General features: G+C 74.1%; 49 protein-coding genes and 4 tRNA genes. 36 read left to right on the top strand and 17 right to left on the bottom strand.

Features of this window, described 5'->3' with window-relative positions; genetic code table 11:
• The coding region (locus tag OF117_RS13295; RefSeq protein WP_263553325.1) for a hypothetical protein at window positions 1-473 on the top strand (473 nt) is incomplete at its 5' end.
• A 10-nt stretch (window positions 474-483) separates the two neighbouring features.
• Here OF117_RS13295 and hrpA read toward each other — a convergent pair.
• Window positions 484-4446: an ATP-dependent RNA helicase HrpA gene (hrpA, locus tag OF117_RS13290; protein ID WP_263553324.1), complete on the bottom strand. Its 3963-nt coding sequence runs from the start codon at window positions 4444-4446 to the stop codon at window positions 484-486.
• Between the two features lie 146 nt (window positions 4447-4592).
• Between hrpA and OF117_RS13285 the strand changes: the two genes are divergently transcribed.
• Both OF117_RS13285 and OF117_RS13280 read left to right on the top strand, forming a co-directional pair.
• Window positions 4593-5066 (top strand): MarR family winged helix-turn-helix transcriptional regulator, encoded by a 474-nt coding sequence (locus OF117_RS13285; RefSeq protein WP_263553323.1) that lies wholly within the window; start codon window positions 4593-4595, stop codon window positions 5064-5066.
• Entirely contained in the window at window positions 5063-6820 is a 1758-nt protein-coding gene (locus OF117_RS13280) for an MDR family MFS transporter (protein ID WP_263553322.1), read from the top strand. Before OF117_RS13285 ends, OF117_RS13280 begins: the two co-directional genes overlap by 4 nt.
• A 120-nt stretch (window positions 6821-6940) precedes the next feature.
• On the opposite strand, the gene OF117_RS13275 is transcribed toward OF117_RS13280, so the two are convergent.
• Both OF117_RS13275 and OF117_RS13270 read right to left on the bottom strand, forming a co-directional pair.
• Complete coding sequence (locus OF117_RS13275; protein WP_263553321.1) at window positions 6941-8119, bottom strand: zinc-dependent alcohol dehydrogenase; 1179 nt, start codon at window positions 8117-8119, stop codon at window positions 6941-6943.
• A gap of 148 nt (window positions 8120-8267) precedes the next feature.
• Complete coding sequence (locus tag OF117_RS13270; protein WP_263553320.1) at window positions 8268-8717, bottom strand: hypothetical protein; 450 nt, start codon at window positions 8715-8717, stop codon at window positions 8268-8270.
• Between the two features lie 106 nt (window positions 8718-8823).
• Here OF117_RS13270 and OF117_RS13265 point away from each other — a divergent pair, with 106 nt between their 5' ends.
• The gene (locus OF117_RS13265; RefSeq protein ID WP_263553319.1) at window positions 8824-10638 is read left to right on the top strand and encodes an acyl-CoA dehydrogenase; all 1815 of its coding nucleotides are present in this window, start codon (window positions 8824-8826) and stop codon (window positions 10636-10638) included.
• Window positions 10639-10777: 139 nt separating this feature from the next.
• On the opposite strand, the gene OF117_RS13260 is transcribed toward OF117_RS13265, so the two are convergent.
• Window positions 10778-10924 (bottom strand): hypothetical protein, encoded by a 147-nt coding sequence (locus OF117_RS13260; protein ID WP_263553318.1) that lies wholly within the window; start codon window positions 10922-10924, stop codon window positions 10778-10780.
• Between the two features lie 282 nt (window positions 10925-11206).
• Here OF117_RS13260 and OF117_RS13255 point away from each other — a divergent pair, with 282 nt between their 5' ends.
• From OF117_RS13255 to phaZ, 4 genes are all read left to right on the top strand, one after another.
• Window positions 11207-12262, top strand: a complete 1056-nt coding sequence (locus OF117_RS13255; RefSeq protein ID WP_263553317.1) for a YihY/virulence factor BrkB family protein — start codon at window positions 11207-11209, stop codon at window positions 12260-12262.
• A 96-nt stretch (window positions 12263-12358) separates the two neighbouring features.
• Complete coding sequence (locus OF117_RS13250; RefSeq protein WP_263553316.1) at window positions 12359-13540, top strand: acyl-CoA dehydrogenase family protein; 1182 nt, start codon at window positions 12359-12361, stop codon at window positions 13538-13540.
• 127 nt (window positions 13541-13667) lie between these two features.
• Complete coding sequence (locus OF117_RS13245) at window positions 13668-15575, top strand: PHA/PHB synthase family protein (RefSeq protein ID WP_263553315.1); 1908 nt, start codon at window positions 13668-13670, stop codon at window positions 15573-15575.
• 34 nt (window positions 15576-15609) lie between these two features.
• Window positions 15610-16404: a poly(3-hydroxyalkanoate) depolymerase gene (gene phaZ / locus OF117_RS13240; protein ID WP_263553314.1), complete on the top strand. Its 795-nt coding sequence runs from the start codon at window positions 15610-15612 to the stop codon at window positions 16402-16404.
• A gap of 59 nt (window positions 16405-16463) precedes the next feature.
• Here the strand turns inward: phaZ and OF117_RS13235 are convergent, their stop codons facing one another.
• Entirely contained in the window at window positions 16464-16910 is a 447-nt protein-coding gene (locus tag OF117_RS13235; protein ID WP_263553313.1) for a hypothetical protein, read from the bottom strand.
• Window positions 16911-17308: 398 nt separating this feature from the next.
• Here OF117_RS13235 and OF117_RS13230 point away from each other — a divergent pair, with 398 nt between their 5' ends.
• The 5 genes from OF117_RS13230 to OF117_RS13210 all read left to right on the top strand — a co-directional run bounded on the left by OF117_RS13230 (window position 17309) and on the right by OF117_RS13210 (window position 22688).
• A complete protein-coding gene (locus OF117_RS13230; protein WP_263553312.1) occupies window positions 17309-18724 on the top strand; it encodes an NAD(P)/FAD-dependent oxidoreductase in 1416 nt (471 codons plus the stop codon).
• 61 nt (window positions 18725-18785) lie between these two features.
• Window positions 18786-20321, top strand: a complete 1536-nt coding sequence (locus OF117_RS13225; RefSeq protein WP_263553311.1) for an aldehyde dehydrogenase family protein — start codon at window positions 18786-18788, stop codon at window positions 20319-20321.
• 488 nt (window positions 20322-20809) lie between these two features.
• On the top strand, window positions 20810-21040 hold the full coding sequence (locus tag OF117_RS13220) for a hypothetical protein (RefSeq protein WP_263553310.1): 231 nt from the start codon (window positions 20810-20812) through the stop codon (window positions 21038-21040).
• Window positions 21037-21420 (top strand): type II toxin-antitoxin system VapC family toxin, encoded by a 384-nt coding sequence (locus OF117_RS13215; protein ID WP_263553309.1) that lies wholly within the window; start codon window positions 21037-21039, stop codon window positions 21418-21420. The genes OF117_RS13220 and OF117_RS13215 overlap by 4 nt, the downstream gene beginning before the upstream one ends.
• 281 nt (window positions 21421-21701) lie before the next feature.
• A complete protein-coding gene (locus OF117_RS13210) occupies window positions 21702-22688 on the top strand; it encodes a tyrosine-type recombinase/integrase (RefSeq protein WP_263553308.1) in 987 nt (328 codons plus the stop codon).
• Between the two features lie 19 nt (window positions 22689-22707).
• On the opposite strand, the gene OF117_RS13205 is transcribed toward OF117_RS13210, so the two are convergent.
• The 3 genes from OF117_RS13205 to OF117_RS13195 form a co-directional block, all read right to left on the bottom strand.
• Window positions 22708-22780: transfer RNA gene (locus tag OF117_RS13205), tRNA-Lys, on the bottom strand.
• 129 nt (window positions 22781-22909) lie between these two features.
• Window positions 22910-23812 carry an MOSC domain-containing protein gene (locus tag OF117_RS13200; RefSeq protein WP_263553307.1) on the bottom strand — a complete coding sequence of 301 codons (903 nt, stop codon included), beginning with the start codon at window positions 23810-23812 and terminating at the stop codon, window positions 22910-22912.
• A gap of 131 nt (window positions 23813-23943) precedes the next feature.
• The gene (locus tag OF117_RS13195) at window positions 23944-24846 is read right to left on the bottom strand and encodes a LysR family transcriptional regulator ArgP (protein WP_263553306.1); all 903 of its coding nucleotides are present in this window, start codon (window positions 24844-24846) and stop codon (window positions 23944-23946) included.
• Window positions 24847-24919: 73 nt separating this feature from the next.
• On the opposite strand from OF117_RS13195, the gene OF117_RS13190 reads away from it, so the two are divergent.
• The gene (locus OF117_RS13190; RefSeq protein WP_263553305.1) at window positions 24920-25537 is read left to right on the top strand and encodes a LysE/ArgO family amino acid transporter; all 618 of its coding nucleotides are present in this window, start codon (window positions 24920-24922) and stop codon (window positions 25535-25537) included.
• 448 nt (window positions 25538-25985) lie between these two features.
• Here OF117_RS13190 and OF117_RS13185 read toward each other — a convergent pair whose 3' ends face one another.
• Window positions 25986-26882 carry a hypothetical protein gene (locus OF117_RS13185; protein WP_263553304.1) on the bottom strand — a complete coding sequence of 299 codons (897 nt, stop codon included), beginning with the start codon at window positions 26880-26882 and terminating at the stop codon, window positions 25986-25988.
• Window positions 26883-26935: 53 nt separating this feature from the next.
• The gene (locus OF117_RS13180; RefSeq protein ID WP_263553303.1) at window positions 26936-27820 is read right to left on the bottom strand and encodes a Rieske 2Fe-2S domain-containing protein; all 885 of its coding nucleotides are present in this window, start codon (window positions 27818-27820) and stop codon (window positions 26936-26938) included.
• 242 nt (window positions 27821-28062) lie between these two features.
• Between OF117_RS13180 and OF117_RS13175 the strand changes: the two genes are divergently transcribed.
• From OF117_RS13175 to OF117_RS13160, 4 genes are all read left to right on the top strand, one after another.
• The gene (locus OF117_RS13175) at window positions 28063-28506 is read left to right on the top strand and encodes a GtrA family protein (protein ID WP_263553302.1); all 444 of its coding nucleotides are present in this window, start codon (window positions 28063-28065) and stop codon (window positions 28504-28506) included.
• Between the two features lie 147 nt (window positions 28507-28653).
• Window positions 28654-29256, top strand: coding sequence for an NAD(P)H:quinone oxidoreductase (gene wrbA, locus OF117_RS13170; protein ID WP_263553301.1), 603 nt, complete (start codon window positions 28654-28656; stop codon window positions 29254-29256).
• Window positions 29257-29375: 119 nt separating this feature from the next.
• Complete coding sequence (locus OF117_RS13165) at window positions 29376-31025, top strand: metallophosphoesterase (RefSeq protein ID WP_263553300.1); 1650 nt, start codon at window positions 29376-29378, stop codon at window positions 31023-31025.
• Between the two features lie 26 nt (window positions 31026-31051).
• The gene (locus tag OF117_RS13160) at window positions 31052-31381 is read left to right on the top strand and encodes a hypothetical protein (RefSeq protein WP_263553299.1); all 330 of its coding nucleotides are present in this window, start codon (window positions 31052-31054) and stop codon (window positions 31379-31381) included.
• Between the two features lie 78 nt (window positions 31382-31459).
• On the opposite strand, the gene OF117_RS13155 is transcribed toward OF117_RS13160, so the two are convergent.
• Window positions 31460-32086: a hypothetical protein gene (locus OF117_RS13155; protein WP_263553298.1), complete on the bottom strand. Its 627-nt coding sequence runs from the start codon at window positions 32084-32086 to the stop codon at window positions 31460-31462.
• 154 nt (window positions 32087-32240) lie between these two features.
• Here OF117_RS13155 and OF117_RS13150 point away from each other — a divergent pair.
• The 3 genes from OF117_RS13150 to OF117_RS13140 all read left to right on the top strand — a co-directional run bounded on the left by OF117_RS13150 (window position 32241) and on the right by OF117_RS13140 (window position 32519).
• A tRNA-Glu gene (locus tag OF117_RS13150) sits at window positions 32241-32313 on the top strand.
• 34 nt (window positions 32314-32347) lie between these two features.
• A tRNA-Asp gene (locus OF117_RS13145) sits at window positions 32348-32421 on the top strand.
• 24 nt (window positions 32422-32445) lie between these two features.
• Window positions 32446-32519: transfer RNA gene (locus OF117_RS13140), tRNA-Phe, on the top strand.
• Between the two features lie 28 nt (window positions 32520-32547).
• Here the strand turns inward: OF117_RS13140 and OF117_RS13135 are convergent.
• The gene (locus OF117_RS13135) at window positions 32548-33576 is read right to left on the bottom strand and encodes a hypothetical protein (protein WP_263553297.1); all 1029 of its coding nucleotides are present in this window, start codon (window positions 33574-33576) and stop codon (window positions 32548-32550) included.
• Window positions 33577-33890: 314 nt separating this feature from the next.
• Between OF117_RS13135 and OF117_RS13130 the strand changes: the two genes are divergently transcribed.
• On the top strand, window positions 33891-34106 hold the full coding sequence (locus OF117_RS13130) for a hypothetical protein (protein WP_263553296.1): 216 nt from the start codon (window positions 33891-33893) through the stop codon (window positions 34104-34106).
• 70 nt (window positions 34107-34176) lie between these two features.
• On the opposite strand, the gene OF117_RS13125 is transcribed toward OF117_RS13130, so the two are convergent.
• The 4 genes from OF117_RS13125 to OF117_RS13110 form a co-directional block, all read right to left on the bottom strand.
• Entirely contained in the window at window positions 34177-35058 is an 882-nt protein-coding gene (locus OF117_RS13125; RefSeq protein WP_263553295.1) for an MBL fold metallo-hydrolase, read from the bottom strand.
• 153 nt (window positions 35059-35211) lie between these two features.
• Complete coding sequence (locus OF117_RS13120) at window positions 35212-36534, bottom strand: M23 family metallopeptidase (RefSeq protein ID WP_263553294.1); 1323 nt, start codon at window positions 36532-36534, stop codon at window positions 35212-35214.
• 338 nt (window positions 36535-36872) lie between these two features.
• Complete coding sequence (locus tag OF117_RS13115) at window positions 36873-37094, bottom strand: hypothetical protein (protein WP_263553293.1); 222 nt, start codon at window positions 37092-37094, stop codon at window positions 36873-36875.
• 139 nt (window positions 37095-37233) lie between these two features.
• Entirely contained in the window at window positions 37234-37971 is a 738-nt protein-coding gene (locus OF117_RS13110; RefSeq protein ID WP_318014246.1) for a GntR family transcriptional regulator, read from the bottom strand.
• A 242-nt stretch (window positions 37972-38213) separates the two neighbouring features.
• Here OF117_RS13110 and iolC point away from each other — a divergent pair, with 242 nt between their 5' ends.
• From iolC to OF117_RS13040, 14 genes are all read left to right on the top strand, one after another.
• Window positions 38214-39194 carry a 5-dehydro-2-deoxygluconokinase gene (gene iolC / locus OF117_RS13105; protein ID WP_263553292.1) on the top strand — a complete coding sequence of 327 codons (981 nt, stop codon included), beginning with the start codon at window positions 38214-38216 and terminating at the stop codon, window positions 39192-39194.
• Window positions 39187-40119, top strand: a complete 933-nt coding sequence (locus OF117_RS13100; protein WP_263553291.1) for a class I fructose-bisphosphate aldolase — start codon at window positions 39187-39189, stop codon at window positions 40117-40119. Before iolC ends, OF117_RS13100 begins: the two co-directional genes overlap by 8 nt.
• Before the next feature lie 112 nt (window positions 40120-40231).
• Entirely contained in the window at window positions 40232-41167 is a 936-nt protein-coding gene (gene iolB / locus OF117_RS13095) for a 5-deoxy-glucuronate isomerase (RefSeq protein WP_263553290.1), read from the top strand.
• Window positions 41164-43104, top strand: coding sequence for a 3D-(3,5/4)-trihydroxycyclohexane-1,2-dione acylhydrolase (decyclizing) (gene iolD / locus OF117_RS13090; protein ID WP_263553289.1), 1941 nt, complete (start codon window positions 41164-41166; stop codon window positions 43102-43104). The genes iolB and iolD overlap by 4 nt, the downstream gene beginning before the upstream one ends.
• 60 nt (window positions 43105-43164) lie before the next feature.
• Window positions 43165-44145, top strand: coding sequence for a sugar phosphate isomerase/epimerase family protein (locus OF117_RS13085; protein WP_263553288.1), 981 nt, complete (start codon window positions 43165-43167; stop codon window positions 44143-44145).
• Entirely contained in the window at window positions 44142-45245 is a 1104-nt protein-coding gene (locus OF117_RS13080; protein ID WP_263553287.1) for a Gfo/Idh/MocA family protein, read from the top strand. Before OF117_RS13085 ends, OF117_RS13080 begins: the two co-directional genes overlap by 4 nt.
• Window positions 45242-46219 (top strand): sugar phosphate isomerase/epimerase family protein, encoded by a 978-nt coding sequence (locus OF117_RS13075; protein WP_263553286.1) that lies wholly within the window; start codon window positions 45242-45244, stop codon window positions 46217-46219. Before OF117_RS13080 ends, OF117_RS13075 begins: the two co-directional genes overlap by 4 nt.
• A 25-nt stretch (window positions 46220-46244) precedes the next feature.
• The gene (locus tag OF117_RS13070; RefSeq protein ID WP_263553285.1) at window positions 46245-47738 is read left to right on the top strand and encodes a CoA-acylating methylmalonate-semialdehyde dehydrogenase; all 1494 of its coding nucleotides are present in this window, start codon (window positions 46245-46247) and stop codon (window positions 47736-47738) included.
• A gap of 200 nt (window positions 47739-47938) precedes the next feature.
• A complete protein-coding gene (locus tag OF117_RS13065; protein ID WP_263553284.1) occupies window positions 47939-48949 on the top strand; it encodes a LacI family DNA-binding transcriptional regulator in 1011 nt (336 codons plus the stop codon).
• A complete protein-coding gene (locus OF117_RS13060; RefSeq protein ID WP_263553283.1) occupies window positions 48946-49728 on the top strand; it encodes a DeoR/GlpR family DNA-binding transcription regulator in 783 nt (260 codons plus the stop codon). The genes OF117_RS13065 and OF117_RS13060 overlap by 4 nt, the downstream gene beginning before the upstream one ends.
• 306 nt (window positions 49729-50034) lie before the next feature.
• The gene (locus OF117_RS13055) at window positions 50035-51468 is read left to right on the top strand and encodes a sugar porter family MFS transporter (RefSeq protein ID WP_263553282.1); all 1434 of its coding nucleotides are present in this window, start codon (window positions 50035-50037) and stop codon (window positions 51466-51468) included.
• Between the two features lie 403 nt (window positions 51469-51871).
• Complete coding sequence (locus OF117_RS13050; protein ID WP_263553281.1) at window positions 51872-53068, top strand: FUSC family protein; 1197 nt, start codon at window positions 51872-51874, stop codon at window positions 53066-53068.
• Window positions 53069-53197: 129 nt separating this feature from the next.
• Window positions 53198-54283 (top strand): Gfo/Idh/MocA family protein, encoded by a 1086-nt coding sequence (locus OF117_RS13045; protein WP_263553280.1) that lies wholly within the window; start codon window positions 53198-53200, stop codon window positions 54281-54283.
• Between the two features lie 367 nt (window positions 54284-54650).
• Entirely contained in the window at window positions 54651-54905 is a 255-nt protein-coding gene (locus OF117_RS13040) for a hypothetical protein (RefSeq protein WP_263553279.1), read from the top strand.
• Between the two features lie 21 nt (window positions 54906-54926).
• On the opposite strand, the gene OF117_RS13035 is transcribed toward OF117_RS13040, so the two are convergent.
• Window positions 54927-55448 carry a pyridoxamine 5'-phosphate oxidase family protein gene (locus OF117_RS13035; RefSeq protein ID WP_263553278.1) on the bottom strand — a complete coding sequence of 174 codons (522 nt, stop codon included), beginning with the start codon at window positions 55446-55448 and terminating at the stop codon, window positions 54927-54929.
• Between the last annotated feature and the right edge of the window lie 764 nt (window positions 55449-56212).

Raw genomic sequence — 56212 nt, 5'->3', positions numbered from 1 at the left:
TCCGCGTGGCCGACGCCGAGCAGGTCCGCGTGGCCGACGCCGAGCAGGTCCGCGTGGCCGACGCCGAGCGGCGGCCGTCCGGTGAGGACGCCGCGGCCCGGGCGCTGGAGCACCTGTGGGCCGAGATCGACCTGTGCATCGGCGAGCTGGAGCGCGCCCGGGACCGGGCCGGTCGTCTGCTCGAGCAACGCGCGAGCGGGCGGCAGTGGCTGGACATCGTCACCACGGAGAGCCGCCCGCTCGTGGTCGAGAGCATCTCCACGGTGCTGTCGTCGCTGGCCACGGCCGGGCACGCGTGGCGGCGCGACCAGGCCGCGGCGCTTCAGGCCGAGGGCGTGAGCATCAACCGCATCGCCGCGCTGTTCGGGGTCACCCGCCAGCGCATCTCGGCACTGCTGCGCGAGCAGGGCGCCACCGGTGCCGACACCGGCGAGGAGGACGCCGCCGAGGCGCCCGCCGCGCCGTCCCTCTAGGCGGCCCCCATCAGGCGCTGATGGCGTCGATCGCCTTGTAGATGCGCTGCTCGGACACCGGGCGTGCGGTGCCGAGACCCTGGGCGAACAGGCCGACCCGCAGCTCCTCGATCATCCAGCGCACCCGGTCGACCGGGTCGTCGGGCGCTCCGGTGCCCGGCACCGTGCGCCGCAGCTGCTCGTACTCGGCCGTGACCGCGGCGACCTGCTCCATCCACAGGGCGTCGCGGGCGGCGTTGGCCGGCAGCTTCTCCAGCCGGTGCGCCATGGCCCGCAGGTAGCGGACGACGTCGGGCAGCCGCCGGCGCCCGGTCGCGGCCACGAAGCCGCGGTGCAGCAGCCCGCCCATCTGGCGGCGCAGGTCGGCGATCGCGGCATCGGGGACCCGCCGTCCCGGCGCGGCGCCGATCGCGATCGCCACCTCGCGGGCCTGGGTGAGCACCGCCTCGACCCGGCGCACCGTGTCGGCGGTCAGCGCGGGCAGCTCCCCGCGGGCGGTGGCCACCAGGGCGGTGAAGGCCGGCTCGTCGCGCGGCGGCCCACCCGCGGCCGCGAGCAGCTCGCCGGCGGCGGCGTCGACGCAGTCGTCGACCAGGGCGGGGATCTCGCCGTCCGGGTTGAACTGCAGCGCCAGGCGGGTCGCCGGGGACAGCCCCCTGACCACCTGCCGCGCCGGTGAGCCGGCGGCCAGCACCAGCAGCCGCCGCGCGCCGCGCCAGGTCAGCCGGCTCGCCTCCGCCTCGGTGGCCACCACGCGCACGCCGGCGGTGGCCCCCTCGTCGACGAGCGCGGGGTAGGCGGTGACGACGCGACCGGCGCGGCGCACCTCCACCGTCCGGGGCAGCTCGCCGACCGTCCAGGAGGTGAGCCCGGTGCGCTCCAGGTCGGCCGCCGCCCGCGCCAGCCCGGCCCGGCTGTGCGGGGCCACCTCGGCGCGGAGCGCGTCGAGGTCCTTGCCCTGCGCCAGCGGCCGGTCGGCGTCGTCGAGCACCCGGAAGGTGGCCCGCAGGTGGCCGGGCACCTGGTCCGGGGCCCAGGCATCCGGGGGGATGACGACGGCAGCGGCGCGGCGCAGCTCGCGCTCCAGCGCCGGCAGCAGCGGCTCGCCGGGGTCGATGCGCGGCAGCACTTCGCGCACCCGGTCGGGGATGGGCACCAGCGACCGGCGCAGCTGCTTGGGCAGCGTGCGCAACAGCGCGGTCACCAGCTCCTCGCGGAGCCCGGGCACGGTGAAGGCCAGCGACTCGCCCGACGTGCCTTCGGCGACCTGGTCCAGCACCGCGATCGGCACGTCGACGGTCACCCCGTCCTCGGCCTCGCCCGGTGCGAAGGCGTAGGAGAGCGGCAGGGTGAGACCCGAGGTGAGGTGGACCTCGTCGGGGTAGTCCGCGGCGCGCACCGCGCCGGCCGCCGCGGCGTCGGTGAGCATCTCCGGGGTGAAGGTGAGCAGGTCCGGCGTCCGCCGGCGGGCGTCCTTCCACCAGCGGTCGAAGTGCCGGGTGGAGACCACCTCCGCCGGGACCCGGGCGTCGTAGAGCTCGAACAGCGTCTCGTCGTCGATCCGGATGTCGCGCCGACGGGCGCGCTCCTCCAACTCGGCGACCCGCTCGATGGCCCGCTGGTTGTCGTGCCAGAAGCGGTGGTGCGTCGTCCACTCCCCCTGCACCAGGGCGTGCCGGACGAACAGCTCGCGCGAGACGACCGGGTCGATGGAGCCGTACTGGACCCGGCGCCCGACGACGAGCGGGACGCCGTACAGGGTGACCCGCTCGGTGGCCACGACGCTGCCCCTCGCCGCGTCCCACCGGGGCTCGCTGTACTGGCGGTGCACCAGGTGGCCGGCCAGCCGCTCGACGACGTCCGGGTCGATGCCGGCGACGGTGCGCGCGAACAGCCGGCTGGTCTCGACCAGCTCGGCGGCGACGACCCAGCGCGGCGGCTTCCTCGCCAGCGGGGTGCCGGGCGCGATGACGAAGCGGGTCCCCCGCGCCCCCAGGTACTCCCGCCCCGGCCGCCGCCCACCGGAGGGGCGCTTTCGGCCATTCCCGCCGCTGTCGGGCTCCGCCTGGACGCCGACCTGCGAGAGCAGGCCGGCGACGAGCGCGGCGTGCACGCCCCGCTCGTCCGGCTCGGGGGCGAGCTCGCCGAGCCGCATGCCGAGGCGCCGGGCCGTGCCGCGCAGCTGGCCGTGCAGGTCCTGCCACTCGCGGATGCGCAGGTAGTGCAGGAACTCCCGCTTCACGAGCCGGCGGAACTGGTTGCCGGACAGGGCGTCCTGCTGCTCGGAGAGGTACCGCCACAGGTTGAGCAGGGCGAGGAAGTCGGAGTGCTCGTCGGCGAACCGGGCGTGCGCCTGGTCGGCGGCCTGCTGGTGCTCGGCCGGGCGCTCGCGCGGGTCCTGGATGGTCAGACCCGCGGCGATCACCAGGACCTCCTCCAGCACGCCGCGGCGGTCGGCCTCCACCACCATGCGCGCGATCCGCGGGTCCAGCGGCAGCGCGGCCAGCGCCCGGCCGGTGGCGGTGAGCTTCCCACCGTCGAGGGCGCCGAGCTCGCCGAGCAGCGCGAGGCCGTCGGCGACCGAGCGCCGGTCGGGTGGGTCGACGAAGGGGAAGTCCTCGACGCTGCCGAGGTCGAGCGCTGCCATCTGCAGCAGCACCGACGCGAGGTTGGTGCGCAGGATCTCCGGGTCGGTGAACTCCGGCCGGCCCTCGAAGTCCTCCTGGGTGTAGAGCCGGATCGCGATGCCCGGCCCCAGCCGGCCGCAGCGGCCGGACCGCTGCCGGGCCGAGGCCTGGCTGACCGGCTCGATCGGCAGCCGCTGCACCTTGGTGCGCGCGCTGTAGCGGGAGATCCGGGCGGTGCCGGGGTCGATCACGTAGCGGATGCCCGGCACGGTCAGCGAGGTCTCGGCGACGTTGGTGGCCAGCACGATCCGCCGTCCGGTATGCGGGGCGAACACCTTGTGCTGGTCGGCGGCCGACAGCCGGGAGTAGAGCGGGACGATCTCGGTGCCCGGCAGGCCCCGGTCGGCCAGCGCGTCCTGGGTGTCGCGGATCTCCCGCTCGCCGGCCAGGAACACCAGGATGTCGCCCGGTCCCTCGGCGACCAGCTCGTCGACGGCGTCGACGACGGCGGTCACCTGGTCGCGGTCGGCATCGGCGTCCGGGTCGTCCGGATCGACCACCGGCCGGTACCGCACCTCGACCGGGTAGGTGCGCCCGCTGACCTCGACGACCGGGACCGGCTCGCCGTCCCGGTCGAAATGGCGGGCGATCCGGTCGACGTCGATGGTCGCCGACGTGATGACCAGCTTCAGGTCGGGACGGCGGGGCAGCAGCTGGGCCAGGTAGCCCAGCAGGAAGTCGATGTTGAGGCTCCGCTCGTGCGCCTCGTCGAGGATGATCGTGTCGTACTGGCGCAGCAGCCGGTCGTGCGCGATCTCGGCCAGCAGGACGCCGTCGGTCATCAGCTTCACCGCGGTCGCGTCGCCCACCTGGTCGGTGAAGCGCACCTTCCAGCCGACCACCTCGCCCAGCGGGCTGCCCAGCTCCTCGGCGATGCGCTCGGCGACGCTCCGGGCGGCGATCCGCCGCGGCTGCGTGTGCCCGATCCGGCCACGGACGCCGCGGCCGAGCTCGAGGGCGATCTTCGGCAGCTGCGTGGTCTTGCCCGAGCCGGTCTCCCCCGCGACGACGACGACCTGGGAGTCGCGCAGCGCGGCCGCGATGTCGTCGCGGCGCCTGCTGACCGGCAGGTCGTCGGGGTAGGTGATCCGCGGCACCGCCGCCCGACGCCGGGCGATGCGCCGCTCGGCCGCCGCGACGTGCTCGGCGACGCGCTCCCGCTGCCGGGCGCGGGCCTGCGGGTCCCCGGTCCGGCGGAGGCCGTCGAGCCGCCGCCGCAGCCGGTGCTCGTCCTCGATGCTCAGCGCGGGGAGCCGGGACCGGAGGTCGTCCTGCGGGGCGCTCACGGCCGGGCTCGCGTTCCTCTCGGTCGGTGCTCGCAGCGACGGATCGACGCCGTCCCGAGCATCCCACTCCCGCCCCCGGGCGGTCTGCCTCCGAACCCGCCAGGAAAATTGCATGCAGCTTGCAACTGGTTGTAGGCTGCACGTTCGTGAGCCGGGACGACGAGCTGCGCAGGGTCAGCGAGCAGATGCCGCGCTTCCTGCGCTTGATCCACGGGCTCAAGGCCCAGCACAGCGCCGAGGTCCGCGACCGGGCGGCTCTGGTGCTGCTGTTCCCGCTCGCCCGCCTCGGGCCGCTGCGGCAGGGAACCCTGGCCGACGAGGTGCACGCCGATCCCTCCACGGTGAGCCGGCACGTGGCGCTGCTCGTCGAGCGGGGCCTCGTGGTCCGCGAGGCGGACGAGTCCGACGGCCGGGCCAGCCGGCTCGTGCTCACCGACGCCGGCCGCGACCAGCTCGACCAGCTGCGCGCCGAGCGCGTGGCCTACCTGCGCTCCGTCACCGCCGGCTGGACCGATGAGGAGCTCGAGACCTTCACGACCCTGTTCGACCGGTTCCTCGACGGCATCGCGACGACGCTGCCCGGCGAGCCCGCCCCGCCTCCCCGGACGGTGACCGCATGAGTTCCGCCACCCGCACCGACCGACGCCGCACCCGCGCCGCGGCCGTCGCCCCCGCCGGCGCCGACGGCGCCTTCACGCACCGGCAGATCCTCACCGTGCTCGGCGGGCTCATGCTGGGCATGTTCCTCGCCGCCCTCGACCAGACCGTCGTCTCGACGGCGATCCGCACCATCGCCGACGACCTCCGGGGCTACGACCTGCAGGCCTGGGCGACGACGGCGTTCCTGATCACCTCGACGATCTCGACGCCGCTGTACGGGAAGCTCTCGGACATCTACGGCCGGCGGCCGTTCTACCTCTTCGCGATCGCGGTCTTCGTCGTCGGCTCCGCGCTGTGCGGCATCGCCGGGTCGATGTACGAGCTGGCCGTGTGGCGCGCGGTGCAGGGCATCGGCGCCGGCGGGCTGATGTCGCTGGCGCTGGCGATCATCGGTGACCTGGTGCCGCCGCGGCAGCGGGCCAGGTACCAGGGGTACTTCATGGCCGTCTTCGGCACGTCCAGCGTGCTGGGCCCGGTGGTCGGCGGCTTCCTCGCCGGGCAGCCGTCGCTGCTCGGCCTCGACGGCTGGCGGTGGATCTTCTGGATCAACGTGCCGCTGGGCTTCCTCGCCTTCGCCGTCGTCTCGCGGGTGCTGCACCTGCCCCACGAGCGGCGCGACCACCGCATCGACTGGCCCGGCGCGCTGGCGCTGATCACCTGCCTGGTGCCGCTGCTCGTCGTCGCCGAGCAGGGCCGCCTGTGGGGCTGGACGTCGTCCGGCGCGGTCGTGGCCTACGCGGTCTCCGGCGGCGGTGCGGTGGCGTTCTTCCTCGCCGAGCGGGCCTACGGCGACGACGCGCTGCTGCCGCTGCGGCTGTTCGGCAACCGCAGCTTCGCGGTCGCCGGTGCCGCCAGCGTCGTGGTGGGCGCCGGCATGTTCGGCGGGCTGCTCCTCCTGCCGCAGTACCTGCAGATCGTGCAGGGCTCGAGCCCCACGGTCGCCGGATTGCAGATGATCCCGCTCGTGGCGGGCATCATGGCCGGCGCCATGGGCTCGGGCATCGGCATCGGGCGCACCGGCCGCTACAAGGCGTTCCCGCTGGTCGGCACCGTGCTGATGACCCTCGCCCTGGTCTGCCTGTTCCTGGTGGTGGACGCCGACGCCTCGGTTTGGAGCCTGGTGCCGTTCATGGTGCTGCTGGGCCTGGGGCTCGGGTTCAACATGCAGCCGGTGATCCTCGCCGTCCAGAACGCGGTGTCGCCGCGCGAGATGGGGGTGGCGACCTCGTCGGTGACGTTCTTCCGGCAGATGGGCGGGACGATCGGCACGGCGGCCTTCCTGTCGGTGCTCTTCACCCGGCTGCCGGCCGACATCGACACCGCGGTGCGCGAGGCCGTCGCCGGCGACCCGTCGCTCGCGCCGCGGCTGTCCGAGCTGAGCAGCGGCGGCGGCGCCGACCTGTCCGACACCTCGTTCATCCAGGAGCTGCCCGCCGCGCTGGCGCTGCCGTTCGAGGTGGGCTTCTCGGCCTCGATCGACACGGTCTTCCTCATCGCGGCCGCGGTCGTCGCGCTGGGCTTCGTCGTCCTGTGGTTCCTGCCGGAGCTACCGCTGCGCAACCAGTCGGGCATCCAGGCCCGGCAGGCCGACGCCGGCCTGCCGCGGGTGGACGACGAGGGCGGGCAGGCCGTCGGAGCGGTCGCCGCGTCGGCTCCGACGTCGACGCCACCGCCGGTCGGCCGCCCCGGCGACGCCGGGCCGGACCGCGGCTGATCCCGGCACGCGTCAACGGCCCCTACCCGCGCTGGGTAGGGGCCGCCGCCGTGCCAGCTGCTGCCTACCGCGCGGAGTCGCCGTCACCCCCGCCGGCGGGAGGTGGGTCATCAGCTCCGATCACGTCCCGTGCGGGGTGAAGACCGCGCGGACGCAGCCGTCCTTCTTCTCCTTGAACAGCTCGTACCCGCGGGGCCCCTCCTCCAGCGGCAGAACGTGCGTGGCGAGGTGCTCGGTGACCAGCTCGCCGCGTTCCATCCACTCCAGCAGGCGGGGGATGTACCTCGGCCCGTGCACCTGGGCGCCCCGCAGGGTCAGACCCTTGTTCATCACCGCGCCGAGCGGGAACTTGTCGACCATCGCGGCGAAGACGCCGAGCACGAACACGCTGCCGCCCTTGCGGCAGGCCAGGACCGCCTCGCGCACCGCCGTCGGGCGGTCGGTCTGCAGCCGCAGCTGCTGCTTGACCTGGTCGTAGACGCCCTGCGGACCCGGGCTGTGCGCCTCCATGCCGACCGCCTCGATGCAGACGTCGGGTCCGCGGCCGCCGGTGCGCTCCTTGAGCTCGGCGGCCACGTCGGTGCGGGTGTAGTCGATGGTCTCCGCGCCGGCGTGCGTGCGGGCCTGCTCCAGCCGCTCCGGCAGCCGGTCGATCACGAAGACCTGCTCGGCACCGACGATGGCCGAGATGCGAGCGGCCATCTGCCCCACGGCCCCGGCACCCCAGACCGCCACGGTGTCACCGGCCTGCACGCCCGAGAGGTCGACGCCGGTGAACGCCGTCGACGCGGCGTCGGAGGCGAACAGCGCACGGGTGTCGGAGACGCCGTCCGGCACGACGAAGGTGCCGACGTCGGCGAAGGGCACCCGCATGTACTCCGCGTGGCTGCCGGCGAAGCCGCCCACCGCGTGCGAGTAGCCCAGGCACCCGCCGACGCTCTGCCCCCAGAGGCCCTCGGTGATCCCCGGGTTGGGGTTGCCGTTGTCGCAGAGCGAGTAGAGCTCGTTCCTGCAGTACCAGCAGCCGCCGCAGGAGACGAAGGAGGCGACGACGACGCGGTCGCCGACCCTGCGGTTCTCCACCGCCTTGCCCGCCTCGACGATCTCGCCCATGAACTCGTGGCCGATGACGTCACCGGCGCGCATGAACGGGATGTAGCCCGACAGCAGGTGCAGGTCGGACCCGCAGGTGGTCGTCCGGCGGATCCTGAGGATCACGTCGTGGTCGTTGAGGATCTGCGGCTCCGGCACGTCCGCCACCGCAAGCTGGTTCACGCCGGTCCAGGTCAGCGCCTTCACAGCGTCCTCCGTTCGCTCCCGCGGACCGCTCCGCTCCTCGCTGCGAGGCCCAGGCCGTCTCCGCGGTCGGTCCGCTCCTCGCTCGTTCCTCGCTGCGATGCTCCCTCCGTGTCGACGGCCGCCTCGCTGCGATGCTCGCGGTCCTGTCTCACAGCACGCCCTCCTTCGGCGCCGCAGCGGCCGCGCCGTCCAGCGCCTTCCCGGCCGGGGTCTCGGCGCGCGGGCCGTGCGGCTGCGGCTCCACGCGCAGCACCTCCCCGACCTCGACGAGCTGCTTGGCCTCGCGCAGCGCGGCGCGCAGCTCGCCGATCTCCGCGTCGGAGGCCGACCCGCGGTAGCGGGCGGCGAGCTCGGTCCCCTTGTCGCCGGGCGCCCGGGTCACCCGGGTCTCGATGCGGCCGCCGAGGGCGGCCAGCGGGGCGGGCGGGTCGGCGAGCCGGTCCGGATCGCACAGCACGGTCACCGCGCGCCAGCGCCGGGCGGCGGTGGCGGGGTCGTCCTTGACCGAGGCCGTGCCGACGCCGGGCAGCCGCACGCTCTGCAGCCGGCCGAGGAGAGCGCCGCCGGCGTCGGCGGCGCGGGAGAGCAGGGAGGCCATCGCAGTTCCTTCCGGGATCGCGGTGCGCGGCCCCTACCCCGCCCGCGCGGTCCGGCAACCCGCCTACCGTGAGCGGCGTCCCGCCCACCGTCGTCCGGAGACCTCCGTGGCCCCAGCTTCCCCGTCGCGGCTGATCCTGTCCCGCCGCGACCTCGACTTCCTGCTGCACGACTGGCTCCGGGTCGACGAGCTCACCAAGCGGCCCCGCTACGCCGAGCACTCCCGCGACACCTTCGACGCGGTCCTCGACCTCGCCGAGGAGATCGCCGCCGAGCACTTCGCCCCGCACAACCGCACCTCCGACGAGCACGAGCCGCGGATGGTCGACGGCCGGGTCGAGCTGGTCCCGGAGATCGGCGCCGCCCTGCGGGTCTTCACCGCGGCCGGGCTGATGGCGGGCGCCTTCGACGAGGAGCTCGGCGGCATGCAGCTGCCGCACGCGGTCGCCGAGGCGGCGCTGGCGTGGTTCAAGGCGGCCAACGTGGCCACGTCGTCCTATCCCTTCCTGACCATGGCCAACGCGCGGCTGCTGATCGCGCACGGCTCCCGCGAGCAGGTCGACACCTTCGTGCGGCCCATGGTCGAGGGGCGGTGGTTCGGCACGATGGCGCTGTCCGAGCCGCAGGCCGGCTCCTCGCTCTCGGACATCACCACCCGCGCCGAGCCCGCGGACGACGGCAGCTACCGGCTCACCGGGAACAAGATGTGGATCTCCGGCGGCGACCACGAGCTGACGGAGAACATCGTCCACCTGGTGCTGGCGAAGATCCCGGGCGGTCCGCCGGGGGTGAAGGGCATCTCGCTGTTCGTCGTCCCCAAGTACCTGGTGCGGGACGACGGATCGCTGGGCGAGCGCAACGACGTCGTCCTCGCCGGGCTCAACCACAAGATGGGCTACCGCGGGACGACGAACACGCTGCTCAACTTCGGCGAGGGCGTGCACACCCCCGGCGGGCGGGCCGGCGCCGTCGGGTACCTGGTCGGCGAGCCGCACCACGGCCTCACCTACATGTTCCACATGATGAACGAGGCGCGGATCGCCGTCGGGATGGGCGCGACCGCGCTCGGCTACACCGGGTACCTGCACGCGCTGGACTACGCGCGCACCCGCACGCAGGGTCGCTCACCGGCCGCGAAGGACCCGTCGGCGCCGCCGGTGCGGCTGGTCGAGCACGCCGACGTGCGGCGGATGCTGCTGCAGGCCAAGTGCTACGCCGAGGGCGGGCTGGCGCTCGGGCTGTACTGCGCCCGGCTGGTCGACGAGGAGCAGACGGCGGAGGCCGGAGCCGACCGCGCCCGCGCGCACCTGCTGCTGGAGGTGCTCACGCCGATCGCCAAGGCCTGGCCGTCGCAGTACGGGCCGGTGGCCGACGACCTGGCCATCCAGGTGCACGGCGGCTACGGCTACACCCGCGACTACCCGGTCGAGCAGTTCTACCGCGACAACCGGCTCAACCCCATCCACGAGGGCACCAACGGCATCCAGGCGATCGACCTGCTCGGCCGCAAGGTGGTCATGCACGACGGCGCCGGGCTGCGGCTGCTCCTCTCGACCATCCGCGCGACCACCGCCCGGGCGGGCGGGACCGCGTGGGCAGGGTTCGCCGCCGACCTCGAGGTCGCGGTCGACCGGCTGGGCGCGGTGACCGCCGCGCTGTGGTCGCCGGGCGACCCCGAGCTGGCCCTGGCCAATGCGAGCGCCTACCTCGAGGCGGCCGGGCACGTCGTCGTCGGCTGGCTGTGGCTGGAGCAGGTGCTGGCCGTCGAGGCGTCGGCCGACCCCCGCAGCAACTTCGCGGAGGGCAAGCGCGCGGCCGCCCGCTTCTTCGCCCGGTGGGAACTGCCCACGGTGCACACCCGGTTCGACCTGCTCGAGTCGCTCGACCGCACGGTGCTGGACACACCCGACCACTGGCTCTGAGCGGGGTGGATCCGTGCAGGACTCCTCTATGCAGGGCACCCGCACGGATCCCCTCCGCTCATGACGACGCCCCGCCGGCTCCGGGTGGAGCGGACGGGGCGTCGGGCGGTCCCGGCCTCGGCCGGTCGTCCGCGGCGGCTCACGCGCTGGACGCGCCCACCGCCTCCGCTGCGGTGTTCGGGCCGCCGGCGACGGCGGCCCGCTGCTCGCGCTCGTACCGCGCCGTCGACCGCGTGCCCATGGCGATGACCAGTGCGGTGAGGAGCAGGAACCCGAGCAGGCTCACGGCCGGCCACAGCACCATCTACAACCCCCGTGCGTCTCGGCAAACGGCACCGGGCGGGAGACCCGGTGCCGCGTCGTCGGGGGCTTCTTCCCCACTCGAACGCCGTTCCAATCGTCGAATCGCATCGATCACCTGACCGTGGGTGACCGGTCTCACCATCGACTTGTCTGCGTGTCGGCTCGAGCCGGCCCACATTGCGTTCCGGCGACATTCCTGTACGGAGTGTCGCACGGATGGGGCCGGGGCAGACAGAGGCGACGCCGTCTTCCTTGGGGGAACAGCATGGCCCGACCCGCGGGATCGTCCCGCCAGCAGACCGACGTCCGATTCGAGAGCAACCGCGCCGGCCGGGACGTCGACCCGGCCCCCGGCGACGACAGGATCTCCGGCGAGCGCGCCGACTACGCCCCGCGGGGCGCCGATCCCGAACCCACCGCCGGCGGCACGCTCAAGCGCCTGGTCAAGGAGATCGGCCAGGACGACCTGACCGACTGGGCCGCGGCGCTCACCTACTACGGCGTCCTCGCCCTGTTCCCGGCCGTCATCGCGCTGGTGTCGATCGCCGGCCTGGTGTTCAGCCCGGCGCAGATCACCAGCGCGCTGACCTCGCTCCTGGAGCAGATCGCCCCCGGCACGTCGGCCCAGAGCTTCACCGGGGTCATCGAGCAGGTGGCCGGCAGCGGTTCGGCCGCCGGCTTCGGGCTGATCCTCGGTCTGGCCGGCGCGCTGTTCTCCGCCTCGGCCTACGTGGGGGCCTTCACCCGCGCGGCCAACGTCATCTGGGAGACCCCCGAGGGCCGGCCCATCTGGAAGCTGAAGCCGCTGCAGATGCTGATCACCCTGATCGGCGTGGTCCTCGCGGCGGTCCTGATCGGCGCCGTGATCATCAGCGGCCCGGTCGTCGACGCCCTCGGCTCGGCCCTGGGCCTGGGGAGCACCGCGCAGACGGTGTGGAGCATCGCCAAGTGGCCGGTCATGGCCGCGATCGTCGCGATCATGATCGCACTGCTCTACTACATGACACCGAACGTGCGGCAGCGCGGCTTCAGGTGGGTCAGCCCCGGCGCCGGCGTGGCGATCCTGGTGTTCGTCGTCGCCTCGGCGCTGTTCGCGTTCTACGTGGCGAACTTCGGCAGCTACAACGCCACCTACGGCGCGCTGGCCGGCGTGGTCGTCTTCCTCGTCTGGTTCTGGCTGACCAACCTGTCGCTGCTGATCGGTGCGGAGCTCGACTCCGAGATCGAGCGCACCAAGGAGTTGAAGGACGGCGTGCCGCGGGCCGAGAAGGAGATCCAGCTCGACGCCCGCCAGGACCCGAAGCCGCAGCAGACCACCTGAGGGAGGGAGCGGGCGTCCTCCCGCCCGGGCGGTTCCGGTGGCCGGCCGGCGGGGTACGCCCCGCCACTCCCACCACGCTGCAGAGAGGCAGCCGCGATGAGCGCCGACCCCACCACCAGCTCGGACTTCTACGACCTCGAGGGCCTGCTCGACGACGACGACCGGGCGCTGCTGCACCGGGTGCGGACCTTCATGGACAAGGAGGTCGAGCCGGTCATCAACGAGTGGTGGACCCGCGGCAGGTTCCCGCAGCACCTGATCCCCGGCCTGGCCGAGCTCGGCATCGCGGGCACGCCCTACGCCGGCCACGGCTGCCCCGGCCGGTCGTTCCTGCTCGACGGCATGATCGCCATGGAGCTCTCCCGCGGCGACCCGTCGATCGCCACCTTCTACGGCGTCCACAGCGGCCTGGCCATGGGCAGCGTCGGGCTGTGCGGCTCCGAGGAACAGCGGCAGCGGTGGCTGCCGGCCATGGCGCGGATGGAGCTGATCGGGGCGTTCGGGCTCACCGAGCCCGAGGCCGGTTCCGACGTCGCCCGCGGTCTGCGGACGACGGCCCGCCGGGACGGCGACGACTGGGTCCTGGACGGCGTCAAGAAGTGGATCGGCAACGCCAGCTTCGCCGACCTGGTGGTCATCTGGGCGCGCGACGTCGAGACAGACCGCGTGCTGGGCTTCGTGGTGGAGCGGGGCACGCCTGGTTTCACGGCCGTCGACCTCGAGGACAAGATCGCGCTCCGGGCGGTCCAGAACGCGGTCATCACCCTCGACGGCGTCCGCGTGCCGGAGGAGAACCGGCTGCAGGAGGCGAACGGCTTCCGTGACACCTCCACCGTGCTGCGCATGACCCGCGCCGGCGTGGCCTGGTCGGCGGTGGGCTGCTCGCGGGGCGCCTACGAGCACGCCCTGGCCTACGCCCGCCAGCGCACCCAGTTCGGCAAGCCCCTGGTGGGCTTCCAGCTCGTGCAGGACCTCCTGGTGCGGATGCTGGGCAACATCACCGCGTCGGCGACCATGTGCGCGCGGGTCTCCCAGCTCCAGGACGCCGGTCGGCTGCGCGACGAGCACGCCTCGCTGGCCAAGGCCTTCTGCACGGCGCGGATGCGCGAGACGGTCGGCTGGGCCCGCGAGCTCATGGGCGGCAACGGCATCCTGTTGGAGAACCACGTGGGGCGCTACGTCGCCGACGCCGAGGCCATCTACTCCTACGAGGGCACCCGCGAGGTCAACACCCTCATCGTCGGCAGAGCGATCACCGGGGCGAGCGCGATCGTCTGACCTGCCCCTCCGGGAGTGCGCGCGCTGCCGAGGCCGGGGTGCTGTGGTTGAGTGTTCGAGCTCACATCCGCACCCGGGGGCGGCGACGCCGACCCGCCCGCCCCGGCAGCAGACCCAGGAGCCCGCGATGACCCGGAGCGCGTCCGACCGCAGCCGTACGCGGGGAACCGCTCGGCCCTCCGGCCGGGGCGCGCGGCGGGGCCCGGCGCGCGGGGCCGCATCGGCCGGTGCGGCCGACAAGGGCAGCCCGTCCCCCGGCGCGGCCGAGAAGGACGGGCCGCCGCCCCGCGCGGCCGGGGCCGGCGGCACCCCACCCTCCGCGGCGGACCCGCGCGGCGGCCGGGGCGCCGACGGGCCCGAGTCCGACGCCGTCGAGGCGGCGACCGGCCTGGACATGGTCCTCGTCGACGTCGCGCGGGGGCCGATCCGCCGGCTGGTACCGCCCGCAGGCACCGCGCTGCGCTTCGGCGCCGCCCTGGCCCGCCGCCCCGGCACCGTCGTCCGGCGCTCCGGCGGGCTGGCGCAGGAGCTGGCCAGGGTCGTCGCCGGCCGGTCCGAGCTGGCACCGTCGCCGAAGGACAAGCGCTTCACCGACCCGGCCTGGACGGGCAACCCGCTGCTGCGCCGGGCGATGCAGGCCCACCTCGCCACCGCGCGGACGGCGTGGGAGCTCATGGACGACGCCGACCTGGACTGGCGGGACGACGAGCGGATGCGCTTCTCGCTCACCAACCTGGTCGACGCGCTCGCGCCGAGCAACGTGCCGGTGGTCAACCCGCTGATGTGGAAGGCCGTCATCGACACCGGCGGCCGCAACGCGGTGACGGGGCTGCGGCGGCTCGTGTCGGACCTGGCCTCGCCGCCGCGGATCCCGGCGATGGTCGACCCGGACGCCTTCACCGTCGGCGACGACCTCGCGGTCACGCCGGGCGTCGTCGTCCTGCGGACGCCGGTGTTCGAGCTAATCCGGTACCGCCCGACGACGGAGACCGTCCGCGCGGTGCCGCTGCTGATGGTGCCGCCGACGATCAACAAGTACTACATCGCCGACCTCGCACCCGGGCGCAGCATCGTGGAGCACTACGTGGCCGGGGGCCAGCAGGTGTTCATGATGAGCTGGCGCAACCCCGACGAGCGGCACGCCGACTGGGGCCTGGACACCTACGGCCAGGCCGTGCTCGACGCGATGGACGCCGTCGAGCAGGCGACCGGCAGCGACCGCGTCGCCCTCCAGGCCTTCTGCTCCGGCGGGATCATCACCGCGATGCTGCTGTCGCACCTGGCCGCGATCGGGCAGCAGGACCGGGTGGCCGCCGCCAGCCTCGCGGTCACCGTGCTCGACTGGGCGCGGGCCGGCACCGTCGCCGCGCTGATCGACGAGAAGGCCATCGAGGAGGCCATCGAGAAGTCCCGCAAGAAGGGGTACCTGGACGGCGCCACGCTGGCCGAGGTGTTCGCCTGGCTGCGGCCCAACGACCTGGTGTGGAGCTACTGGGTCAACAACTACCTGCAGGGCAAGCCGCCGCCGGCCTTCGACATCCTGTTCTGGAACGCGGACACGACGCGGATGACGGCGGCCCTGCACCGCGACTTCATCGACGTCGCCCTCGGCAACCGGCTCACCCAGCCCGGCGCGACGACGATGCTCGGCACGCCGGTGGACCTCTCGACCATCACCGTCGACACCTACCTGACCGCCGGCATCGCCGATCACCTCTGCCCGTGGCAGTCCTGCTACCGGAGCACCCAGCTGCTCGGCGGGCGCAACCGCTTCGTGCTGTCCACGAGCGGGCACATCGCCTCGCTGGTCAACCCGCCGGGGAACAAGAAGGCGACCTTCCAGGTGGCGGAGGAGACCCCGGAGGACCCGCAGCGGTGGATGGCCGCGGCGGAGACGGTGCAGGGGTCGTGGTGGCCGGACTTCGTGGCCTGGCTGGGCGAGCGCTGCGGCGACGAGGTGCCGGCACCGACCGACCTGGCCGGGCCGCTCGAGGTGCTCGGTGACGCGCCGGGGACGTATGTCCTCGACAAGTGAGTCCTTCCCGCCCGCACCGGGGCGGCGGGAGACGGTGCGGACGGTCGTCGCGGGGGGCCGGACGCTGCGGGTCGCCGTCCGCCCCGGTACGGACCACCGGACGCCGCTGCTGCTGATGAACGGCCTCGGGGCGAGCCTGGAGGTGCTCCAGCCCTTCGTCGACGCGCTGGACCCCGTGCGCACCGTCGTCCGTTTCGACGTGCCCGGAGTCGGCGGATCGCCGCGACCCGTCGTCCCGTACCTCTACGCGACCTTCAGCCCCGTCGTGGCCGCGCTGCTCGACCGCCTCGACCTGCCCGGGCCGGTCGACGTGCTGGGCCTGTCGTGGGGCGGCGGGCTCGCGCAGCACTTCGCTGTGCAGCACCGGCGGCGTTGCCGACGGCTGGTGCTGGCCGCGACCGGCACCGGCACGCTGATGGTGCCCGCGCACCCCCGGGTGCTGGCGCACATGCTCACTCCGCGGCGGCACCGCGACCCGGAGTACGCGCGGCGGATCGCCGGCGAGCTGTACGGCGGCACGGTGCGGCTCGATCCGGAGCGGGCCGCGCGGGCGCTGCACGCGGCGACCCGGCTGGGCCCGCGGCGCGGCTACTACTACCAGCTCGCGGCAGGCACGGGGTGGAGCAGCCTGCCGTTCCTCGGGCTGATCCGGCAGCCGACGCTGGTGCTCTGCGGCGACGACGACCCGATCATCCCGGTGGTGAACGCGCGGGTGATGGCGCGCTTCATCCCGCGCTCGGAGCTGCACGTGTACCGCGGCGGCCACCTCGCGCTGGTCACGGAGGCGACGCAGCTCGCACCGGTGGTCGAGCGGTTCCTCGACGGCTGAACCGTGCCCTCCGACGGCGACCTACGGGGCAGTCGCGGTGACCCTCACCGCGTCGACCGTCACCGCGCCGAGGTGAACTCCTCCGCCGGTGCGGAGGACCGGTGGCGGACCAGTCCCACGCCGAGGGCCAGCATGCCGGCCACGAGGACCACCGCTCCCACGTAGGCGAGGTTGACCAGGGCGTTGGGCTCCTCCGCGGTCGGGCTGAGCACCGACAGGAAGTAGGCCAAGGGCAGGAGCAGCGCGGCGATCGGGAAGGCGAGCCGTATGAACCAGCGGGTCCGTTCCCGGAGCGCCGTCTCGTCCACGTAGCGGAGCGCGACCAGCGACAGGATCAGGAGCACCCCGGCATGCGCGTGCCCCGCCCGCCAGAGGTCCTGGCGGAGCGGGTTGGCGGCATACGCCGGGTCGTTGACCAGCAGCGTCAGGACGCTGACGCCGCCCAGCACCACAGTAGGCATGACGATCAGCAGCACTCCGGCCATCCGGCGCGACGACGTGCTCATCGAACACCTCCCTCGTCGGGCGCCCGTGCTGCGGGCCGACCGTCGGGCGGGCCGCACGGGCGCGGATCCGAGCGCACGGTCCGGTCATGACGCACCTCCCGGTCGCGTGTGCCCGACGACCGCACGGTAGACATTCCGTGGCCCCGCCGTACCGGAAAAGGCCGCGCCGATCCGCGACCGGAGGCATCGCCCGACGGGACGGGGCGGACGTCGAAACAGCCAAGCCGCGATCACGACGAACGCGCTGACCTACGGCGCACGCCCTAGCATGCGGGACGTCCCGCCGCTGTGTGCCTCGTCGCCCGACCGGGCGGCGAGGCGCGCGCGGATCAGCAGGAGCTGCCGGCCGAGGAGGGCCTCCGGGCCCGGTCGGCGGCCCGGCAGGAGGGGGTGGCGTCATGGGGACGGTCGGAGCCGGGCAGTCCACGACCGGGCGGCACCGGGTCGTCGTGGTCGGGGGCGGGTTCGGCGGGCTCAACGTCACCCGGGCCCTCGCGGGTGCCGACGTCGAGGTGACCCTGGTGGACCGGTCGAACCACCACCTGTTCCAGCCGCTGCTGTACCAGGTGGCGACGGGCATCCTGCCTCCGGGCCTGATCGCGCCGGCGCTGCGCAGCATCAGCAAGAGGCAGCGGAACGCCCGGGTGCTGCTCGCGGACGTCCAGGACCTCGACCTCGATAGGCGGCTGGTCGGCGCCCGGGCACCGGACGGGCGGCTGCTCGAGCTGCCCTACGACACGCTCGTCGTCGCCGCCGGGGCGACGCACTCCTACTTCGGCAAGGACCACTTCGCCGAATACGCGCCGGGCATGAAGACCATCGAGGACGCCCGGTACGTCCGCGACGCGATCCTGGCCAAGTTCGAGATGGCCGAGATCGCCACCGACCCGGCCGAGCGGGCGGAGTGGCTGACCTTCGTGGTGGTGGGGGCCGGGCCGACTGGGGTCGAGCTCGCCGGGCAGATCGCCGAACTGGCGCACACGGTCCTCCCGCGGGACTACCGCTCCGCGGACACCCGCCAGGCCCGGATCATCCTGCTGGAGGGGGCGGGAGCCGTCCTGCCCCCGTTCGCGCCCAAGCTGCAGGCGTACACCCAGAAACGCCTGGAGGAGATGGGCGTGGAGGTGCGGCTGAACACCCTGGCCGTCGACATGGACCACCAGTCGATCACGGTCAAGGGACCGGACGGGCTGGAGACGATCCGGACCGGCAGCCGCTTCTGGGCCGCCGGCGTCCAGGCCTCGCCGCTGGCCCGCATGCTCGCCGGGCACGCCGGGGTCGAGACCGACCGCGCCGGCCGGGTCCCGGTGAGCGCGGACTGCACGGTGGCGGGCCATCCCGAGGTGTTCGCCATCGGCGACATGGTGGCGCTGGACAAGCTGCCCGGGGTGGCCCAGCCGGCCATCCAGGAGGGCAAGTATGTCGGGCGGGTGATCAAGGACCGCCTCGCCGGCCGGCAGACCCCGCCGTTCCGGTACTTCGACAAGGGCACGATGGCCACCATCGGCTACCGCTCGGCCGTCGCCGACGCCTTCGGGGTCAAGGTGATCGGCTTCCCGGCCTACGTCATGTGGGTCTTCATCCACGTGCTGTACCTGGTCGGCTGGGGCAACCGGCTCGGCACGCTCTACACCTGGGCCCGCGCGCTGTGGCTGTCGCACACCCGCGGCAACCGGATCATCGCGTTCGAGACGGCGCACCAGGAGGTGACCGAGGGCCGCGCCCCCGCCGGGCGCCCGCCGACGATCCTGCCCCGGAGCACGCGCCCTCCCGCACCCGATGCGGAGGAGACCATCCCCGGAGCCCCGCGGTGATACGCCGGGCGGCCGGCGGGCGGATGATCGGGGTGGACCCCTGCGCGGAAGGGGACGGGCCGTGACCCAGCAGGCGCCGTCGACGTTGGTTGCTTCGGTCTTCTCCCGCCGTCCGGACGTGCCGATGCTGGTGGGCGGGCAGTCCGCCGGCCCCGAGGACGGCCGGTGGATCGAGGTGACCGCGCCGTCGAGGGCCGGTCACGTCCTCGGGCGGGTGCCCCGGGCGGGAGCGACGGACGTCGATCGAGCCGTCGCCGCGGCACGGGCCGCGTTCCCGGGCTGGCGGGCGGTGCACTTCACCGAACGACAGCGGGCCCTGCTCACCATCGCCGACGTGCTCGAGGCGCACGCCGAGGAGCTCGCCGTCCTCACCGCCGCCGACACGGGCAACGCCCTGCGACCCCAGGCGCGGCCGGAGACGCAGACGCTGGTCTCGCTGTTCCGCTACTTCGGCGGTGTCGCGTCCGAGGTGAAGGGCGTGGTGCTGCCGGCGGGCGACGGGCAGCTGCAGTTCAGCCGGCGGGAGCCGGTCGGGGTGGTCGGGGCCGTCCTGCCGTGGAACTCGCCGCTCATGATCGCCGGGATGAAGATCCCCGCGGCGCTCGCGGCCGGCAACACGATCGTGGTCAAGGCCGCCGAGGACGCGCCGCTGTCGGTGCTGCGCGTCGCGGAGCTCTGCAGCCCGCACCTGCCCCCCGGCGTGCTCAACGTGATCACCGGATACGGGACCGAGTGCGGAGCGGCGCTCATCGCCCACGCGGGCGTGGACAAGGTCTCCTTCACCGGGTCGACGCCGGTCGGCCGGACGGTCGCCGAGACCGCCGGCCGGCGGCTGGTCCCGGCGTCGCTCGAGCTGGGCGGCAAGAGCCCGTGCATCGTGTGGCCGGACGCCGCCACGTCCGAGCTCATGGACGAGACCGTCACCGGGGTCCTGACCGGGATGCGCTTCACCCGGCAGGGGCAGTCCTGCACCGCCGGCTCCCGGCTCTTCCTGCACGAGGACGTCTACGACGACGTCCTCGACACCGTCGTGGAGCGGCTGCGCGAGATGCGCGTCGGGGACCCGCTCGACGAGGCCACCGACATGGGCTCCCTCATCAACCAGAAGCAGTACGACCGCGTCCGGGACTACATCGGCGAGGGGCTCGCCGAGCCGGGCATCCAGACCCCGCTCGACGGGACGCAGCGCGACCTCTCCGGCCTGGAGGGGTACTACATGGGGCCCACCGTGTTCTCGCGGGCCGACAACACCTGGCGGCTGGCCCGGGAGGAGATCTTCGGGCCGGTGATGGTGGTCATCCCGTGGCGGGACGACGACGAGGTCATCGCCATGGCCAACGACTCGCACTACGGGCTGGCGGCCTACGTCTGGTGCCACGACCTCAACCGCGCCCTCCACGCGGCGGACCGCATCGAGTCCGGCTGGGTGCAGGTCAACCAGGGCGGCGGGCAGATCGTCGGCCAGTCGTACGGCGGGATGAAGGAGAGCGGGATCGGCCGGGAGTTCTCCCTCGAGGGCATGCTCGAGTCGTTCACCCACATCAAGCAGGTGAACGTGCGGATCTCCCCGTCGATGGTCAACCCGGCGGGCCCGTGAGCCCACGGGGGCCGACCGGGGCGCATGGTGGCCTCCTAGGTCAACGTGACTGGCGGCAGACCACCGATGTTGTCCTCGCTGCGCTTACCGCAGCGTCGGCAGACCTTCGCTCGATCCGGTCCTCGTAGCCGTTCGTCCAGAGGATGTTCCGCGACGTAGGCGTGGAAGCCGAACACGCATGCGAGAGACTTGCCGGCCATGGAGTCACGCTAGGAGTGACCAGCCCGGGCCTCCAGTGCCCATGGGCCCTCCGGCTGCGCACGACCAGCGCGACCTCGGTCCGCGAGCCGAACGTGCTCCCGGAACGGGCCCCGGGCGCGTGCCGGCCCGTCGAGGTCGGGCAGCGGGCACCACCGGCGCCCTCGATCCCCAGCGGTACGCAGGCTACCGAGATAGCCGCTCCCGATGATCCGAAGCGAACCGCCTGTCACCTGCTGTGGGTCTCTCACGTCTCGCACGGTGACGCACCTCGGCGCTACGGTTTGATCATGAGTACCGCCGGATCGCAGGAGGACCCCCTCGCCGGGTGGGACCCGCGGCGTCGAGCTGCTCTCGAGCGCATCCGGCGCCAGTTCAAGGACGCCGGCGGCGACCAGATCGACCTTGTGGACGAGTTGCTGGCCGAGCGACACACGGAGGCGGCAGCCCAAGAGCACGCACGCATTGCCGATGAGGTCGTCGTCGAGATCCGTCGCGGACCGGAGCCGACTGGCGAGTGATCGTCCTCGACGCCTCGGCCCTGCTCGCACTCATCAAGGACGAAGCGGGAGCCGACGTCGTGGCCCGCGCGGCAGGCAGTGACGACGCGACCATCTCGGCGGTCAACTACGCCGAGACCCTCCAGAAGGCCGCCCGGGCAGGCGTTGCGGTCGAGGATGTGGACGTCGCCCTCGAAGCCCTTGGGATCACGGTCAGCCCGTTCGGTCGCCTCGACGCCCGCCTAGCGGCGTCGTTCTACCGGCACCAGTCGAAGCTCAGCCTCGCCGATCGCGTCTGCCTGGCCCTCGCTCGAAGCCTGTCGAGCGTGGCGTTCACCGCAGACCGAGCGTGGGAGGTGTGGGCGGACGAGCTGGGCGTCACCGTCCGCGTCATTCGCTGAGCCCGCCCGCGGCGTCGCGGCGCAGCCTCGGCCAATTCGGGCCACAGTCGGTTCAGTAAGCATGCTCAGGTCGGCGGGTGTCAGAGGCCTCCTGCATGCTGCAGCGACGCTCGTCTCGGCGGAGGTCAGGATGGACTGCTCCATCAGCCGCGTGAGCATCAGCGACGGAACGTTCCGCTACCGCGCTCGCTATCGGGGACCCCAGCGGTCGGCAGCAGGAACGACGCTTCCCACGAAAGGTCGACGCCCAGCGTTGGCTCGACGAGACCACTTCGGCGTCGGTGACCCGGACCTGGACCGCACCCGAGCGCGGCCGCTTCACCGTCGCGGAGTGGGCCGCACGATGGCTGGCCGCCCAGACCGGCATCGGGCCGGGCACCCAGTACCGGTACGCCACCCTGCTCCGGGCCCACGTGCTGCCGTCCTGGGGTCGGCACCGGCTCTCCGACGTCACCCACGCCGAGGTCGCCGCATGGGTCGCCGCTCTCCGCTCGCACGGATCTGCGCCATCCACCGTCCGGCAGGCACACCGCGTCTTCTCACTGCTGCTCGACCTCGCCGTGCGGGACGGCCGCATCCCTCGCAATCCGGCCTCCCGAGTCCCCTTGCCGCGGGTGACTCGCGACGAGCCGCGGTTCCTCACTCACGACCAGGTCGAGCACCTCGCCGAGGCGGCCGGCGATGACGGCGACGTGATCCGGCTACTCGCCTACACCGGTCTCCGCTTCGGCGAGATGGCCGCACTGCGGGTGCGCCGCGTCGACTTCCTCCGCCGACGACTGGTCATCGCCGAGGCCGCCACCGAGGTGGCGGGCAAGCTCGAGTTCGGCACGCCCAAGACGCATCAACAGCGGACGGTGCCCTTGCCGGCCGCAGCTACGGAAGCACTGGCCCGGCGGTGCGAAGGCAAGGGCGCTGACGACCTGGTGCTCACCGCGCCGAAGGGCGGACCGCTCCGCCTGCGGAACTGGCGACGCGAGGTCTTCGATCCCGCCGTGCGCGCGGCCGGGCTGAGCGACGTCACCCCGCACGACCTGCGCCACACCGCTGCCTCGCTCGCCGTTGCCAGCGGCGCCACCGTGAAGGCCGTCCAGCGGATGCTTGGCCACGCCTCGGCGGCGATGACCCTGGACGTCCACTCCGGCCTCCTCGACGACGACCTGACGGCGCTGGCCGACCGGATGGACGCCGCCGCGCGGGCAGCCGCGGAGGCGCGTGTGGGCGCCGTGTGGGCGCGGCCCGCCAGCCGACACTCCGCCGAACGGTAAATGCGCTGTTCCAAGGCGGTGGGCCCCGTGGGGATCGAACCCACAACCCGCGGATTAAAAGTCCGCTGCTCTGCCAGTTGAGCTAGAGGCCCGGTGGGTGCAGGACCCTCCAGATGCGCGCGGGACTGCTGGAGGCCCTGCCGCACGGTCCGAGGCTACCGCCGGAGATCCGAGCCACCGCAGCGAGCGGCTCGGCCCGCGGGGCCGGCGGCCAACGGAGATCAGACGACGGTCACCGGGGCTCCGACTCGGATCTCCCCGTCGGTGAGGAGGTCCACCCGCAGCCCACCCCGGTGGATCAGCGGTCGCAGCACACCGGGGCCGCTGAGCCGCTCGAGGTGCGCGCAGGGCTCGCACAGCCGGCGGCCGGCGCACAGCACGTCCCCGATGCGGAAGGTGCGCCCGACGAGGGCGTTGACGTCGATGCCGCGGGTGAGGACGTTGCGCCGGGTCGCGGCGAATTCGAGCGGATGCCCCGCCGCCCCGAGCTCGTCGAGCACCTCCGCGGCGACCAGCGTCAGGTCGTACCCGGGCCGGTGGCCGGCGCGCGGGCTGAACGTGCCGGCCCGTGCGGCGTAGCGGTCGCCGTCGAGGCCGCGCCCGGCGAGGGCCCGTGCGGTCCCGAGCAGCTGCATGGGGGCCTCGGCCACGGTGGCCACGGCCAGGCTCTCGACGGTGCCGTGCAGCTCCGGCGCGACCGGAGCCGGGCGCAGCACGGGGTCGAGGGAGGCGACGGCGTACGCCTCGGTGATGCGCAGCTCGGCGGTGGCCCGGCCCAGCAGCCCGGGCGCCTGGGGACTGAGGACGACCCCGGGTGGCGTCCCGAAGGCCAGGACGGGGACGGACGCCCCGGCTCCCCCGGCCGCGCCGCCCGCAGCACCGCCGCGCTCCACCACGGCGATCCACCAGCCGGCCCACTGGAACCGGTCGGGCTCGGCGATGGGCACCAGACCCGACCCGCGCTCGGCCAGCCACGTCCGCCAGGCTCCGAGAGCGTGCCGCAGGCCGCCGTCCGGCAGCGGCAGGTCGGTCCCGGGCACCTCGGTGACCGAGGCCAGGCAGACGGCGAAGCCGCGGGTCAGTTCATCGGAGACCGCCCCGGGCGGGAGCTCGACGTCGATCACGGTCCCTCCCGGGTCCGGCCGGTGCCGCCTGGCCCGCGGCCACCGGTCGAGGCTACGAGGGGAGGCTACAAGGGACGCCACGAGGGGGCGATACCGTCGCCGTCGCGACCGGTCCGGGGGCAGCCCCATGGTCACGCCCGACCCCGGAGTTGCGCGTGCGCGGCCCGGACCAACGCGTCGGCGACCCGGTCGAGCGGGTCGGAGTCCAGTCGCCACTGCTGCCAGTACAGCAGGACGTCGACGGCGCCGGCCGGGTCGAACGGCGTGACCGCGCCGACGCCGGGCATCCGCGGCCGACGTCCGGGGTCCAGCTGCAGTTCCGGCAGCATGCCCCAGCCGAAGCCGAGGGCCACGGCGCGAAGGTAGTCCGCCGACGAGGGGACGTAGTGGATCGGCACGTCCGCCGTCGGCAGGTGCCGGCGCAGGTAGACGTGCTGGAGGTCGTCGCGGCGGTCGAAGACGACCACCGGCGCCGACCGCAAGGCCTCGGCGGCGGGCCCGCGCGGGAACCAACGGTCGGCGAACCCGGGAGCGGCGCAGGGCAGGTAGCGCATGCGGCCCAGCGGCGTCACGCGGCAGCCAGCCACCGGTTCCGCGTCGGAGGTGACCGCACCCATCACGGTGCCGGCCCGCAGCAGCGTGCTGGTGTGGGTCTGGTCGGAGCTGTGCAGGTCGAAACGGAGCTCGTCGGCCAGCGGAGCGAGCGCGGGCAGGGCCCAGGTGGCCAGCGAGTCGGCGTTGACCGCGATCGGCACGACCGGCGGGCGGCCGGGCTCGGCCGGGTCGAGGTGACGGCTGGTGTCGGCGACGAGCAGACCGACCTGGCGGGCCAGCCGCAGCACCGGCTCGCCGGCGGAGGTGACGGTTGCCGGCCGCCCACGCTGCACCAGCACCCGGCCGGTGGCCACCTCGAGCGCGCGCAGGCGCTGCGACACCGCGGACGGCGTGACGTGGAGCCGGCGCGCGGCCGCCTCCAGGGTGCCCTCGTCGATCACCGCGACCAGGGTTTGCAGCTGCGCCAGGTCGACGTCCACGAACAGCGATGCTAACGCTGCCAAAGAAACATGAGCTGGACTGTCGGACGCACCGTTCCTAGCGTCGAACACCGTGACGACGGGACTGCTGGCCGCCCTGGCCGGACTGGGGTTGGGCCTCTCGCTGATCGTGGCCATCGGGGCGCAGAACGCCTTCGTCCTGCGGCAGGGTCTGCGCCTCGAGCACGTGAGCGCGGTCGTGGCGGTGTGCGCGGTGTCCGACGCGGTGCTCATCCTCGCCGGCGTCGCGGGCGGCTCGTGGCTCAGCGCCCGGTTGCCCGACGCGATCACCGCGATCCGCCTGGCCGGCGCGGCCTTCCTGCTCGGCTACGCCGCTCTCGCCGCCCGCCGGGCGCTGCACCCGGCGGCGATCGCCGTCGACACGCGTGGCACCCGGACCGGCCTGCTGGCGACCGTCGTGACGTGCCTCGCGCTGACCTGGCTCAACCCGCACGTGTACCTGGACACCGTGCTGCTGCTGGGATCGGTCGCCGACAGCCACGGCACCTGGCGGTGGTGGTTCGCCGTCGGCGCGGCAGTCGGCAGCGTGATCTGGTTCTGCGCCCTCGGCTACGGCGCGCGGCTGCTGCGGCCCCTGTTCGCCCGCCCGGCGGCCTGGCGGGTGCTCGACTCCGCCATCGCCGTCGTCATGGCCGTCCTCGGCCTCGGCCTGCTCACCAGCGCGCTCTGACGCCCGGCTCCGGTCGAGGACCGACGCGCCGGAGCGCCGGACCCGCGGACCGGCGCCTGCCCGTGCCGGCTCAGATCACGTCGAACGCGAGCAGCAGCACGAGCGTGAGCAGGGCCGAGACGAGCAGGGAGCCGAGGCAGCCCAGGCGGCTGGAGAACAGGAAGAACACCCGCGATCGATGCCCGCCACCGGCCGCCCGCTACCGCGCGTGTGAGCGGAACCTCACCGGACCGGGTGCGCTCACCCGTCCAGGGGATCCCGTCCCCCAGCAGCGGCTACGTAGCGTGAGCGCGACGGCCGGGTGGCCGGTCGACGACGCCCGACCACCCGGTCCCGGACCAGCCCGTCCCATCGCCGAGCAGAGGCGGTGGGACGGGCCCCGACCCCGGCCCGGCCGCTCCGTTCCCCCCGGAGCGGCCGGGTCGGCTCTCTTCCCGGGCCACCACCGTCAGCGGCGTCCCGTGCAGATCCGGTCGACCATCTCGGTCAGCTGCGCCCGGGCCGGCTCGTCGAGCGGCAGGTCGACGACCACCGGCTCGCGCTCCCCCACCTCGACCCCGACCGGGAAGCGGAACGGCTGCTTGGTCTCGGCCAGCACGTGCGGGTCGCAGGACGCCGGCTCGAACGATACCGGCGTCGCGGCCGACCGCTCGTCGCCGCCCAGGTCCAGCGGCAGTCCGGACGCCGTTGGCTCGACCAGCACGCTCCGGTCGAGCCGGACCACGCGCACCGGCTCCGTCCCCGACCGGCGCTCCAGCGTCAATGAGCCGCTCACCCCCGCCTCGTCCGCCCGCAGCCCGGTCACCGCGACGTCCACCACGCCGGCCAGCGCCAGGGCGGCGCACCGCTTCCCGTGGACGCGGGTCAGCGCCTCCGCGGCGAGCGGCGCGGTGAGCCGCTCGGTCGTCCCGTCCGGTCGGGCGACGGTCAGCTCGACGGTGGCCGGCTCGGCGTCCGCGTCGCAGACCGGGTCCCCGTACGGGGCCGGCAGGTCGATCGTGCGGCCCGGCGCGTAGCCGGCCACCTCCTCGCCGGCGGGCAGCGGCTCGAAGCCCGGCGACCGCAGCGCGAGCGAGGTGACCGTGAACGGCTCCGCGCCGGTGTTGGTGATCCGCACGTGCACCTGGCCGCCGACGGCGGCGTCCGTGCGCAGCTCGATGGCCTCGGCGTCGATCCCTGGCACGGCCGGGACGGCGGGCGTCGCGGGCCTGGCGGACGACGGGCTCGCCGCCGCTCCGGCGCCGTCGCGCACGGCGGGTTCGGCACCACCGCAGCCGGCGCCGAGCCCGAGCAGCAGCCCGACGACGGCCGCCCGGCGGGCGGAGCGCCCCGCCTCCCGTCCCACGACGCGCAGCGTAGGTCGGCGCAACCGCCCGCGGGACCGTCAGCGCGGGGCGTTCACCCCTGGTGTCGCCCCGCGAGGCGGGCCAGCACCCGTCCGGCGTCCATGCGGACGTCCAGCTTCTCCTGGTGGTTCGCCGCCGGCCCGCGCCGCGGAGTGCCGTCGTCGAGGTCGAAGGCCGATCCGTGCCACGGGCAGACCAGGCAGGTCCGTCCGCGCAGCTCCTCGACGGTGCCCTCCTGCAGCGGGCCGGACGCGTGCGAGCAGTTGCCGACGAACACGTCCACACGGGCGCCCCGCCGGACCGCCACCAGCGGGACGTCGGCGCTGCCGCCGCTCCCGGTCCGCAGCGCCGGCCGGCCGTCGGGGAAGTCGTCGAGCGGGCCGAGGTCCATCCAGTCGTGCTGCAGCGCCCGCGCCGCGGCCGCGGAGTGCGAGGCACCCGACGACTGCGCGTAGGACATGTGGCCGCCGATCGAGGCGGATCCGGTGGCCACGGCGAGCCCGGCGTACGCCAACCCCCGGCCGAGCCCGTCCCGGCGCCGCGCCCGTGCCACCAGCGAACCGACGTACAGCCCGGTGGCGACGACGTTCAGTGCGGCGTGCAGAGCACCCAGCCGCCGCACGCCCGCTCCCTGCTCGGCCCAGTCGGCGGCCCCGGTGAGCGCCGCGGGCACGGACGCCGCCACGCCGGTGCCGATGAGCACCGTCGCCGCCGGCCGCAGGGGCGGGATGGCGTCGAGCAGGCCCGCCGAGAGCCAACTGCCCGTGGGCACCTGGATGACGACCGGGTGCAGCGGGTGGCCCAGCCAGGTGCCGTGCAGGAGGTCCTTGAGCGCCGTCGGCCGCAGGGCGGCGCGGACGGCGGTGCGCGCGGGCTCGATCGCCCGGTCGAGGGTGGGCACGTCCGAGAGTCGATCGAGGAAACCCGTGAGGCTCATGCGGCCCCTCTACCCCGCGGCGACCCGGCGACGCGTGCGCCCCGGTCGCTGTCGGCCCGGGCCGGTCGTGACCCGTCCCACAGGGGGGCATGACCCTCGCCCGCCGCGGGAATCCCAGCCCGACACCCGGCCGTTTCCACAGCGAGGCACACCGAGAGGACCCCCGTGACCTGCCCGACGCTGCTGCTGCGTCACCCGCTGCCCGCGGCGGTGGCGCGGGTGCGGGAGGCCGGGGCCGGACCGTGGCTGCGGACGCTGCGCCACCGCGACGACGTCCTCTCCCAGTTACCCGTTTCCTGCTCGCCGGCGGCCTGGCGAACGTGCTGTACGCGGTGCTGTTCCTCTCCCTGGCGCCGCTGGGCGGCCAACCGGCCAACCTCGCCGGTGCGGTCGCGTCCTCGACGCTGGCCAACGAGCTGCACCGCCGCTCGACCTTCCGGGCCGGGGCACGGGTCGGCTGGCTGACCGCGCAGTGGGCCGGCAGTGGCATCGCGCTGGCCGGCTGGGCGATGTCGGCCGCTGCGCTGGGCGTGCTCGAGGCCGCGGTCGTCGACCCGTCGCCGGCCACCGGCGCCGTCCTCGTGCTGTCGGTGACCGCCACCGTCGGCCTGGTCCGCTTCATCGCCCTCCGCTGGGTGTTCCGCCCCGCCCGCCCCGCCCGGCCCACCCTGGCCGGCGCGGCCTGACCGCCCCGCGGCACGTCCGGCCACCTGCCCCGAGGGGCCGGGGATTGAGGTTTGCGCCACACCCGGGATGAACATGTACCCCGGTGGCATTGGTTGAGCGTGCAACCAACTGCACCTCCCGTCCCCGATCCATCGAGGAGCACCGTCGTGGCGAAGATCGCCGTCATCTACTACTCGTCGACCGGCAACGTGCACCAGCTGGCCGCGGCCGTGGCCGAGGGCGCCCGCGAGGCCGGCGCCGAGGTCCGCCTGCGCCGCGTCCCGGAGCTGGCGCCCCAGGAGGCCATCGACTCCAACCCGCTGTGGCGCGCCCACGTCGACGCCACCGCGCACGAGGTCGAGGAGGCCACCCCGGCCGACCTGGAGTGGGCCGACGGCTATGCGCTCGGCACGCCCACGCGCTTCGGCACGCCCGCCGCGCAGCTCAAGCAGTTCATCGACACGCTCGGCGGCCTGTGGTTCCAGGGCAAGCTCGCCAACAAGGGCGCGACCGCCTTCACCAGCGCGCAGAACACCCACGGCGGCATCGAGTCGACGATCCTGACGCTGTTCAACGTGTTCTCCCACTTCGGCGCCGTCATCGTCCCGCCGGGCTACACCGACCCGATCCTGTTCGAGGCCGGCGGCAACCCCTACGGCAGCTCCGTCGCCTCCGCCGGCAAGTCGGCCGCGGCGTCCGACGCCGAGCTGGCCGCCGCCCGCCACCAGGGCCGCCGCCTGGCCGAGGTGAGCGCCAAGCTCGCCGCCTGAGCGACCCCGCGCACGGCACGGCGCCCCCGCACCCGTCCGGTGCGGGGGCGCCGCCCGTTCGGGTGCCGGCCGGCGCGGAGACCCGGACGGCGGCCTCGCCGCTCACTAACCTGGCCGCCGTGTCCGAGCCGAGCACCCCGCCGCGCCCTCCGCGGCCGTGGCTCACCGGTGCACGGCGTCTGCTCCCGGCCGCGCGCCGCTGGGGCTCGCGGTTGGCCGTGACCGTGGGCGGCGCCCTGCTCGGCGTGGCGCTGCTCGGCCGGGTCGACGCGCCGATCGGCCCCTTCGACGCCAGCCTCGCCTTCCGCCCGGTGGGCGGCGGCGCCGACCTGGCCATCCCTCCGCTCGGCTCGCTGGCCGTCGACGCCTACGACGGGCCGCTGCGCCTGGAGATCCAGCTCCGCCGCATCGACGAGGTGCGTGTGCAGAGCCTCGTGTCCAGCCCGGCCGCACTCGACCGGGTCGTCGACGAGGTCAGCGCCGACCTGCGGTCCGCCGTCGTCCGGCTGGTGTGGACGACGACCGGTGCTGCCGTCCTCGGCGCCGCCGGAGCCGCGCTGCTGCTGACCCGCCGCCGGCGGGAGCCGGCCATCGCCGCCGGCCTGTCGGTCGTGCTGCTGGCCGGGACCGCCGGCATCGGCGCGGCCACCTGGCGGCCCGAGGCGCTCTCCCAGCCCACCTACACCGGCCTGCTGGTCAACGCGAACAGCCTGATCGGCAGCGCCGAGGACATCGTGGCGCGTTTCGACGCCTACCGGGCGTCGCTGGAGGACCTGGTCGGCAACGTCACCACGCTCTACGCCACCATCGCCGCGCTGCCCGCCCCGCCCAGCGCGGACGCCGACAGCACGGTCCTGCTGCACGTCTCCGACCTGCACCTCAACCCCGCCGGCTTCGACCTGGTCGCGCAGCTGGTCGACCAGTTCGAGGTCGACGGCGTGCTCGACACCGGCGACATCACCGACTGGGGCAGCGAGCCGGAGAACCAGCTGATCGGCTCGGTGGGCGCGTTCGGCGTGCCCTACGTCTACATCCGCGGCAACCACGACTCGTCGGTGACCGCCGGGCTGATCGCCGCGCAGCCGGGCACCGCCGTCCTGGACGGCTCCGACGTGACCGTCGGCGGCGTCCGCGTGGTCGGCGCCGCCGACCCCCGGTTCACCCCGGACAAGAGCAGCGGGGACGACGGCAGCGGCAGCGACGAGCTGCTGCAGGCGACCGGTGAGGAGCTCGCCGACTTCGCGGCGTCGCTCGACCCCGCGCCGGCGGTGGCGCTGGTGCACGACCCGAAGACGGCCGAGCCGCTGGACGGCGTCGTCCCGCTCGTCCTCGCCGGGCACACGCACGACCGCAGGGTGACCGAGCTCGACGAGGGCACCGTGCTCATGGTGCAGGGCTCCACCGGCGGCGCGGGGCTGCGCGCGCTCGAGGGCGAGTACCCCGAGCCGCTGACCTGCACGGTGCTCTACTTCGACTCGGCCACCGGCGCGCTCACCGCCTACGACGAGATCACGGTGGGCGGCCTCGGGCTCACCGAGGCGACCATCGAGCGCACGGTCGTCGAGCGGCCGGGGGGCGAGACGGCCGGGGCTGCGCCCGCCGGGCAGGCACCCACCGGGCAGGCACCCACCGGGCAGGCACCCACCGGGCAGGCACCGCCCGGGCCGACGCCTGCCGGACCGACGCCCGCCGAGGCCGGTCCGATCGGCCCGGCGGAGGCGCCCGCACCGGACCCCGGCGCGCCGCCGGCGGCCTCGCCCGCCGGGTGACCGGGCCGCCTGCCTAGGCTCGCGGCATGGCTCCCCGGACGACGATCCGCATCCCCGCGGCCCTGCTCGCGGGTGGGCTGCTGCTCGCGCCGCTGGCCGGCTGCACGGTCAGCTCCGAGAACGTGTCGTGCTCGACGAGCTCCTGCACCGTCCGGTTGTCCGGGGACACCTCGGAGGTCGAGATCCTCGGCACGACGCTCGGCTTCGGCGGCGTGCAGGACGGGCGGGCGTCGCTGGAGGTGGCGGGCACCAGCGTCTCGTGCGCCGAGGGTGAGGCGGTCCGGGCCGGGACGCTCACCTTGGAATGCACCTCGGTGTCCGACGACTCCGTCGAGGTCACCGCCTCGCTCGGCTGACCGCCGGGGTCGGTCGGCGCGGGTGTCGATCGGCATCCCGGGGCGCGCCTCCCGGGTCGCGCCCGCAGGTGGCGCGGGTCAGGCCGGGTCGGCGACCTCGACGACGATGCGGGTCGGGTCCGCGAGGCTGTACACCCGGAAGGGCACTTCCTCCTGCACCCCGACGAAGGTGACCGTCTGCCCCTCGAACGTGGCGTCGAAGACGACCTCGGTGACCACCTGGGCCGCGGGGTCGGTGAGCGGTGCGTCGGCGGCGTACTCCTCGACCCCGGTGGCGTACGGGTAGGCGGTGCCGGTCAGCGTGACCTGCAGCACGGCGCCACCGGCGACGTCGACCGCATCCCCCGAGCCCTGGGACGACGGCGCGTCGACGTAGCGGACGTCCCAGCCCGGCGTGCCGGTGCCGCCGAGCTCGAGCACGATCCGGTCGAAGCCGTCGTGCCGGCCGAGCCGGATGTCGGTCACGGTGCCCTGCGAGTCGGCCGACGGCTCCGCGGTGTCCGGCGTCGCGTCGGCCGGGAAGGGTGGCGCGCTGGTGTCCCCGCCGGCGGACGGCGAGGCCGGGCCCGCACCCCCGGTCGCGGGCGCGCTGCTGGGCGCGTCCCCGCCGCCGGCCGCCGTCCCGAGGTCCCCCGAACCGGCGCAGGCGGTCAGCAGGACCAGGGACAGCGAGGAGGCGAGCAACGCGGCACGGCGGACGTACATGCACAGAAGGGTGACACCCCCGAGGCGGTCCGTTCGTGATTGACGGCACGGCGATTTCCGGAGCGGACGAGTCCCGCCCGGACACGGCCGGCGGGGTGGTCACCGGCGCCCCGCGCGGGGCATGTATCGTTCTCCATGCCCCCGGCACGTACGAGCCCCCATCGTCTAGCGGTCCAGGACGCCGCCCTTTCAAGGCGGTAGCACGGGTTCGAACCCCGTTGGGGGCACGCACCGCACGAGCAGCACCAGCAACACCAGCAAGGCCCTGTAGCGCAGTTGGTTAGCGCGCCGCCCTGTCACGGCGGAGGTCGCGGGTTCGAGTCCCGTCAGGGTCGCTCTCCGGTGGTCCGCACCGGTCGGGGCAGGTAGCTCAGTCGGTACGAGCGCTCGCCTGAAAAGCGAGAGGTCGGCGGTTCGACCCCGCCCCTGCCCACACCCTCCGCGCCGCACCCGGCGCCTCCTCACACCCAGACGCGGTCGGCGGCCACGCGGGCGTACACCTCCTCGTGCACGCGCCGCACCGCGGCCCGCTGCTCGGTCCGCCACGCGCGGTCGGCCGGTCGCGGCATCGGCCGGGCCAGCGCCGCACCGACGGCGACCGTCAGCGACACCGGGTCCAGCCCCCGGTGCTCGTCGTTGCCGTAGGTGACCACGTCGGACCACTGGTCGGCGAACCAGCCGCAGCTCGGCGCGACGACCCGGGTGCCGACGTCGCGGCAGACCTCGAGGTCGCGGGAGTGGGTGCCGCACCGCTCGGGCAGCACCGCGACGTGCAGCTGCTGCAGCCGCGCCGTCCGGTCGCCGCGGACCACCACGAGCCCGACGTCGCCGTCGGCGACCAGGCCGCGGACGGCGGACGGCAGCGCGGGCTCGTCGCGGACGTCGACCAGCACCCGCAGCCGCCCTCCGCCCGACCTGGCGCCCGACAGCGCCGCCCGCACCACGGCCGTCGGATCGGGGACCGCCGGCGACGGCCCGCCGACCGGCAGCCCGACCAGGCCGCGCTCGCCACCCAGCTCGGGCACCGGGACGGCGAGCGACGGGTGCGCGACGACGATCGCCGTCCGGCCGAACCGCGCAGCGAGCTCCTCCGCGGCACCCGCGGTGAGGGTCAGGACCAGCTCCGCCGTCGTCAGCACCGCGGCCAGGTGCGCGTCGTGCCGCACGCGGGTCACCTGCTGCGGGTCGCGCAGCTGGTGGACGGTCACCACCAGCGGGACGCCGAGCCGGCGCAGCGTCCCCAGCCAGTGGTCGAGCCGCGCCGGGGTCAGGTGCCCGTACCCGGTGTGCAGGTGCACCACGTCGACCGTCCGCGCGTGCAGCTCCAGGTAGGTCGGGTCCAGCCAGGGGCTCGGTCCGGCAGCGGGCCCGACGCGGACCGCACCGTCGGGCAGCACGGCGTCGACGTACGCGTCGGTGTGCGGGATGCTCGCCACCCGCAGGAGGCCGGTCGGCGGCCCGCCCGGGCGGGACGGTGGTGCGGAGGTCATCCGGCCGTGCTCCTCCTGCGGTCGAGCACTGCGGCGGCAGGGGGCGGTGCTCACGACGACGGTGTCGGCACCGGTGAGGCACCGGGGTTCCGTTACCCGGCGATCCGTCGGCCAACCCGGACGGCGCCCGAAGGGATGACGAACGCCCTCCTCACCGGTCAGGATGGGCGTCGCCGGGACGACGGCCCGCCGTCCGCCCGGGTGCATCCGCACCGTCAACCGGCAGACCTCGTGCAAGCGCGCGGCCAACTTCGGTGACTTCTGCCCCGCGGCGGTCGGTGACACGGAACGGTCCGCCCGATTACTCTCTGTTCATGTTCTCGACGCTCCTGGTCATCGGCGGTGTCCTCGCCGGGCTGCTCGTGCTGCTCGCCCTGATCGTGACCCTGAGCGCCCGCCCCGCCGCCGGCGACCGCGCCGCCTCCGGCCGTCCCGACCGCTCGGCCGGCTGGGTGGCCGACGTGGGCCGCCGGCACCCGGACGCGTGGGCACCCGTCACCACCACCAGCGAGATCCCCGCGATCCGCTGACCAGACCCCGGCGTCCCGGCGGCTGCGGACAGCGCGCCGCCGGGACGGCCCGGTCCACCGCGCACCGCCCTCAGGGCAGGCGTAAAGACTCCGCCGGTCCCGGCTCCACCCGGCCCTCGACGAGGAGCTTGCCCAGCGTCGCCCGGGTCGACTGGGCCGCCGCGGGCCACAACGCGCGCGGCACGTCCGCGTAGACCTCCGCGACCAGCTCGTCGACCGTGCGCGGGCCCCCGGCGAGGGCACCCAGCAGCTGCACCTCCCGGTACGCCCGGTGGGCCAGGTAGTACTCCAGCACCGCCACCGGGTCCTCGGTCAGCTCCGGCCCGTGCCCGCAGTAGAGCGCGCTGGGCCCCAGGTCGTGCACCCGGCGCAGCGACTCGAGATAGGCGACGACGTCGCCCTCGGGATGCGTCACCACCGAGGTGCCCCGGCCCAGCACGTGGTCGCCCACGAGCACCGCGCCCGACTCCAGCCGGAACGCGAGGTGGTCGCCGGTGTGCCCCGGGGTCGGGACGACGGTGAGCACCGTGCCGGCCAGGACCAGCCGCTCCCCCGCGCGCAGCAGCCGCCCGGCCGGGCCGGCGACGTCGCGGCGCGCGGCGGCGACGGGCGCACCGAAGTGCGCTCCCCACGGTTGCGCCGCCTCGGCGTGGTCGCCGTGGTGGTGGGTGACGAGCACGGCGACGCAGCGCGCGTCGCGCTCGGTCAGCGCGGCCTCGACGGCGGCGAGGTGCGCGGCGTCGTCCGGCCCCGGGTCGACGAGCACGGCCTGCCCGGAGCCCGGCTCCCCGACCAGGTAGGTGTTCGTGCCGTCGAGGGTCATCCCCGAGGGGTTCGGCGCGAGCACCCGGGTGACCAACGGCTCGAGCCGGGCGGTGCGGGGCATCGCGCCGGGCGCGGGCAGCGCCCAGCCGGTGCGGGGGTCGGCCGGCGGGGGCACGTCGGTGATCATGGTCGGATGGTCGCACCGATCGGCGTGGCGGGCAGCCACTCGACGATGATCAGGGGTGGGGCCTGCGCTGCGACACAGCGCCGGGGCCTGCGCTGCGGCCCGCCACCGATCCCCGAGGTGGCGGACCGCAGCTGGTCTGCGGTGGGTGCGGGTCTAGCAGCGCTCCATCGGGACGCCGCGGGCGCGCAGCCACGACACCGGGTCGGTGTGCCCGCTGTGCATCGATCCGCCGGGGTGGACCTCGAAGTGCAGGTGCGGCCCGGTGGACTGGCCCCGGTTGCCGACCTCGGCGATGACCTCGCCGACGCCGACGCGCTCGCCGGTCCGGACGAACTCGCGGTTCACGTGGCCGTAGACGGTGATCGCGCCGTCGTCGCCACGGATGTAGACGGCCAGCCCGAAGCCGGTCGCCGCACCTGTGCGCACGACGGTGCCGGACGTGGCCGCGTAGACCGGGGTCCCGATGGGCGCGGCGATGTCGACGCCGCCGTGCAGGGTGCCCCAGCGGCTGCCGAAGCAGCTGGAGACGTAGCCACCGGTGGGCCGCACGTAGCCGCGGCCGCCTCCGGTGCCACCGCCTCCGCCCCCCTGGCTCCGGGCCCGGGCCGCGGCCTGCTCGGCCTCCCGGCGGAGCCGCTCGGCCTCCGCCCGCGCGGCGGCCTCCTCGGCCTCCTTCTGGGCGACCCACTGCCGGTAGGCGTCCCGAGCGCCCTGCAGCTCGAGCAGGCGCACCTGCGCGTCCTGCAACTGCTGCTCGTAGGTGGCCTTCTGCGCCTCGACCGCGGCGTAGGCGGTCTGCTGGGCGGCCACCTGGCGGTCGGCCTCGATCTTGGCCGCCTCGGCCGCGGCCTCCGCCGCGGCCATCTCGTCCCGGGCCGCGCGGGCCGCCGAGTCGGCGTTGGCCTGGCGCACCTTCGCGATCTCCAGCGCGCCGAGCACGTCGAGCTGGGTCTCGGCGACGTAGTCGAGCAGCGCCGCCCGCTGGATGAGCTCGCCCGGGCCCTCGGCGTCCAGCAGCGCCGCCGAGCCGGTCAGCGTGCTGCCGTTCATGTAGCTGTCGCGGGAGAAGCCGGCGATCCGGCGCTCGGCCGCGGTGACGGCCTCGCCGGCCAGCCGCAGCTCGGCCGCGGCGCGGTCCGCCGCCTCCTGGGCGACGACGAGGGCTTCCTCGGCCGCCAGGAGCGCGGTCCCGGCCGCCTCCGCCTGCACGGCCAGCCGTTCCAGCTCGGCGGCGGCCTGCGCCACGAGCCCGGCGATGCGGCCCACCTCGGCCGCCGCGGCGTCCTTCGCGGCCTGCGCGTCGCCGAGCTGCTGCTCGCTGGGGTTGGGCGGAGGCGGTGGCACGGCCTGTGCGGGGCCGGCGGTCCCGACGAGGACGGCGCCGGTCAGCACGCCGACCAGCAGGGCCCGGGGCAGCCGGCCGCGCGCGCCGCGGACCCGCGCGCGCGGGCGCGGGGTCGGACGGCGCTGCGGCATGCTCGCTCCCTCTGGCTGGCGGTGGTGCGGTCGCTCGATCGGCGGGTGACTGCGGAGAAGGGTCGCACTGCTACCGCGAGTCACAAAGGCAACACGCGGCACGTCCTCCTCACGTGATGTCGTCCGTCACCCCTCCCTCACTCGATCGGCACCGGATCGGCCCACCTCGAGCCGCCTGCGGACCGGGTCCGCGGACGGCGACGGCCGAGCCCGGAGGGCCCGGCCCTCGACCGGGTGGATGCGGTGCGGCGTGGCTGGTCAGGCGATGCCCCGGACCTGCCTCCGCGGCGCGGTCCGCTCCTCGCTCGTTCCTCGCTGCGGTGCTCCCGCGGCTGTCGTCAGGCGACGCGGTGGAGCCGCGCCTCCGCCTGGCCGCGCAGGATCGCGACGACGCGGTCGGCTCCGGCGGCGGGCCGGGCGCTGACCAGCAGTTCCAGGTCGTCGCGCTCGACGGGCGACAGGCCGGCGAGCTCACGGGCGAGGGTGCGGTGGGCGGCACGCTCGGCGCGGCGGCGGCGCATGCGCGACGACAGGCCGGACAGGTGGATGTGGCGGGACATGGCTGCTCCGTGCTCGGGGATGGGATCGGTAGCTCCGTCGCTGTGTATCTCGACATCCCCGCCGGTCCGCTTGTTTCCCGCTGTGACGATCATCGCCCGAAGGAGGGAGTCCGCGGTCCGCGACCGCCCCGCCGTCCGGTCAGCGACCGACCAGCGTCGCCTCGAAGTCGTACCGGGACGCCCGGTACACGTGCCGCCCGAATTCCACGGCCGCGCCCTGGTCGTCGAAGGCCGTCCGCTGCATCGTCAGCAGCGCCGCCCGCGGCGGCTCGTCGAGCAGCCGCGCCTCCTCGGCGCGCGCCAGCCGGGCCCCGATCCGCTGGTGGGCCACCCGCAGGTGCACGCCCTGGGCGCGCAGGTACTGGTACAGCCCGCGCTCGGAGAGCTCCTCCGCGGTCGGGGAGAACCGGCCGGGCAGGTGGTTGGTCATCAGCGCCAGGGGCTCGCCGCGCGAGTACCGCAGCCGGCGCAGGACGACGATCTCGTCGCCCTCGGCCAGGTCGAGCTCGTCCGCCACCGCGGCCGGGGCCGGGACGCGCTGGAGCGACAGCACCTTGGTGGTCGGCGCCTCCCCGCCGCTCGCGAGGTCCTCGTACAGGCTGGTCAGCTCCACCGAGCGGCGCACGTGCGGCTGGATGACCTGCGTGCCCACGCCGCGCTTGCGCACCAGCAGGCCCTTGTCGACCAGCTCCTGGACGGCGCGCCGGACGGTCGGCCGGGACAGGCCGTACCGCTGGGCCAGCAGGATCTCGTTCTCCAGCCGGGAGCCGGCCGGCAGGTCGCCGCCGGTGATGGCGCCCTCGATCGCCTGGGCGAGCTGGAAGTAGAGCGGGGTGGGGCTCGAGCGATCGACGTCGAAGGCCGGCACGGCTGCCACGGTGCTCCTCCCGACCGGCACCCTCCCCTGCCGGGGCGGGTCGTGAGCTCGATGATCGCAGAAGGGATCGCGGCAACGGGCGCCCGCCGACCCCGTCGGGTGAGCCCGACCCGGCCGTGCCATGAACATATGTCAGGACAAAGTATTGACAGCGCGGTGTGGTCCCGAGCACAGTCGGGGGGCACAGGCGCCCGGCGGCGACACCGGCCCGTGACGGCCTCGGCGGAAGGACGGAAACCACCGTGGAACAGCCCGTGGACGTGCTGGCCTTCGGCCGCAGCGGGGTCGACGTCTACCCCCAGCAGGTCGGGGTCGGCCTGGAGGACGTGACCAGTTTCGGCAAGTACCTCGGCGGCAGTGCCGCCAACGTGGCGGTCGCCGCCGCCCGCCTCGGGCACTCGGTGGCACTGGTCACCGGCGTGGGCGACGACCCCTTCGGCCGGTTCGTCCGCCGAGCGCTGCGCGACCTCGGCGTCGACGACCGCTTGGTCGTGGTCGACCCCGAGCACCCGACCCCGGTCACCTTCTGCGAGATCTTCCCGCCCGACGACTTCCCGCTGTACTTCTACCGGCGCCCGACCGCGCCCGACCTCCAGGTCCGCCCCGAGGACCTCGACCTCGACGCCGTCCGGAGCGCGCGGCTGTTCTGGGCGACGGTCACCGGGCTGTCGGAGGAGCCGAGCCGGTCGGCGCACCACGCCGCCTGGGAGGCCCGCGGCCACCGGCAGCACACGGTGCTCGACCTCGACTACCGGCCGATGTTCTGGTCCTCGCGCGAGGAGGCGACCGAGCAGGTCCGGGCGGCCCTGCCGCACGTGACCGTCGCCGTGGGCAACCGCGAGGAGTGCGAGGTCGCGGTCGGCGAGACCGACCCCGACCGGGCCGCGGAGGCCCTCCTGGACGCCGGCGTCGAGCTGGCCGTGGTCAAGCAGGGCCCGAAGGGCGTGCTCGGCCGCACCCGCACCGAGCGGGTCGTCGTCCCGCCGACGCCGGTCGACGTGGTCAACGGCCTCGGCGCCGGCGACGCGTTCGGCGGTTCGCTGTGCCACGGGTTGCTGACCGGCCTGCCGCTGGAGCAGACGCTGCGCAACGCGAACGCGGCCGGGGCCATCGTCGCCTCCCGGCTGGAGTGCTCCACGGCGATGCCGACCGCCGCCGAGGTCGAGGCGCACGTCGCCGCCCACGCCGCTGCGACCACGGACCTGGAGGGCACCCGTGTCTGACACCATCACCCCCGTCGCGCCCGCCGAGCAGCGGGGCACCGCGGCACCGGCCTGCACCAGCTACGACGAGGTCACCGAGCTGCGCAGCCGCGACCCGGGGGCGATCGGCCGCGCCCTGGCGGCGCGCCGGCGCCGGCCCGCCTTCCTGCCACCCGACGGCCGGCTGATGCTGGTCGCCGCCGACCACCCCGCGCGGGGCGCCTTCGCGGCGCAGGGACGCCCGACGGCCATGCACGACCGCCGCGGGATGCTCGACCGGCTGCGGGCCGCGCTCGCCCGGCCCGGGGTCGACGGCCTGCTGGCCACCGCAGACGTCGCCGAGGACCTGCTGCTGCTCGGCGCGCTCGAGGACAAGGTCGTCGTGGCCTCGATGAACCGCGGCGGCCTGGCCGGCGCCTCCTTCGAGCTGGACGACCGGATGACCGGTTACGACGTGGCCGGTGTCGTGGCGGCCCGGTTCGACGCGGCGAAGATGCTCAACCGCATCGACCTCGACGACGCGGGGACCGTCGCCATGCTGGAGACCTCCGGCCGGGCGATCAGCGAGCTGGCCCGGGCCGGCGTCGTGGCGATGCTGGAGCCGTTCCTCTCCCGGCGCGTGGACGGCAGGGTGGTCAACGACCTGAGCACCGACGCGGTGATCAAGTCCGTGCACATCGCGCAGGGCCTGGGCGCCACCTCCGCCTTCACCTGGCTGAAGCTCCCCGTCGTCTCCGGGATGGCCCGGGTCATGGACGCCACGACCCTGCCCACCCTGCTGCTGGGCGGCGACCCGACCGGTCGCCCCGAGGAGACCTACGCGAGCTGGCGGGACGCGCTGGCGCTACCGGCGGTCCGCGGCCTGGTCGTCGGCCGCACCCTGCTCTACCCGCCGGACGACGACGTCGAGGCCGCCGTCGACACCGCCGTGTCCCTCGTCCACTGAAAGGACCCTCCTGCCCCCACCGCTCGCGGGCTCGCGGCGGGGCCCTGCAGGAGGGCCAGCCGACCACAAGGCCCTGCAGGAGGGCCGCCCTCCCCTTTCGTCGAGGAGCAGCATGACCACCGCAGCACGGCCGGCCCCCGCGCGACCGGGGCGATCGTGGCACCTGCCCGCCGGCACCGCCGCCTCCGGCCCCTTCTCCCTTGAGGTCACCCCCGAGTCGGCCGGCTGGGGTCACTCGAGCCTGCGGGTCCTGGAGCTCGCCGCCGGCGCGTCGCACACCCTGGAGACCGGACCGGACGAGGTCGTCGTCGTCCCGCTCGCCGGCTCGCTCCACGTGGGCTGCGACGGGAAGACCCTGACCCTGGCCGGCCGCTCCGACGTCTTCGCCGGTCCCACCGACTTCGCCTACCTGCCGCTCGGCGCCACGGCGACGCTGGCCAGCCCCACCGGCGGCCGCTTCGCCCTCTGCGGCGCCCGCGCGTCCCGGCGGCTGCCGGTGCGGTACGGGCCGGCCGGCGGGGTGCCCGTCGAGCTGCGCGGCGCCGGTCCGTGCAGCCGGCAGGTGCACAACTTCGCCACCGCCGACGTCTTCGAGGCCGACTCGATCATCGCCTGCGAGGTGATCACCCCCGGCGGCAACTGGTCGTCGTACCCGCCGCACAAGCACGACGAGACCTCCGCGGCCGAGACCGAGCTCGAGGAGATCTACTACTTCGAGGTGGCGCCCGGGCCCGCCGGCACGCCGGGGCTGGCCTACCACCGGGTGTACGGCACCGCCGAGCGGCCGATCGACGTGCTCGCCGAGGTCCGCGACCGCGACGTCGTCCTGGTGCCGCACGGCTGGCACGGGCCGTCGATCGCCGCCCCGGGCCACCACCTCTACTACCTCAACGTCATGGCCGGGCCCGGCCCCGAGCGGGCCTGGCGGATCGTCGACGACCCCGACCACGCATGGATCCGCGGCACGTGGGCCGACGAGGACGTCGACCCGCGCCTGCCGCTGCACGCACCCGCCCGACCGAGCCAGAACGGAGCGTCCCGACCGTGAGCGAGCCCTATCCGCCGGCACGGACCGAGACCGTGCGCCTCACCGTCTCGCAGGCCGTCGTCCGCTTCCTCGCGCAGCAGCACACCGAGCGGGACGGCCACCGGCAGCGGCTGTTCGCCGGCTGCTTCGGCATCTTCGGGCACGGCAACGTCGCCGGGCTGGGCCAGGCCCTGCTGCAGGCCGAGCTCGACGACCCCGGGGCGCTGCGGTACGTGCTGGGCCGCAACGAGCAGGCCGTGGTGCACACCGCGGTGGCCTACGCCCGCGCCAAGGACCGGCTGCAGACCTGGGCCGTGTCGACCAGCGTCGGCCCCGGCTCCACGAACATGCTGACCGGCGCCGCGCTGGCCACGATCAACCGGTTGCCCGTCCTGCTGCTGCCCGCCGACACCTTCGCCACGCGGTCGGCCGGGGCCCTGCTGCAGGAGCTGGAGCTGCCGCACAGCGGCGACGTCACCGTCAACGACGCCTTCCGGCCCGTGTCGCGCTACTTCGACCGCATCTGGCGGCCCGAGCAGCTGCCCGGCGCCCTGCTCGGCGCGATGCGGGTGCTCACCGACCCCGCCGAGGCGGGCGCGGTGACCCTCTGCTTCCCGCAGGACGTGCAGGCCGAGGCCTTCGACTGGCCGGTCGACCTGTTCGCCGAGCGGACCTGGCACGTCGCCCGGCCGGTGCCCGAGCGGGCCGCGCTCCAGCGCGCGGTCGAGGTGATCCGGTCGGCCCGTCGGCCGCTGGTCGTGGCCGGCGGCGGCGTCATCTACTCGCACGCCACCGAGGCGCTCGACGCCTTCGCCACGGCCACCGGCATCCCGGTCGGGCAGACCCAGGCGGGCAAGGGCGCGCTGGCCTACGACCACCCGCAGTCGGTCGGCGCGATCGGCTCGACCGGCACGACCGCGGCCAACGCCCTCGCCCGCGAGGCCGACGTCGTCATCGGGATCGGCACCCGGTACCAGGACTTCACCACCGCCTCCCGCACCGCGTTCGCCGACCCGGGCGTCCGCTTCGTCAACGTCAACGTCGCGTCGATGGACGCGGCCAAGCACGCGGGCGTCACCGTGCAGGCCGACGCCCGCGAGACGCTGACCGCGCTGACCGAGGCGCTGGCCGGCTGGTCGGTCGACGACGCCCACCGGCGGCGCACGGCCGAGCTGGCCGCCGAGTGGGAGGCGACGGTCGAGGCCGCCTACCACCCGGCGACCCCCAGCGCCGGGGAGGGCGGCCGGCTCACCCAGAACGAGGTGATCGGCGTGGTCAACGAGGTCTCCGCGGCCCGCGACGTGGTGGTCTGCGCCGCCGGGTCGATGCCGGGCGACCTGCACAAGATGTGGCGGGTCCGCGACCCGAAGGGCTACCACGTCGAGTACGGCTACTCGTGCATGGGCTACGAGATCCCCGGCGGCATCGGCATCCGGATGGCCAGCCCCGACCGCGACGTCTTCGTCATGGTCGGCGACGGCTCGTACCTGATGATGCCGACGGAGCTCGTGACGGCCGTCCAGGAGGGCGTCAAGATCGTCGTCGTCCTGGTGCAGAACCACGGCTTCGCCTCGATCGGCGCGCTGTCGGAGTCCCTGGGCTCGCAGCGCTTCGGCACCCGCTACCGCTACCGGTCGTCGTCGTCGGGCCGGCTCGACGGCGACGTGCTGCCGGTCGACCTCGCCGCCAACGCGGCCAGCCTGGGCGTCGACGTCCTGGTCGCCCAGGACGGCCCCAGCCTCGAGGCGGCGCTGCGCAAGGCCAAGGCGAGCGAGCGGGCGACGGTCGTCCACGTCGAGACCGACCCGCTGGTCGACGCGCCGTCCAGCAGGTCGTGGTGGGACGTGCCGGTCAGCGAGGTCTCGACGCTGTCGAGCACGCAGGAGGCCCGCGCCGTCTACGACGGCTGGAAGGCCGCCCAGCGCCCGTACCTCGCGCCGTCCGACCCGAGCGCCTGAGCACCCACGCACTCCCCGTCCGACCCATCCCCCCCGAGCCCCGCTGGAGGAGCACCGACGATGAGCACGCAGAGCCAGGCGACACCCGCGCAGCCGCAGCGCGGCACCGGCCGGATCAGGGTGGGGTCGGCGCCCGACTCGTGGGGGGTGTGGTTCCCCGACGACCCGGAGCAGGTGCCCTGGCAGCGCTTCCTCGACGAGGTCAGCGCCTGCGGCTACGAGTGGATCGAGCTCGGCCCCTACGGCTACCTGCCCACCGACCCGGCGCAGCTGTCCGACGAGCTCGCCGCCCGCGGGCTCTCGGTGTCGGCCGGCACGGTCTTCGAGCACCTGCACCGGCCCGACTCCTGGGACGCGGTCTGGGGCCAGGTGCGGGACGTCGCGGCGCTGACGAAGGCGATGGGCGGCACGCACGTCGTCGTCATCCCCGACACCTTCCGCGACCAGAAGACCGGCGCGGACGTCGAGTCCCGCCACCTCACCCCCGAGGCGTGGGAGGCCAAGACCACCGGCGTGACCCGGCTCGGCCGCGCCGTGCAGGAGGAGTACGGCCTGTCGATCGCGTTCCACCCGCACGCGGAGACCCACGTCGGCTACCAGGCCGACATCGAGCGCTTCCTCGCCGACACAGATCCGCAGTACGTGCCGCTGTGCCTGGACACCGGGCACGTCAGCTACTACCGCGGCGACAACCTCGACCTCATCCGCCGCTACCCGGACCGGATCGGCTACCTGCACCTCAAGCAGGTCGACCCGGCGGTGATCGACGAGGTGCTGGAGAAGGACATCGTCTGGCCCGAGGCGGTGCGGATGGGCGCGATGGTCGAGCCGCCGAACGGCGTGCCGGCCTACCCGCCGCTGCTGGAGGCGATCGAGGAGCTCGGCCTGGACGTGTTCGCGATCGTCGAGCACGACATGTACCCGTGCCCGCCAGACATGCCCTTCCCCATCGCGCAGCGCACGCACCGCTACATCGCCAGCTGCGGCTTCCCGTCGCTGCAGATCGGCACCCCCACGACCGGGAAGGAGGAGCAGGCGTGACGACCACCGAGACCTCCGCCGGGGTGCTCCCGGACATGGCCGAGGTCCCGGCCCGCGACCTGCGCGTCGCGGTGCTCGGCGTCGGCATGATGGGCGCCGACCACGTGGCCCGCCTCTACAGCCGCATCTCCGGCGCCACGGTCGTCGCGGTCAGCGACGCGTTCGCCGAGAAGGCCGAGCAGGTCGCCGCCACGGTGCCCGGCTGCCGGGTGATCTCCGATCCGCTGGCCGCGATCGCCGACGAGGGCGTCGACGCCGTGGTGATCGCCACTCCGGGCCAGTTCCACGAGGAGCAGCTGCTGGCCTGCATCGAGCGCGGCATCCCGGTGCTGTGCGAGAAGCCGCTGACCATGGAGGCGGCCAGCTCGCTCGCGGTGGTCCGGGCGGAGGACGCGTACACCGCGCGCACCGGCCGGCAGCTCGTCCAGGTCGGCTTCATGCGCCGCTTCGACCCCGAGTACGCGCAGCTGCGCGAGCTGATCGCCTCCGGGGAGCTCGGCGAGCCGCTGGTCGTGCACTGCGCGCACCGCAACGCCGTCGTCCCGCCGCATTTCACCAGCGAGATGATGGTCAACGACTCGGTGGTGCACGAGGTCGACGTCACCCGCTTCCTGCTCGACGAGGAGATCGCCGCGGTCACCGTGCTGCGGCCGCGGGCCACCCGGCACGCGGTCGCCGGCCAGTCCGACCCGCTGCTGGTGCTGTTCGAGACGACCGGCGGCCGGATGGTCGACGTCGAGGTCTTCGTCAGCACCGGCGTCGGCTACGAGGTGCGGACCGAGGTCGTCGGAGAGGACGGCAGCGCGATGATCGGCCTCGACCTCGGTCTCGTGCGGCACCGCGGCGGAGCGTCCGGGGCGAGCCGGTCGACGGCGATCGCGCCGGACTTCCGCCAGCGCTTCGGTCGGGCCTACGACATCGAGCTCCAGCGCTGGGTGGACGCCGCCCGCCGCGGCACCATCGACGGCCCCGGCGCCTGGGACGGCTACGCCGCCCAGGCGGTGTGCGCCGCCGGGATCGAGGCGCTGCGCACCGGCCGGCGCACCGAGGTCCGGCTGGAGCCGCGCGAGGCCGCGTCGCAGGAGGGGACGGCGCCGTGAGGATCGCCCTCGACCCCCAGATGCTGCGGACGACACCGCTGCTGGAGCTGCCCGACGTCGTGGCCTCGATGGGCTACGAGTGGATCGAGCTGTCCCCGCGCGAGGACTTCGTCCCGTTCTTCAAGCACCCGCGGGTGGACCTGGCGACGGTGCGGGCCTTCCGGTCGAAGCTGGCCGACGCGGGCGTGGGCATCACGTCGGTGCTGCCGGTGATGCGCTGGTCGGGGCCCGGCGAGGTCGAGCGGCAGGCCGCCGTGCGGTACTGGCGGCGGGCCATCGAGATCACCGTCGAGCTCGGCGTCGACACGATGAACAGCGAGTTCAACGGCCGGCCGGAGGCGCCGGAGCTGGCCGAGGCGATGTTCTGGCGCTCGATGGAGGAGCTGCTGCCGGTGTTCGAGCGGGAGGGCGTGAAGCTGGCGCTCGAGCCGCACCCGGACGACTTCATCGAGCTCGGGCTGCCGGCCATCGACATGGTCCGCGGGATCGACTCGCCGGGCATGTCGTTCCTCTACTGCCTGCCGCACACGTTCCACCAGGGCGACGACGCGCCCGGCATCATCGCGGCGGCCGGCGACCTGCTCACCCACGTGCACGTCGCCGACTCGATGGACCACACCGCGTCCGACGGGCTGCGCTACATCACCAACCCGCCGGGCAACACCACCCGCGTCCACCAGCACATGGAGATCGGCCGCGGGGACGTCGACTTCGACGAGGCCTTCGCCGCGCTCGCCGGCATCGGCTTCGACGGTGTCCTCACCACCTGCGTGTTCGGCTGGGACGACCAGGCCAGGGAATCCGGCACGCGGATGCTCACCGCCATCCGCGAACTGGTCACCAAGCACTTCCCCGGCGACGCGCTGGCCGGGCGGCCGTCCGCGCCCGGGCGGCCGTCCGCTTCCGGGCAGCCGTCCGCCTCCGGGCGGCCGAACTTCCCGCAGACACCGCTCCCCGACGACACCGCTCCCTGACAGACACCCCACCCGAGGAGGGGCCATGCCCACGCACATCCCGCACTGGATCGACGGCGGCCGCCGCGACGGCGCCAGCGGCCGCACCGGCCCGGTCACCGACCCGGCGACCGGCGAGGTCACCGGCGAGGTCGCGCTCGCCTCGACCGAGGAGGTCGACGCCGCGGTCGCCGCCGCGTCCGCGGCCTACCCCGGCTGGCGCGACACCTCGCTGGCCCGGCGGACGGCGGTGCTGTTCCGCTTCCGCGAGCTGCTCAACGCCCGCAAGCCCGAGCTGGCCGAGCTCATCACCGCCGAGCACGGCAAGGTGCTCGACGACGCCCTCGGCGAGGTCTCCCGCGGCCAGGAGGTCGTGGAGTTCGCCTGCGGCGTCCCGCACCTGATGCGCGGCGGCTTCACCGAGAACGCCTCGACGAACGTCGACGTCCACTCGGTCCGCCAGGCCCTGGGCCCGGTGGCGATCATCAGCCCGTTCAACTTCCCGGCCATGGTGCCGATGTGGTTCTTCCCCATCGCGATCGCCTGCGGCAACACCGTCGTCCTCAAGCCGAGCGAGAAGGACCCGTCGGCGTCGCTGTGGATGGCCGAGCTGTGGAAGGAGGCCGGGCTGCCCGACGGCGTGTTCAACGTCGTCCAGGGCGACAAGGTCGCCGTCGACCGGCTGCTCGAGCACCCCGACATCCAGGGCGTGTCCTTCGTCGGGTCCACCCCGATCGCCAAGTACGTGTACGAGACCGGCACCGCCCACGACAAGCGGGTGCAGGCCCTCGGCGGGGCGAAGAACCACATGCTGGTGCTGCCCGACGCCGATCTCGACCTCGCCGCCGACGCCGCGGTCAACGCCGGCTTCGGCTCGGCCGGCGAGCGGTGCATGGCGATCAGCGCCGTGCTCGCCGTCGGTGGCGTCGGTGACGACCTCGTCGCCCGCATCGCCGAGCGCACCCGGACCCTCCGGACCGGCGACGGGCGCAAGGGCTGCGACATGGGCCCGCTGGTCACCAAGCAGCACCGCGACAAGGTCGCCTCCTACGTCGACGCCGGTGAGGAGGCCGGCGCGAAGCTCGTCGTCGACGGCCGCCAGGTGCAGCCCGACGGGGGCGAGGACGGCTTCTGGCTCGGCCCGACGCTGCTCGACCACGTCGAGCCGCAGATGAGCGTCTACACCGACGAGATCTTCGGGCCGGTGCTGTCGGTGCTCCGGGTGGACACCTACGAGCACGCGCTGGAGCTGATCAACACCAACCCGTACGGGAACGGCACGGCCATCTTCACCAACGACGGTGGCGCCGCCCGGCGGTTCCAGAACGAGGTCGAGGTCGGGATGATCGGCATCAACGTGCCGATCCCGGTGCCCATGGCGTACTACTCGTTCGGCGGGTGGAAGAGCAGCCTGTTCGGTGACTCGCACGCGCACGGCACCGAGGGCGTGCACTTCTTCACCCGGGGCAAGGTCGTCACCAGCCGCTGGCTCGACCCGAGCCACGGCGGGCTGAACCTCGGCTTCCCGCAGAACGCCTGACGGACGCGGAGTGGGATCGGCGCGGTGACCGCGCCGATCCCACTCCGCTCGGCCCCCGGCCGCCTGCCCCGGGCCGAGGCGCCCGATCCACGGCCCCCACCGACGGCTGTGTCCCGCGCTGGTTGATGGCGGCTCCAGAGCTACCCCTTGACTGATCGTGTAAACGCTTGCACTCTGTTACACGACCAGGAGGAGGGGCGATGTCCATCCGCGAGGTCGCGGCCCGTGCAGGCGTGTCGACGGCGACGGTGTCCCGGGTGTTCTCGCGACCGGAAGCGGTCGCAGCCGACACCCGCCACCGCGTGATGACGGCCGCCGAGGAGCTGCAGTACTCGCCTCACCCGGCAGCCAGTTCGCTCGCCGGTGGGCGCACCGGCAACCTCGGCATCGTCGTCCCGGACATCGCGAACTCCTTCTCCGCCGTGGTCATCAAGGCGGTCGACCGGCAGGCGCGCCGGGAGGGCTATGCCCTCTTCGTCGCCGGCTCCGAGGAGGTCGTGCACGACGAGGAGGCGTCGGCACGGGCGCTCGTCCAGCAGGTGGACGGGCTGCTGCTGGTGTCGCCACGGATGCCGGACGACGCCCTGCTGGCTCTCGCCGGGGCCACCCCGGTCGTCGTGCTCAACCGCCTCCTCGACGGCATCCCGGCCGTGCTCACCAACCTCTACGAGGCCACCAGGCACGCCGTCGAACACCTGCACGCGCTCGGGCACCGCACCGTCGTCTACCTGGCGGGCCCGGACGGCTACCCCAACGACGTCCGGCTGCGCGGGTTCCGCGACGCCTGCGGCCGGCTGGGCATGGAGGGGTCCGAGATCGGCCCCTTCGCGGCACGGTTCCAGGCCGGGGTGCGCGCCGCCGATCTCGTCCTCGCCACGTCCGCAACGGCCGTCGTGGCCTACAACGACGACATCGGAGTGGGCGTCATCAACCGGCTCGCCGACCGCGGGGTCCACGTGCCCGCCGACATCAGCGTCGTCGGCTTCGACGACACGCAGCTCGCCGAGGTGGTCACGCCGAGGCTGACCACCGTGCGGATCCCGGCTGCGGACGCCGGGACCGCCGCCATCGAGATGCTGCTGGACCTCGTGCGCGGCCGCGACGTGACCGTGCGCAGCCCGCGCCAGGTCTCGGCCGAGCTCGTCGTCCGGTCGAGCACCGGGCCGGTCCGCGCCGTCGCCTCGGCAGCCGGGCAGGACCCGGCGCCGTGACGGACACCGGCCTGCGTTCCGAGGCGGCGGCCGGGCGCCGCGCGTGGATCCTCACGAACCTGCAGACGGTCGGCTTCCTCTCGGTCGCCGATCTCGCCCGGCAGCTCGGGGTCTCGCAGATGACCATCCGCAGGGACCTGCACACCCTCGAAGGGGCCGGTCGCGTCCGATTGGTCCACGGCGGGGCCAGCCTCACTCCCGGCGCCCTGCGGACGTCCGCCTTCCCCGACGACGAGCTCGTCCGGGCCCGTGAGCGCGTGGCCACGCACGCCGTCCACCTCGTCGACGGGGCCGACACGATCGCCATCGACGCCGGGGCGACGGGGTACGCGATCGCCCGGTTGCTCCCCGAGGAGTTCGCTGGCTGCGTCATCAGCCACTCGATGCCCGTGCTGCAGTTCCTCACCTCGGGGCGGTCCTACCGGGTGGTCGCGCTCGGCGGTGAGCTCCTGCCCGATCGCCAGGCGTTCGTCGGCCCGACGACCGAGGCCGCGGTCGCCCAGCTGCGGGTCCGCACGTTCTTCGTCTCCCCCGCAGGCATCGACGCCCGTGGCCTGTACGCACGGACACCGGCCGAGGCCAGCGTGCAGCGTCGGCTCATGGACATCGCCGACGAGGTGGTCGTCGTCGCCACGCACGACGCGTTCTCGACCTCGGCGCCGGCGCGGATCGCGCCGCTGGAGCGGCTGGCGACGCTCGTCACGGACCGGCGGCCCCCCGGCGAGCTGGGCTGCGCGCTGCGACGGGTGGGAGTGGTCCCGCACGTCATGGCTGGGTGACCGGAGGGCCGGCTGGATGCCCGGAGGGCCGGTGTGCGAGACCGGACCGGTCCGATCGCTCCACCATCGCGCCGAGCACTTCTCGACTGTTCGAGAACGACCGCCAGATGTGCAATTCCGAACACGGATCCGCATTGCACCACCGACAACCCCCGCTTAATGTCCTCGACACGGTAGGGGGCGAGGGGCTGGAGGAGCCACGAGTCCGTCCCGTCCGCCTGGAGAAATGGCCGGAGAGCCGGCCTGCTATCGAAAGAAGGCGCGATGGCGGCGAGTCACGGTTCCGGGGGCGGCCATTCCGTGAAGGTGACGGGCGGAGCCAAGCGGTCGAGAGCGAACAACCGCTTCCTCGTCAAGCTGACCGTCATCTCCACGCTCGGCGGTCTCTTGTTCGGCTACGACACCGGTGTCATCTCCGGCGCCCTCCTGTACATGGGCGACGACCTGGACCTCACGCCGCTCAGCGAGGCGGTCGTGGTCAGCTCCCTGCTCTTCCCCGGGGCGGCGCTGGGCGCGCTCCTGGGCGGAAAGCTGGCCGATGCGCTGGGCCGGCGCGGCGCGCTCTTCGTCTGCGCCGCCCTCTTCCTCTTCGGCGCCTTGATCACGGCGGTGGCACCCAACGTCGTCATCATGGTCGCGGGCCGGGTACTCCTCGGCTTCGGTGTCGGCGCCGCGGCGGCGGTCGTCCCGCTCTACCTCGCCGAGATGGCGCCGGTGGACGCGCGGGGCCGCATGGTCACGATCAACGAACTCATGATCGTGACGGGGCAGTTCCTGGCCTTCGCGACCAACGCCATCCTGGATGCGGTCATCCAGGACCCGAACGTCTGGCGATGGATGCTGGGCGTCGCCACCCTCCCCGCGATCGCGCTGTTCGCCGGTCTGTTCGCCCTGCCGGATTCGCCGCGCTGGTACGCGGTGCGCAACCGGCTCGACGACACCCGGCGGGTGCTGGACCTGAGTCGGCCCCCGGCGGAGGCCGCGGAGGAGTACAACATCGTCGCCGAGCACGCCCGGCGCGACCTCGGCGAGGACAAGGGCGCCGCGATGCGGGACCTGCGGGCCTACTCGTGGATGCGCCGGATCCTCTGGGTCGGGTGCGGCCTGGCCACGGTGCAGCAGGCGACCGGCATCAACACCGTCAACTACTACGCGCCCACGATCCTCGAGTCGACCGGCCTCGGAGCGAGTGCCAGCTTGATCCTCACCGTCACCGTCGGCGTCATCGCGATCATCGGGACGATCATCGGGATCATCCTGCTCGGCTTCATCAACCGCAGACCGCTCATCATCACCGGCTTCGTCGGAGTGGCCGCCGGGCACGCGATCCTCGCCTTCTCCTTCCTGCTGCCCGAATCGGGTTTCCGCAGTTATCTGATCCTGGCCGCGATGCTCCTGGTCGTCTTCTTCGTGCAGACCTTCATCGGCACGTTGGTGTGGCTCTTGCTCTCGGAGATCTTCCCGATGACCATTCGGGGATTCGCCATGGGAATCGCGGTCTTCGTCCTGTGGACCGTCAACGCGGCCATTTCCTTCGCCTTCCCGCCGCTGGTGGCCACGCTCGGAGCCACATTGACCTTCGGTCTCTTCGCGCTCATCAACACCGGCTCCCTCGTCTTCGTGACCAAGTTCGCGCCGGAGACGCGCGGCCGCACCCTGGAGGAGCTCGAGGACGACTTCCGCACGCACGACGCCGGGCACTTCGTCCACGAGGCCCCGGTCGGCGTCCGTGGCGGGTGAGCATTCCCAACCGCTCCGCGACCGTCACCCCGGGGCCGGCCCGCGGACGACGTGGTCCTCCGGCAGCACCCCGGGACCGCAGCGAGCTCCGGGGACGACGTCGCTGACGCGGACGTCCACCAGTCGCCCACCGGACCCCGGCCACGACGACCCCGGCGCGGGACCTCCGAAGCAGGGCTGACCAGCGCAGGACCCGGCCGGCGCCGGCGAGACGGGTCTCCACCGGCGCCGGCCGTCCTGCGCGGGGCGGTGGTACGGGATGTCCCCCGACGCGGCGGCTGCGGAGGATGACGACGTGATGCCTTCCAGCCGGGAAGCCGGGTGGCCGTCCCGACGTCCGGTCGCCCAGTCCCTCCTCCGGGTGCGCACGCGCGGCCGATCCGCCGCCTTCCGGGCGGCCCGGATGACCGGCGCCACGGTGGCCGCCTTCCTGGTCGCCGAGCTCGTGGGGTTGCGGGACCCGCCCCCGATCATCGCCGCGCTCACCGCACTCCTCGTGGTGCAGGCGACGCTCACCAGCACCCTGGTCAACGGGGTGCAGCGCGTCGCGAGCGTCGTGGCCGGCGTCGCCCTGGCCGTGCTCGTCGTCGCCCTGGCGGGGTTGACGTGGTGGAGCCTCGCGGCGCTCGTCGCGGCATCCATCGTCGTGGGCCAGCTGCTCCGGCTGGGTCCGCACCTGGTGGAGGTGCCGATCAGCGCGATGCTGGTCCTCGGCGTCGGGTCCGCAGGAGCGGAGTCCGTCGGGGCCGGGCGGATCGTCGAGACCCTGATCGGTGCGGCGGTCGGCATGCTCGTCAACGTGCTCTTCCCGCCGGCGGTGCAGACCAGGTACGCGGCCCAGTCGGTCAAGAAGTTCGCCGACGAGATCGCGGGCCTCCTCCGGGAGGCGGCCGCCGCTCTGGGTGCCGGGCCCGTGACCGCGGAGCAGTCGACCCGCTGGCTGGAGGACGCCCGCCGCCTCAACCGGCACGCGCCCCGGGTGGACCGCGCGCTCGCCCATGCCGAGGAGAGCCGCCGGCTCAACGTCAGGGCGCTGCGGGTCCCGCCCGTCGGGGTGGGGATGCGCACCGGACTGGACAACCTGGAGCACACCTCGGTGTCGCTGCGGACCCTGTTCCGGGTCATCGACGACGCGACCCGGGAGCAGACCGGTGTCCGGGAGGACGCCGAGTACGCCGACGCCGTCCGGCGCACGGCCGCGAGCCTCCTGGAACGCATGGGCAACGTCGTCGGCGAGTTCGGGCAGGTGCTCACCGCCGACCCGCAGGACGGGGACGGGGATGGGCACGAGCGGCTCTCCCGGTCGCTGGAGGCGCTGCACAGCGGCCGGGACCTGATGGCGGAACTCCTGATCAGCGACCCCCGCAGCCGGTCGGGTCTCTGGGAGCTCAACTCCACGCTGCTGACGACCGTCGACCGGCTGCTCGACGAGGTCGAGGCGGTCTCCCTCGCCCGGGGTCCGGAGGCCTCGCCGGACCCCTTCCGCTCCCGCCGCGCCGCCCGGGTGGCGGCCCGACGGCTGCGCATCCCGCGCCGGTCGCCGGCCGGACGGAGCGGCCAGCCCCCCGTCGAGCCGCTCTCCGGACGGGACGGGGACTGACGGTGAGCTCGTCGTCGTCGATCGCCCGCTGGACAGCGACCCGCGGCTGCCCGGACCGGGACGCACCGCACCATGCCCGGCACCGGCCGCGTCACGCGTCCGGCCGGCGGACAGGAGGAGAGGACCAGGATGACGCAGTCCCCGGTACGGATCGGTCTCGTCGGTTACGGCTTCGGCGGCCGGTTGTTCCACGCACCGTTGATCGAGCACGCGGAGGGCTGCGAGCTCGCCGTCGTCGTCGTCCGGTCCGAGGAGCGGCGGGCGGACCTCGCCCGGGACCGCCCGGGCGTGCCGGCCGTCGCCGGCCTGTCCGAGCTCGCGGCCGCAGGCGTCGACGCCGTCGTGCTCACCACACCGCTGGAGACCCACGTGCCGCTCGTCCTCGAGGCGGTCGGGCTGGGTCTGCCCGTGGTGTCCGACAAGCCGTTCGCGCCGGAGGCGGCGAGCGCGCGGACGGCGGTGGACGCGGCCGAGCGCGCCAGCGTGCTGCTCACCGTCTACCAGAACCGGCGATGGGACGCCGACTACCTGACCGTCCGGGACGTCGTCGCCTCCGGGCACCTCGGCGAGGTCCTCTCCTTCGAGTCGCGCATGGAGCAGCGACTGCCACCGGGCGGCCTGCCCCGCACCGGCGGAGGCGCGCTGCTGGACCTCGGCAGCCACGCCGTCGACCAGGCGCTCACGCAGTTCGGCCCAGTGCGCTCGGTGTACGCGGAGCTTCGGTTGCTGCCTGACGGCCTGGACGACCGCTTCTTCCTGGCGCTGCGGCACGAGGACGGGGTCCGCTCGCACGTCACCGGGAGCTGGGCGTCGCGCGGCGAGCCGTCGAACCGGTTCCGGGTCGTCGGCTCCAACGCGACGTACGCGGCCCCGGACGACGACGGCCAGACCGAGCGGCTGCTCGAGGGCCGTACCCCGGCCTCCGACGGGGCGTCGTGGGGCACCGTGCCGGAGAGCGGGGGGGGGCAGGCTGCACCGCGACGACGGGAGCGAACCCGTGCCGGCGCAGGTGGGCTCGTGGAGCACCTTCTACTCGGGGCTCGCCCGGGCCGTCCGCGGCGAGGCGCCGCCGCCGGTCGACCCCCGGGACGCCGTCGCCGCCCTCGACGTGCTCGACGCGGCCCGGCGCTCCGCCACCACCGGTCAGGTGGTCGAGCTGCCGGACCCGGTTCGGCGCTGATCCCCCGCGATCGATCGCACGCCGCCCTCGTATGACGGTGCAGAAGTCAACGACCTGCGTGCTGGTGGTGACACGCTGGAGGGCGTGCCTCTCCCGGTACCCGCATGGTGGCGTCGCCGACAGGGTTGGCGTTGGCCGACATCACCACCACCGACCGTGCCGCCGGACGGCCCGCCTCGGTTCGGGTGCCGGCGATGCCGCGCACCCCTGGGGTCGGACGACCGCTGCGCCGCCTGCGGTGCGCACTGGCGCGCGGGCGACTGGAGCCAGGACGGGTGGCCCCCGGGCGGCGTCCCGCAGTGCCAGAGCTCGCTCGGCGGGTCGCCGACGCCTCGTGCGGCCGGGGGTCCGGCCCATGCCGGACCCCTTGCCGACGTCGCGGGCTCCGCGCAGCCTGGGAAGATGGCAGGCAGCGGCAAGGCGGTGGGCACGGTCGTCCGGTGGGACGGCGACCGGGGTGAGGGGGTCATCGAGTTGCCGGACCTCCCGGCCGCCTGCTGGGTCGAGGCAGGAGTGCTCGATCCGATTGCCGGCGGCGCTCTGCGCGCCGGTCAGGTCGTCGAGGTGGAGTGGGCGGAGGCCGGCGCGGGGGCGCACGCCCTGCACGCCGTCCGGGTGACACCCCGGGACGACCTGCAGGCCACGCCGGGTGGCTGATCCGTGCCGCGCGGACAGCCCTCAGGTGCCGGCCGACTGCCGCTCGAAGCGGAACCGGGTCTGCGCGAAGCGGCCCTTGGCGAAGGCGAGCACCTTGGTGGGCGACACCTCGTAGACGAGTGCGGAACCGCCGTCCGCGTGACGGAACATCCCCTGTTCGACGGCGAAGTCCCAGTCGCCGTGGTACTTGCTGCGCCAGAGGTCGGCGAGGGTCCGCAGCCGGGCGTCATCCGTGACCTGCACCGCGATGCCTTCGACGACGAGGTCGAGCCCCTCCTTCCACCGGTTGGTGCCGGTGGTGAGCGCCACGTGCGGGTTGCCCGCGAGGTTCACCGCCTTCTGCTCCGCCGGACCCGTGCAGAAGTGGAGCCGGTCTTCGTACCAGACGGCCGGCAGCGGTGTGACGTGCGGCCGGCCATCGCTCCGGACCGTGGAGATCCAGAAGAGCTCGGCGGTCTCGAGCACGCGGAGGGCTTCCGCCCAGGGCGTCGGAGGCGAGTCCGGATCACCGAAGCGGATGTCCTGCTCGGGTACGGGGTCCATGCCGCTTGTGACGCCCGGAGCCGTCGCGACTCATCGGTGGAAGCGATGCAGGCGGAAGCCCTGTGCGACGTGGCAGCCGGTCCCCGCTACAGGCAGCGCAAGCCCGCCTCAGGAGTCGTCGCCCCACCGGATGGTCATCGGTCCAGCCGACCGTGGGGCCGTTCCCGGAGACGGTCTCGTACCAGCCGTAGTCGCCGCACTGGAAGTACATCCAGTGCTCGCTGCTGCCATTGACCAGTAGCGGCACCTCTGCGCGGTTGCCTGCCAGGGTCACGGAGATGACTCGCGGCGCGGCGCTCCCGGACCAGTCTGCGAAGGCGAGCCCTTCCAGGGTCTGCTGGTCCGCAGCGTCGGCCACCCCTGATATCCGCTCAGTCTGGCAGTTCCGCCTTTCCCCGAGGGACCACGCAGGACCCGTTGTAGATAGGGCCCACACGACACTGCCGAGAGCACCGACCGATCGTGCAAGTGCTAGCCACGTGGTCCCGCTCGCCGGGAGGTCCGCTGTCCAGCCATGGCCTTGCTATGGATCCACCACAGGAGGGTGAGGGCGAAGGCGACGGCAACTGTCCACCTGATGGCTGTCCAAGCCACGCCGTCCGGATCGGTCCAGGCCTCGACTGCGTTCAGCATCAGTGCAACCGAGAATGTGATCGTCACCCACTCGCCGGCCTCGCGGCGGGGTAAGTCCCCTGGAGTGGTGTAGATCGGGGCCCCGACCTCGGTGATCGTGTCGGTCACCGACGTCGAGGGGCCACCGCGTG

The organism is Geodermatophilus sp. YIM 151500, from assembly GCF_025716945.1.
In the GTDB taxonomy this organism is placed as follows: Bacteria; Actinomycetota; Actinomycetes; order Mycobacteriales; family Geodermatophilaceae; genus YIM-151500.
Note: the sequence above shows the minus strand (reverse complement) of the source record. Positions and strands in the feature narration are given on the sequence as shown.

Bases quoted from the DNA above. Each gene is read 5' to 3' on its own strand.
- OF117_RS13180 (WP_263553303.1), bottom strand. From the start codon at position 27,820: ATGAGCCTCACGGGTTTCCTCGATCGACTCTCGGACGTGCCCACCCTC.
- OF117_RS13235 (WP_263553313.1), bottom strand. From the start codon at position 16,910: ATGAGCACGTCGTCGCGCCGGATGGCCGGAGTGCTGCTGATCGTCATG.
- OF117_RS13160 (WP_263553299.1), top strand. From the start codon at position 31,052: ATGGCTCCCCGGACGACGATCCGCATCCCCGCGGCCCTGCTCGCGGGT.
- OF117_RS13130 (WP_263553296.1), top strand. From the start codon at position 33,891: ATGTTCTCGACGCTCCTGGTCATCGGCGGTGTCCTCGCCGGGCTGCTC.
- OF117_RS13230 (WP_263553312.1), top strand. From the start codon at position 17,309: ATGGGGACGGTCGGAGCCGGGCAGTCCACGACCGGGCGGCACCGGGTC.
- OF117_RS13035 (WP_263553278.1), bottom strand. From the start codon at position 55,448: ATGGACCCCGTACCCGAGCAGGACATCCGCTTCGGTGATCCGGACTCG.
- OF117_RS13135 (WP_263553297.1), bottom strand. From the start codon at position 33,576: ATGACCTCCGCACCACCGTCCCGCCCGGGCGGGCCGCCGACCGGCCTC.
- OF117_RS13045 (WP_263553280.1), top strand. From the start codon at position 53,198: ATGACGCAGTCCCCGGTACGGATCGGTCTCGTCGGTTACGGCTTCGGC.
- OF117_RS13250 (WP_263553316.1), top strand. From the start codon at position 12,359: ATGAGCGCCGACCCCACCACCAGCTCGGACTTCTACGACCTCGAGGGC.
- OF117_RS13245 (WP_263553315.1), top strand. From the start codon at position 13,668: ATGACCCGGAGCGCGTCCGACCGCAGCCGTACGCGGGGAACCGCTCGG.
- OF117_RS13120 (WP_263553294.1), bottom strand. From the start codon at position 36,534: ATGCCGCAGCGCCGTCCGACCCCGCGCCCGCGCGCGCGGGTCCGCGGC.
- OF117_RS13050 (WP_263553281.1), top strand. From the start codon at position 51,872: ATGACCGGCGCCACGGTGGCCGCCTTCCTGGTCGCCGAGCTCGTGGGG.
- OF117_RS13255 (WP_263553317.1), top strand. From the start codon at position 11,207: ATGGCCCGACCCGCGGGATCGTCCCGCCAGCAGACCGACGTCCGATTC.
- OF117_RS13125 (WP_263553295.1), bottom strand. From the start codon at position 35,058: ATGATCACCGACGTGCCCCCGCCGGCCGACCCCCGCACCGGCTGGGCG.
- OF117_RS13070 (WP_263553285.1), top strand. From the start codon at position 46,245: ATGCCCACGCACATCCCGCACTGGATCGACGGCGGCCGCCGCGACGGC.
- iolB (WP_263553290.1), top strand. From the start codon at position 40,232: ATGACCACCGCAGCACGGCCGGCCCCCGCGCGACCGGGGCGATCGTGG.
- OF117_RS13280 (WP_263553322.1), top strand. From the start codon at position 5,063: ATGAGTTCCGCCACCCGCACCGACCGACGCCGCACCCGCGCCGCGGCC.
- OF117_RS13270 (WP_263553320.1), bottom strand. From the start codon at position 8,717: ATGGCCTCCCTGCTCTCCCGCGCCGCCGACGCCGGCGGCGCTCTCCTC.
- OF117_RS13115 (WP_263553293.1), bottom strand. From the start codon at position 37,094: ATGTCCCGCCACATCCACCTGTCCGGCCTGTCGTCGCGCATGCGCCGC.
- OF117_RS13220 (WP_263553310.1), top strand. From the start codon at position 20,810: ATGAGTACCGCCGGATCGCAGGAGGACCCCCTCGCCGGGTGGGACCCG.
- OF117_RS13085 (WP_263553288.1), top strand. From the start codon at position 43,165: ATGAGCACGCAGAGCCAGGCGACACCCGCGCAGCCGCAGCGCGGCACC.
- OF117_RS13040 (WP_263553279.1), top strand. From the start codon at position 54,651: ATGGCAGGCAGCGGCAAGGCGGTGGGCACGGTCGTCCGGTGGGACGGC.
- OF117_RS13065 (WP_263553284.1), top strand. From the start codon at position 47,939: ATGTCCATCCGCGAGGTCGCGGCCCGTGCAGGCGTGTCGACGGCGACG.
- OF117_RS13155 (WP_263553298.1), bottom strand. From the start codon at position 32,086: ATGTACGTCCGCCGTGCCGCGTTGCTCGCCTCCTCGCTGTCCCTGGTC.